The organism is Peribacillus sp. 05N428, assembly GCF_056397085.1.
In genome coordinates this window covers 1-55,493 of sequence record NZ_JBFTMS010000030.1, presented here as the reverse complement: position 1 = coordinate 55,493, position 55,493 = coordinate 1, and the positions used below count along the sequence as shown (strand labels likewise).

71 protein-coding genes, 1 pseudogene and 2 other annotated features (1 of these 74 running past the window's edge) are annotated in these 55,493 nt (G+C 41.1%); of the genes and pseudogenes, 69 read left to right on the top strand and 3 right to left on the bottom strand.

Features of this window, described 5'->3' with window-relative positions; all coding sequences use genetic code 11:
• The 62 genes and pseudogenes from disA to rpsI all read left to right on the top strand — a co-directional run.
• Positions 1-592, top strand: partial view of a DNA integrity scanning diadenylate cyclase DisA gene (gene disA / locus AC1DIV_RS22140; protein ID WP_063595517.1) — the 3' portion only. It extends 482 nt beyond the left edge of the window; the window shows 592 of its 1,074 coding nt (coding positions 483-1,074); its start codon lies beyond the left edge, outside the window; the stop codon is at positions 590-592.
• Positions 593-818: 226 nt separating this feature from the next.
• Positions 819-1,916 (top strand): PIN/TRAM domain-containing protein, encoded by a 1,098-nt coding sequence (locus AC1DIV_RS22135; protein WP_063595516.1) that lies wholly within the window; start codon positions 819-821, stop codon positions 1,914-1,916.
• Between the two features lie 21 nt (positions 1,917-1,937).
• Positions 1,938-2,627, top strand: a complete 690-nt coding sequence (gene ispD / locus AC1DIV_RS22130; RefSeq protein WP_063595515.1) for a 2-C-methyl-D-erythritol 4-phosphate cytidylyltransferase — start codon at positions 1,938-1,940, stop codon at positions 2,625-2,627.
• A gap of 14 nt (positions 2,628-2,641) precedes the next feature.
• A complete protein-coding gene (gene ispF / locus AC1DIV_RS22125; RefSeq protein ID WP_057276469.1) occupies positions 2,642-3,121 on the top strand; it encodes a 2-C-methyl-D-erythritol 2,4-cyclodiphosphate synthase in 480 nt (159 codons plus the stop codon).
• A gap of 89 nt (positions 3,122-3,210) precedes the next feature.
• Complete coding sequence (gltX, locus tag AC1DIV_RS22120) at positions 3,211-4,668, top strand: glutamate--tRNA ligase (protein WP_053537039.1); 1,458 nt, start codon at positions 3,211-3,213, stop codon at positions 4,666-4,668.
• Between the two features lie 42 nt (positions 4,669-4,710).
• Positions 4,711-4,959, top strand: a binding site (T-box leader).
• A gap of 85 nt (positions 4,960-5,044) precedes the next feature.
• Positions 5,045-5,695, top strand: a complete 651-nt coding sequence (cysE, locus tag AC1DIV_RS22115) for a serine O-acetyltransferase (protein WP_034305073.1) — start codon at positions 5,045-5,047, stop codon at positions 5,693-5,695.
• A 1-nt stretch (position 5,696) separates the two neighbouring features.
• Positions 5,697-7,094, top strand: coding sequence for a cysteine--tRNA ligase (gene cysS, locus AC1DIV_RS22110; protein ID WP_048677861.1), 1,398 nt, complete (start codon positions 5,697-5,699; stop codon positions 7,092-7,094).
• A gap of 3 nt (positions 7,095-7,097) precedes the next feature.
• Complete coding sequence (locus AC1DIV_RS22105; protein WP_034305071.1) at positions 7,098-7,520, top strand: Mini-ribonuclease 3; 423 nt, start codon at positions 7,098-7,100, stop codon at positions 7,518-7,520.
• On the top strand, positions 7,517-8,260 hold the full coding sequence (gene rlmB, locus AC1DIV_RS22100) for a 23S rRNA (guanosine(2251)-2'-O)-methyltransferase RlmB (RefSeq protein WP_034305069.1): 744 nt from the start codon (positions 7,517-7,519) through the stop codon (positions 8,258-8,260). Before AC1DIV_RS22105 ends, rlmB begins: the two co-directional genes overlap by 4 nt.
• A gap of 4 nt (positions 8,261-8,264) precedes the next feature.
• The gene (locus AC1DIV_RS22095; protein ID WP_289348366.1) at positions 8,265-8,774 is read left to right on the top strand and encodes an NYN domain-containing protein; all 510 of its coding nucleotides are present in this window, start codon (positions 8,265-8,267) and stop codon (positions 8,772-8,774) included.
• Positions 8,775-8,859: 85 nt separating this feature from the next.
• Positions 8,860-9,492 carry an RNA polymerase sporulation sigma factor SigH gene (gene sigH, locus AC1DIV_RS22090; RefSeq protein ID WP_094246690.1) on the top strand — a complete coding sequence of 211 codons (633 nt, stop codon included), beginning with the start codon at positions 8,860-8,862 and terminating at the stop codon, positions 9,490-9,492.
• Between the two features lie 194 nt (positions 9,493-9,686).
• Entirely contained in the window at positions 9,687-9,836 is a 150-nt protein-coding gene (gene rpmG / locus AC1DIV_RS22085) for a 50S ribosomal protein L33 (protein WP_072273931.1), read from the top strand.
• A 50-nt stretch (positions 9,837-9,886) separates the two neighbouring features.
• On the top strand, positions 9,887-10,069 hold the full coding sequence (gene secE, locus AC1DIV_RS22080) for a preprotein translocase subunit SecE (RefSeq protein WP_034305062.1): 183 nt from the start codon (positions 9,887-9,889) through the stop codon (positions 10,067-10,069).
• 258 nt (positions 10,070-10,327) lie between these two features.
• Complete coding sequence (nusG, locus tag AC1DIV_RS22075) at positions 10,328-10,861, top strand: transcription termination/antitermination protein NusG (protein ID WP_048677866.1); 534 nt, start codon at positions 10,328-10,330, stop codon at positions 10,859-10,861.
• Between the two features lie 174 nt (positions 10,862-11,035).
• Positions 11,036-11,461 carry a 50S ribosomal protein L11 gene (gene rplK, locus AC1DIV_RS22070; protein WP_034305057.1) on the top strand — a complete coding sequence of 142 codons (426 nt, stop codon included), beginning with the start codon at positions 11,036-11,038 and terminating at the stop codon, positions 11,459-11,461.
• Between the two features lie 104 nt (positions 11,462-11,565).
• A complete protein-coding gene (rplA, locus tag AC1DIV_RS22065) occupies positions 11,566-12,261 on the top strand; it encodes a 50S ribosomal protein L1 (protein WP_057276474.1) in 696 nt (231 codons plus the stop codon).
• A gap of 46 nt (positions 12,262-12,307) precedes the next feature.
• Positions 12,308-12,458: a sequence feature (ribosomal protein L10 leader region), on the top strand.
• A 39-nt stretch (positions 12,459-12,497) separates the two neighbouring features.
• Entirely contained in the window at positions 12,498-12,998 is a 501-nt protein-coding gene (gene rplJ, locus AC1DIV_RS22060) for a 50S ribosomal protein L10 (RefSeq protein WP_034305052.1), read from the top strand.
• Positions 12,999-13,061: 63 nt separating this feature from the next.
• Positions 13,062-13,421 (top strand): 50S ribosomal protein L7/L12, encoded by a 360-nt coding sequence (gene rplL, locus AC1DIV_RS22055; protein ID WP_289348369.1) that lies wholly within the window; start codon positions 13,062-13,064, stop codon positions 13,419-13,421.
• Between the two features lie 195 nt (positions 13,422-13,616).
• On the top strand, positions 13,617-14,222 hold the full coding sequence (locus AC1DIV_RS22050) for a class I SAM-dependent methyltransferase (protein WP_048677932.1): 606 nt from the start codon (positions 13,617-13,619) through the stop codon (positions 14,220-14,222).
• 238 nt (positions 14,223-14,460) lie between these two features.
• Positions 14,461-18,030, top strand: coding sequence for a DNA-directed RNA polymerase subunit beta (gene rpoB / locus AC1DIV_RS22045; protein ID WP_048677874.1), 3,570 nt, complete (start codon positions 14,461-14,463; stop codon positions 18,028-18,030).
• Positions 18,031-18,215: 185 nt separating this feature from the next.
• Positions 18,216-21,812: a DNA-directed RNA polymerase subunit beta' gene (rpoC, locus tag AC1DIV_RS22040; RefSeq protein ID WP_053537043.1), complete on the top strand. Its 3,597-nt coding sequence runs from the start codon at positions 18,216-18,218 to the stop codon at positions 21,810-21,812.
• Positions 21,813-22,107: 295 nt separating this feature from the next.
• Positions 22,108-22,356 (top strand): 50S ribosomal protein L7ae-like protein, encoded by a 249-nt coding sequence (locus tag AC1DIV_RS22035; protein ID WP_034305040.1) that lies wholly within the window; start codon positions 22,108-22,110, stop codon positions 22,354-22,356.
• A gap of 104 nt (positions 22,357-22,460) precedes the next feature.
• A complete protein-coding gene (rpsL, locus tag AC1DIV_RS22030) occupies positions 22,461-22,883 on the top strand; it encodes a 30S ribosomal protein S12 (protein ID WP_034305038.1) in 423 nt (140 codons plus the stop codon).
• A 41-nt stretch (positions 22,884-22,924) separates the two neighbouring features.
• A complete protein-coding gene (rpsG, locus tag AC1DIV_RS22025) occupies positions 22,925-23,395 on the top strand; it encodes a 30S ribosomal protein S7 (protein ID WP_048677878.1) in 471 nt (156 codons plus the stop codon).
• 44 nt (positions 23,396-23,439) lie between these two features.
• The gene (fusA, locus tag AC1DIV_RS22020) at positions 23,440-25,518 is read left to right on the top strand and encodes an elongation factor G (protein WP_063595514.1); all 2,079 of its coding nucleotides are present in this window, start codon (positions 23,440-23,442) and stop codon (positions 25,516-25,518) included.
• 120 nt (positions 25,519-25,638) lie between these two features.
• Positions 25,639-26,826: an elongation factor Tu gene (tuf, locus tag AC1DIV_RS22015; protein ID WP_063595513.1), complete on the top strand. Its 1,188-nt coding sequence runs from the start codon at positions 25,639-25,641 to the stop codon at positions 26,824-26,826.
• Positions 26,827-27,235: 409 nt separating this feature from the next.
• Positions 27,236-27,544 carry a 30S ribosomal protein S10 gene (rpsJ, locus tag AC1DIV_RS22010; protein WP_019244375.1) on the top strand — a complete coding sequence of 103 codons (309 nt, stop codon included), beginning with the start codon at positions 27,236-27,238 and terminating at the stop codon, positions 27,542-27,544.
• 40 nt (positions 27,545-27,584) lie between these two features.
• Positions 27,585-28,214, top strand: coding sequence for a 50S ribosomal protein L3 (gene rplC, locus AC1DIV_RS22005; protein WP_034305028.1), 630 nt, complete (start codon positions 27,585-27,587; stop codon positions 28,212-28,214).
• 25 nt (positions 28,215-28,239) lie between these two features.
• A complete protein-coding gene (gene rplD, locus AC1DIV_RS22000) occupies positions 28,240-28,863 on the top strand; it encodes a 50S ribosomal protein L4 (RefSeq protein WP_053349064.1) in 624 nt (207 codons plus the stop codon).
• Positions 28,863-29,147, top strand: coding sequence for a 50S ribosomal protein L23 (gene rplW, locus AC1DIV_RS21995; RefSeq protein ID WP_063595512.1), 285 nt, complete (start codon positions 28,863-28,865; stop codon positions 29,145-29,147). Before rplD ends, rplW begins: the two co-directional genes overlap by 1 nt.
• Positions 29,148-29,173: 26 nt before the next feature.
• Positions 29,174-30,004 carry a 50S ribosomal protein L2 gene (rplB, locus tag AC1DIV_RS21990; protein WP_063595511.1) on the top strand — a complete coding sequence of 277 codons (831 nt, stop codon included), beginning with the start codon at positions 29,174-29,176 and terminating at the stop codon, positions 30,002-30,004.
• Between the two features lie 60 nt (positions 30,005-30,064).
• Entirely contained in the window at positions 30,065-30,343 is a 279-nt protein-coding gene (rpsS, locus tag AC1DIV_RS21985) for a 30S ribosomal protein S19 (protein ID WP_034305018.1), read from the top strand.
• A 17-nt stretch (positions 30,344-30,360) separates the two neighbouring features.
• Positions 30,361-30,702, top strand: coding sequence for a 50S ribosomal protein L22 (gene rplV / locus AC1DIV_RS21980; RefSeq protein ID WP_034305017.1), 342 nt, complete (start codon positions 30,361-30,363; stop codon positions 30,700-30,702).
• Positions 30,703-30,705: 3 nt separating this feature from the next.
• Positions 30,706-31,362 carry a 30S ribosomal protein S3 gene (gene rpsC, locus AC1DIV_RS21975; protein ID WP_034305014.1) on the top strand — a complete coding sequence of 219 codons (657 nt, stop codon included), beginning with the start codon at positions 30,706-30,708 and terminating at the stop codon, positions 31,360-31,362.
• A 1-nt stretch (position 31,363) separates the two neighbouring features.
• Positions 31,364-31,798 (top strand): 50S ribosomal protein L16, encoded by a 435-nt coding sequence (rplP, locus tag AC1DIV_RS21970; protein WP_034305012.1) that lies wholly within the window; start codon positions 31,364-31,366, stop codon positions 31,796-31,798.
• Positions 31,788-31,991: a 50S ribosomal protein L29 gene (gene rpmC / locus AC1DIV_RS21965; RefSeq protein ID WP_034305010.1), complete on the top strand. Its 204-nt coding sequence runs from the start codon at positions 31,788-31,790 to the stop codon at positions 31,989-31,991. Before rplP ends, rpmC begins: the two co-directional genes overlap by 11 nt.
• 18 nt (positions 31,992-32,009) lie before the next feature.
• On the top strand, positions 32,010-32,273 hold the full coding sequence (gene rpsQ / locus AC1DIV_RS21960) for a 30S ribosomal protein S17 (RefSeq protein WP_048677887.1): 264 nt from the start codon (positions 32,010-32,012) through the stop codon (positions 32,271-32,273).
• A gap of 41 nt (positions 32,274-32,314) precedes the next feature.
• Positions 32,315-32,683 (top strand): 50S ribosomal protein L14, encoded by a 369-nt coding sequence (gene rplN / locus AC1DIV_RS21955; RefSeq protein WP_477577416.1) that lies wholly within the window; start codon positions 32,315-32,317, stop codon positions 32,681-32,683.
• Between the two features lie 43 nt (positions 32,684-32,726).
• Complete coding sequence (rplX, locus tag AC1DIV_RS21950) at positions 32,727-33,038, top strand: 50S ribosomal protein L24 (RefSeq protein WP_034305002.1); 312 nt, start codon at positions 32,727-32,729, stop codon at positions 33,036-33,038.
• A gap of 29 nt (positions 33,039-33,067) precedes the next feature.
• Positions 33,068-33,607, top strand: a complete 540-nt coding sequence (rplE, locus tag AC1DIV_RS21945; protein WP_048677889.1) for a 50S ribosomal protein L5 — start codon at positions 33,068-33,070, stop codon at positions 33,605-33,607.
• A 25-nt stretch (positions 33,608-33,632) separates the two neighbouring features.
• Positions 33,633-33,818, top strand: a complete 186-nt coding sequence (locus AC1DIV_RS21940) for a type Z 30S ribosomal protein S14 (protein WP_034304998.1) — start codon at positions 33,633-33,635, stop codon at positions 33,816-33,818.
• Between the two features lie 30 nt (positions 33,819-33,848).
• Positions 33,849-34,247, top strand: coding sequence for a 30S ribosomal protein S8 (gene rpsH / locus AC1DIV_RS21935; RefSeq protein ID WP_034304995.1), 399 nt, complete (start codon positions 33,849-33,851; stop codon positions 34,245-34,247).
• A 30-nt stretch (positions 34,248-34,277) separates the two neighbouring features.
• Positions 34,278-34,814 (top strand): 50S ribosomal protein L6, encoded by a 537-nt coding sequence (rplF, locus tag AC1DIV_RS21930; RefSeq protein WP_048677892.1) that lies wholly within the window; start codon positions 34,278-34,280, stop codon positions 34,812-34,814.
• Positions 34,815-34,846: 32 nt separating this feature from the next.
• Positions 34,847-35,209, top strand: coding sequence for a 50S ribosomal protein L18 (rplR, locus tag AC1DIV_RS21925; RefSeq protein WP_034304989.1), 363 nt, complete (start codon positions 34,847-34,849; stop codon positions 35,207-35,209).
• 22 nt (positions 35,210-35,231) lie between these two features.
• Positions 35,232-35,732: a 30S ribosomal protein S5 gene (rpsE, locus tag AC1DIV_RS21920; protein ID WP_034304987.1), complete on the top strand. Its 501-nt coding sequence runs from the start codon at positions 35,232-35,234 to the stop codon at positions 35,730-35,732.
• Positions 35,733-35,748: 16 nt separating this feature from the next.
• Positions 35,749-35,931 carry a 50S ribosomal protein L30 gene (gene rpmD / locus AC1DIV_RS21915; protein ID WP_034304984.1) on the top strand — a complete coding sequence of 61 codons (183 nt, stop codon included), beginning with the start codon at positions 35,749-35,751 and terminating at the stop codon, positions 35,929-35,931.
• A gap of 32 nt (positions 35,932-35,963) precedes the next feature.
• Entirely contained in the window at positions 35,964-36,404 is a 441-nt protein-coding gene (gene rplO, locus AC1DIV_RS21910; protein WP_034304982.1) for a 50S ribosomal protein L15, read from the top strand.
• The gene (gene secY / locus AC1DIV_RS21905) at positions 36,404-37,699 is read left to right on the top strand and encodes a preprotein translocase subunit SecY (protein WP_034304981.1); all 1,296 of its coding nucleotides are present in this window, start codon (positions 36,404-36,406) and stop codon (positions 37,697-37,699) included. Before rplO ends, secY begins: the two co-directional genes overlap by 1 nt.
• Positions 37,700-37,757: 58 nt before the next feature.
• Positions 37,758-38,411, top strand: a complete 654-nt coding sequence (locus AC1DIV_RS21900) for an adenylate kinase (RefSeq protein WP_048677894.1) — start codon at positions 37,758-37,760, stop codon at positions 38,409-38,411.
• Between the two features lie 71 nt (positions 38,412-38,482).
• A pseudogene (locus AC1DIV_RS21895) lies at positions 38,483-38,934 on the top strand (M24 family metallopeptidase); the annotation flags it as partial.
• A gap of 42 nt (positions 38,935-38,976) precedes the next feature.
• Positions 38,977-39,195: a translation initiation factor IF-1 gene (infA, locus tag AC1DIV_RS21890; RefSeq protein ID WP_028390440.1), complete on the top strand. Its 219-nt coding sequence runs from the start codon at positions 38,977-38,979 to the stop codon at positions 39,193-39,195.
• Between the two features lie 40 nt (positions 39,196-39,235).
• Positions 39,236-39,349, top strand: a complete 114-nt coding sequence (gene rpmJ, locus AC1DIV_RS21885; RefSeq protein ID WP_003156543.1) for a 50S ribosomal protein L36 — start codon at positions 39,236-39,238, stop codon at positions 39,347-39,349.
• Positions 39,350-39,371: 22 nt separating this feature from the next.
• Positions 39,372-39,737 (top strand): 30S ribosomal protein S13, encoded by a 366-nt coding sequence (gene rpsM, locus AC1DIV_RS21880; RefSeq protein ID WP_034304978.1) that lies wholly within the window; start codon positions 39,372-39,374, stop codon positions 39,735-39,737.
• Between the two features lie 22 nt (positions 39,738-39,759).
• A complete protein-coding gene (gene rpsK / locus AC1DIV_RS21875) occupies positions 39,760-40,149 on the top strand; it encodes a 30S ribosomal protein S11 (RefSeq protein WP_028390438.1) in 390 nt (129 codons plus the stop codon).
• 177 nt (positions 40,150-40,326) lie between these two features.
• On the top strand, positions 40,327-41,271 hold the full coding sequence (locus AC1DIV_RS21870) for a DNA-directed RNA polymerase subunit alpha (RefSeq protein WP_034304976.1): 945 nt from the start codon (positions 40,327-40,329) through the stop codon (positions 41,269-41,271).
• 83 nt (positions 41,272-41,354) lie between these two features.
• Positions 41,355-41,717, top strand: a complete 363-nt coding sequence (gene rplQ, locus AC1DIV_RS21865; RefSeq protein ID WP_034304973.1) for a 50S ribosomal protein L17 — start codon at positions 41,355-41,357, stop codon at positions 41,715-41,717.
• 366 nt (positions 41,718-42,083) lie between these two features.
• Positions 42,084-42,923, top strand: coding sequence for an energy-coupling factor ABC transporter ATP-binding protein (locus AC1DIV_RS21860; protein ID WP_034304970.1), 840 nt, complete (start codon positions 42,084-42,086; stop codon positions 42,921-42,923).
• Positions 42,899-43,765 carry an energy-coupling factor ABC transporter ATP-binding protein gene (locus AC1DIV_RS21855; RefSeq protein ID WP_053537046.1) on the top strand — a complete coding sequence of 289 codons (867 nt, stop codon included), beginning with the start codon at positions 42,899-42,901 and terminating at the stop codon, positions 43,763-43,765. The genes AC1DIV_RS21860 and AC1DIV_RS21855 overlap by 25 nt, the downstream gene beginning before the upstream one ends.
• A complete protein-coding gene (locus AC1DIV_RS21850) occupies positions 43,765-44,562 on the top strand; it encodes an energy-coupling factor transporter transmembrane component T family protein (RefSeq protein WP_048677921.1) in 798 nt (265 codons plus the stop codon). The genes AC1DIV_RS21855 and AC1DIV_RS21850 overlap by 1 nt, the downstream gene beginning before the upstream one ends.
• 14 nt (positions 44,563-44,576) lie before the next feature.
• Positions 44,577-45,317: a tRNA pseudouridine(38-40) synthase TruA gene (truA, locus tag AC1DIV_RS21845; RefSeq protein ID WP_048677922.1), complete on the top strand. Its 741-nt coding sequence runs from the start codon at positions 44,577-44,579 to the stop codon at positions 45,315-45,317.
• Between the two features lie 267 nt (positions 45,318-45,584).
• Entirely contained in the window at positions 45,585-46,022 is a 438-nt protein-coding gene (gene rplM, locus AC1DIV_RS21840; protein WP_034304960.1) for a 50S ribosomal protein L13, read from the top strand.
• Positions 46,023-46,042: 20 nt separating this feature from the next.
• On the top strand, positions 46,043-46,435 hold the full coding sequence (gene rpsI / locus AC1DIV_RS21835; RefSeq protein ID WP_034304957.1) for a 30S ribosomal protein S9: 393 nt from the start codon (positions 46,043-46,045) through the stop codon (positions 46,433-46,435).
• Between the two features lie 127 nt (positions 46,436-46,562).
• Here the strand turns inward: rpsI and AC1DIV_RS21830 are convergent, their stop codons facing one another.
• Positions 46,563-48,011 (bottom strand): DHA2 family efflux MFS transporter permease subunit, encoded by a 1,449-nt coding sequence (locus AC1DIV_RS21830; protein WP_477577415.1) that lies wholly within the window; start codon positions 48,009-48,011, stop codon positions 46,563-46,565.
• 170 nt (positions 48,012-48,181) lie between these two features.
• On the opposite strand from AC1DIV_RS21830, the gene AC1DIV_RS21825 reads away from it, so the two are divergent.
• From AC1DIV_RS21825 to AC1DIV_RS21805, 5 genes are all read left to right on the top strand, one after another.
• A complete protein-coding gene (locus tag AC1DIV_RS21825) occupies positions 48,182-48,730 on the top strand; it encodes a TetR/AcrR family transcriptional regulator (RefSeq protein ID WP_477577413.1) in 549 nt (182 codons plus the stop codon).
• Between the two features lie 295 nt (positions 48,731-49,025).
• Positions 49,026-49,556: an ECF transporter S component gene (locus AC1DIV_RS21820; RefSeq protein WP_057276483.1), complete on the top strand. Its 531-nt coding sequence runs from the start codon at positions 49,026-49,028 to the stop codon at positions 49,554-49,556.
• Positions 49,557-50,099: 543 nt separating this feature from the next.
• Positions 50,100-50,525 (top strand): DUF2521 family protein, encoded by a 426-nt coding sequence (locus AC1DIV_RS21815; protein ID WP_034304952.1) that lies wholly within the window; start codon positions 50,100-50,102, stop codon positions 50,523-50,525.
• An 82-nt stretch (positions 50,526-50,607) separates the two neighbouring features.
• Positions 50,608-51,324, top strand: coding sequence for an N-acetylmuramoyl-L-alanine amidase CwlD (gene cwlD / locus AC1DIV_RS21810; RefSeq protein ID WP_034304950.1), 717 nt, complete (start codon positions 50,608-50,610; stop codon positions 51,322-51,324).
• A gap of 139 nt (positions 51,325-51,463) precedes the next feature.
• The gene (locus AC1DIV_RS21805; RefSeq protein WP_048677927.1) at positions 51,464-52,522 is read left to right on the top strand and encodes an Mrp/NBP35 family ATP-binding protein; all 1,059 of its coding nucleotides are present in this window, start codon (positions 51,464-51,466) and stop codon (positions 52,520-52,522) included.
• Positions 52,523-52,567: 45 nt separating this feature from the next.
• Here AC1DIV_RS21805 and gerD read toward each other — a convergent pair whose 3' ends face one another.
• Positions 52,568-53,128 carry a spore germination lipoprotein GerD gene (gene gerD, locus AC1DIV_RS21800; RefSeq protein ID WP_034304948.1) on the bottom strand — a complete coding sequence of 187 codons (561 nt, stop codon included), beginning with the start codon at positions 53,126-53,128 and terminating at the stop codon, positions 52,568-52,570.
• Positions 53,129-53,264: 136 nt separating this feature from the next.
• On the opposite strand from gerD, the gene AC1DIV_RS21795 reads away from it, so the two are divergent.
• Positions 53,265-53,945 (top strand): KinB-signaling pathway activation protein, encoded by a 681-nt coding sequence (locus tag AC1DIV_RS21795; protein WP_048677929.1) that lies wholly within the window; start codon positions 53,265-53,267, stop codon positions 53,943-53,945.
• Between the two features lie 93 nt (positions 53,946-54,038).
• Here the strand turns inward: AC1DIV_RS21795 and pdaB are convergent, their stop codons facing one another.
• On the bottom strand, positions 54,039-54,791 hold the full coding sequence (pdaB, locus tag AC1DIV_RS21790; RefSeq protein WP_034304945.1) for a polysaccharide deacetylase family sporulation protein PdaB: 753 nt from the start codon (positions 54,789-54,791) through the stop codon (positions 54,039-54,041).
• Between the two features lie 132 nt (positions 54,792-54,923).
• Between pdaB and AC1DIV_RS21785 the strand changes: the two genes are divergently transcribed.
• Complete coding sequence (locus AC1DIV_RS21785) at positions 54,924-55,160, top strand: hypothetical protein (protein ID WP_048677931.1); 237 nt, start codon at positions 54,924-54,926, stop codon at positions 55,158-55,160.
• Positions 55,161-55,493: the final 333 nt, after the last annotated feature.

Below are 55,493 nucleotides of genomic sequence, written 5' to 3'. Positions count from 1 at the left end.
AAAATACAAGGTGGTCCTGCAGCAGAGCATATCGGTTTTAGGAGCGCTCGAGTTTGAGGAAATCGTGACCTATGCCGATCTTTTGCAGGTATTTCACCGTTATGTGATGGTGCTCAGGATCAAGGCGGAGCTGCTAACGTACCTTAATGAACTTGGTACGGAAGGAAGGCTGATCCGTTTGCAAATGAATGAAATCCTGGCAGATATTGAAACGGAAGGGAAATGGCTTATCAAGGATTATACCTCCAGTAATGATGAAAATCCCGAGGAAATCATTTTTAGGCTTCAAGAGTTGGCCATGCAGGAAAAACTGGATGAAAGCATTCTTCTTAAGGTGCTGGGCTATCATGGATATATACATCTTGATGAGTCAGTACATCCCCGTGGTTACCGTATTCTTCATAAAATCCCACGCTTGCCGGGTTTAATCATCGAAAATTTAGTGAAACAGTTCGGAAGCTTTAGTGAAGTCAATAAAGCTACGGTTGAAAACCTTGACGATGTGGAGGGTATAGGTGAAGTCCGGGCCAATAAAATTAAAGAAGGACTCCGAATTTTGAAAAATCAGCTGGTCACAAATAGAAGGATGTAAGGTGCAGCCGGCTTTAAAAAAACTCCTGAACGGGCTTGAAATTGATTGGTGTTTATTTTTGACACTCAAAACTCAGGGTGCTAGGCTAATATTACGAAAAAGAGAAGAATTCATATTTGTAAATCCACTAATTCCTTAAGTGAATTTAACGTATATAGTGAAAACGAATTTTCGAAGGTTTCATTTTATTTTATTGGTCAATAATGAGTAGAAGGAGGTGAAAGGGATGTTAAAACGCATTATACAAGCATGCTTCTTAATAGTCGGCGGAACACTTGGTATGTTGCTTATTCCGGAATTATTAATTGTTTTACATGCAGACGATATTGCTTTATTAAACAATCCTTATGTAAGTGTACTGTTGGGTGCCATTATCTTTTATCTTATAACTTTTTGGGCAGTAGATCATGTGATCTACTTTATGAAATGGCTGGAGGAACAGCTTGTAAAGATACCGATTACGGATATAATCTTTGGCAGCGTAGGTCTTTTAGTTGGACTGCTTGCAGCGTTCTTGGTTGGATCCGCATTCAGTGCCATCAAGGTTCCCATTTTGAATACAGTGGTTCCTATCATCCTTACGCTATTATTTGGATATCTTGGTTTTCAGGTGGGCTTTAAAAAACGTGATGAGCTATTGAGTTTATTCACGAAAAGCAATAAGAAAAAGAACACGGATGGTGAAGCAAGCGAAGAGGATGAAGAGGGGTATAGCAAGCGCCTGAAGATTCTTGATACAAGCGTCATCATTGATGGCAGAATTGCGGATATTTGTCAGACAGGCTTTCTGGAGGGTACCATAGTCATTCCTCAATTCGTATTAAACGAATTGCAGCACATTGCCGATTCATCTGATGCATTGAAAAGGAATCGTGGAAGGCGCGGTTTGGATATCTTGAATCGGATTCAAAAAGACCTGCCGATTAAAGTGGAGATGTACGAGGGGGATTTTGAAGACATTCAGGAAGTCGACAGTAAACTGGTGAAGCTTGCCAAAATATCGGGCGGAATGGTCGTTACCAATGATTTCAATTTAAACAAAGTATGCGAGTTTCAAAATGTGGCGGTACTTAATATCAATGACCTGGCCAATGCCGTAAAACCTGTTGTACTTCCTGGGGAAGAGATGAATGTTCAGGTCATAAAGGACGGGAAAGAGCAGAACCAGGGCATCGCTTATTTAGACGATGGCACCATGATCGTTGTCGAGGGTGGCCGTGACCATATCGGGAAACGGATCGATGTACTTGTCACAAGTGTATTGCAAACCTCTGCAGGCCGGATGATATTCGCTAAACCGAAACTATTAGAAAAAGCATTATAAAGAAGAGTAGGAGAAACCGTTATGTTTTATGAAGTAGTGATACCTGCAGCTGGACAAGGCAAAAGAATGAAAGCGGGCAAGAATAAACTTTTTATTGAACTATCGGGTGTCCCGATCATTGTTTATACACTGCGTGTCTTCGAAGAAGATCCTGACTGTCGGGGGATTATCCTTTCGATAAACCCGGCAGAAAAGGATTATTTCAATCAATTGATAGCAGCGAATGGGCTTAAAAAGGTCAAGAAACTGGTCATGGGTGGCAAGGAGCGCCAACAAAGCGTTTATAATGGACTGCAACATGCAGAAGAAGACATCGTCCTGGTCCATGACGGTGCCCGCCCTTTTATTACCCTAGGGCAAATCAGTGAATTGACTACTGCCGCCTCCCTTAATGGAGGTGCCGTAATTGCAGTGCCCGTTAAGGATACGATTAAAAAAGCGGCAAACAAAAAGGTATTGGAAACAGTGGAACGATCAAGCTTGTGGGCGGTGCAAACTCCACAAGCTTTTCGTGTATCCATATTAAAAAGTGCGTATGAACAGGCAGAAGCTGAAGAATTTTTAGGGACGGACGATGCAAGTTTACTAGAGCGGATCAATGAACAGGTAGTTATTATTGAGGGCAATTATGATAATATTAAGATTACGACTCAGGAAGACCTTTATTTTGCAGAAGCGATTTTACATAAACAACAACATGGAAAAAGATGATTGGGGAGAATGATATGTTTAGAATAGGACAAGGATATGACGTTCATCAGCTTGTGGAAGGCAGGCCTTTGATAATTGGCGGGATTACGATTCCGTATGAGAAAGGACTGCTGGGTCATTCGGATGCGGATGTCCTTCTGCATACTGTTGCCGATGCCTGCTTGGGTGCAATTGGTGCAGGGGATATCGGTAAGCATTTTCCGGATACCGACCCTGAATTTAAAGATGCCGATTCTGCAAAACTGCTGCAGTATATTTGGGCGATCGTAAAAAAAGAAGGATATTCCCTAGGCAATGCGGATTGTACAATCATTGCACAAAGCCCGAAAATGGCACCTTATATCGAGGAAATGCGAGGCAGGATTGCAGAACTTTTAGATTCCTCGATAGACAGGATTAATGTAAAGGCGACCACAACGGAGAAACTTGGATTTACAGGCAGGGGCGAAGGAATCGCGGCACAGGCTGTTGTTTTATTGGTCAAATCAAACTAAATCGTTTTTAGAGTGGATGCCTTTATCCCAATGTATTTAAATGATAATATAAACAATAGAATAGAACGACTGGGAGGTCTATATATATCATGAGCAGCGATATTCGAGTTCGCTATGCACCGAGTCCGACTGGACATTTACATATTGGTAATGCACGGACTGCTTTATTTAATTATTTATACGCACGAAATAAAGGCGGGAAATTCATCATCCGTATTGAGGATACCGACCAAAAGAGAAATATTGAAGGCGGAGAGGAAAGTCAGCTTAAATATTTGAAATGGCTTGGCATGGATTGGGATGAAGGTGTTGATGTTGGCGGTGAATACGGTCCATATCGTCAATCCGAAAGGAACGACCTTTATCAGGAATTGTATCAAGAGCTTTTGGATAAGGGTTTAGCATATAAATGCTATTGTACGGAAGAAGAGCTTGAAGCAGAGCGTGAAGGACAGGTCGAACGCAATGAAACGCCAAAATATTCCGGGAAGTGCAAGCATTTAACTGAGGAAGAGCAAGCGGAATTAGTTGCACAAGGAAGAAAACCGAGCATTCGCTTTGCCGTTCCAGCTGGGAAGGTCCTTACTTTCAAAGATATGGTCAAGGATGAGGTTTCATTTGAAACGGATGGCTTTGGTGATTTTGTCATCGTAAAAAAAGATGGCATTCCAACTTATAACTTTGCAGTGGCCGTCGATGATCACTTGATGAAGATTTCCCATGTCCTTCGCGGTGATGATCATATCTCCAATACTCCAAAACAATTGATGATTTATGAAGCTTTCGGGTGGGAACCGCCGGTATTCGGACATATGACGCTGATTGTAAACGAAAGCAGGAAGAAACTGAGTAAACGTGATGAGTCGATCATTCAATTCATTGAACAATATGAAGAGCTTGGTTATGTACCTGAAGCTTTATTCAATTTCATTACATTACTAGGATGGTCTCCGGTCGGGGAGGAAGAGATTTTCACGAAGGAAGAATTCATTAATCTTTTCGATGCTGACCGTCTGTCTAAATCACCTGCACTTTTCGATAAGCAAAAGCTTACATGGATGAATAATCAATATGTGAAGCAATTGGACGTCAATCGTGCAGTGGAATTGTCATTGCCTCACTTAATTAAAGCCGGGAAGGTTTCAGAGACACTGACCGCCGAAGAAGAAGAGTGGGTACATGGGCTTGTTTCACTTTTTCAAGAACAGATGAGCTATGGAGCGGAAATAGTCGAGCTTTCTGAACTGTTTTTCAAGGATGAAGTCGAGTTCGAGCAAGAAGCTAAGGAAGTGCTGGCCGAAGAACAGGTACCGGAAGTCATGAAAGCTTTCCTTCAGGAGATCGAAGGGCTTGAAGAATTTAATGCGGATGAAATCAAGAAGTCGATTAAAGCCGTACAAAAAAGCACAGGGCATAAAGGGAAAAAATTATTCATGCCGATAAGGGCTGCCGTCACGGGTCAAACACATGGTCCTGACTTGCCTAAGGCAATTTCATTACTGGGCAAAGAAAAAATTAAACAGCGTATTCAGAGTATTTTATATTAACAATTTGTCGAAAATGTAATATAGTATTTAATAATCTTACAAAAGAACGCGTAGATGGGGAGAAGTAAGTAAACGAAGCTTTTTAGAGAGAACCATAACCTGCTGAAAGTGGTTCAGGCCTCTCGTTTTCTGAAATGCACCCTTGAGTCCTTTGCTGAACTAACCTATAGTAGGCACAGGCGGAATGTCCTCCGTTACAGGGATTAAAGTTGGGGATGAAAAAACAGGAAAAAGCTTTACCTGGTTCGTACATTCCAAACAGAGTGGAACCGCGCTTCAAGCGTCTCTGTCTATTTGGACAGAGACGCTTTTTTATATGCTTTAAAAGCTTCAAAAGGGGATGTTGGAAAAGGACGGAACATAGGGGGGAATCATTTTGTTAAAGATGTTTAAAGAAGATATCGAAGTGGTTTTTGATCAAGATCCTGCTGCGCGCAGCTATTTGGAAGTCATATTGACGTACGCGGGTTTACATGCGATTTGGAGTCATAGGATGGCTCACGCACTATTTAAGAGGAAATTCTTTTTCCTGGCGAGAAGCATATCTCAAATCAGCCGGTTTTTTACCGGAATCGAAATTCATCCAGGGGCTACGATTGGCCGTCGTTTCTTCATTGACCATGGAATGGGGATCGTCATTGGCGAAACTTGTGAAATTGGCGACAATGTATCCGTCTTTCAAGGTGTAACCCTTGGGGGGACTGGAAAGGAAAAGGGAAAACGTCATCCTACGATAAAGGATAATGTTTTGATAGCTACAGGAGCAAAAGTGCTGGGTTCCATCACTGTTGGGGAAAACTCGAAAATCGGTGCGGGATCGGTCGTTTTAAAGGAAGTGCCACCTAATTCTACAGTGGTGGGCATTCCAGGTAAAGTGGTCATTCAAGATGGCATCAAAATCAATAAAGACCTAAATCATTGTGATCTTCCTGATCCAATCGCTGATCGCTTTAAGGAATTGGATAGTGAAATCAGGGCCTTAAGGGCGAGGTTGGCCGAACAGAAGCAGGAAGAAAGGAGTCTATAATATGGCGATTAAAATATATAACACAGCAACAAGAAAAAAGGAAACCTTCGTCCCGATTGAAGAGGGAAAGGTGAAGATGTATGTATGCGGACCCACTGTCTATAATTACATTCATATTGGCAATGCCAGACCGGCAATCGTATTCGATACCGTTCGTAGGTATTTGGATTACCGTGGATATGATGTGCAATTCGTTTCGAACTTCACGGATGTGGATGATAAGCTGATTCGTGCGGCAAAAGAATTGGGGGAAGATGTCCCGACCATATCGGAGCGTTTCATCAAGGCGTATTTTGAAGACGTGTCGGCATTGGGCTGCAAAAAAGCGGATGCTCACCCGACCGTAATGGAGAACATGGATGCAATCATTGAATTCATCTCGGCGTTAATCGAGAAAGGATTCGCTTATGAATCGGAAGGGGATGTGTATTACCGCACTCGTAAGTTTGAGGGATATGGCAAGCTTTCACATCAGTCCATCGATGAGCTTCGAGTGGGGGCACGTATTGAAATAGGGGAGAAAAAACAAGATGCCCTTGATTTTGCCCTTTGGAAAGCGGCCAAGGATGATGAAATATCATGGGAGAGCCCATGGGGTAAGGGGCGTCCTGGCTGGCATATCGAATGCTCCGCAATGGTCAAAAAGTATTTGGGGGATACCATCGATATTCATGCAGGAGGTCAAGATCTGGCATTCCCGCATCATGAAAATGAAATTGCACAATCCGAAGCATTGACGGGTAAGACCTTTGCGAATTATTGGATGCATAATGGGTATATAAATATTGAGAATGAAAAAATGTCTAAGTCCTTAGGTAATTTCGTCCTTGTGCATGACATCATTCAGAAGCATGATCCACAAGTGTTACGCTTCTTTATGTTATCAGTACATTACCGTCATCCGATCAATTATAGTGAAGAAGTGCTTGAAAATGTAAAGGCGTCCCTTGAACGCTTAAGGACATCATATCAAAATTTAAAGCATCGCCTTCAAGTAAGTGACGGATTGACTGAGAATAATGATGTTTGGTTGGAGAAGCTGAATGATTTACATGAACAATTCATTAAGGAAATGGACGATGATTTCAACACAGCTAATGCAATATCCATGCTTTTTGAACTTTCCAAACAGGCAAATTATTACTTGATGGAGAAAAACACAGACACGGAAGTGATTAATGCTTTCCTTGATAAATTCAACACCTTATTTTCTGTCCTCGGTTTGTCCCTTGAAGAAGAGGGGCTTCTGGATGAAGAAATTGAAGGGTTGATACAGCAAAGGATTCAAGCGCGGAAAGACCGCAATTTTGGATTATCTGATGAAATTCGCGATCGCTTGAAAAACATGAATATCATATTAGAGGATACCCCTCAAGGTACAAGATGGAAAAGAGGGTAATTAATGCTTCATTACGATAGTAAGGTAGATGCAAAAATGCTGAACAGTCTTGCTTTAGCATATATAGGTGATGCTGTATACGAAACGTATATACGGCATCACCTCATTCAAAAAGGGGCGGTCAAGCCCAATCTACTTCACAAAAAAGCTACATCTTTTGTAGCTGCTAAAGCGCAAAATAAAATCATCCACTTCTTTCTGGAGTCAGATTGGCTATCGGAAGAGGAATCCGCTGTCGTTCGGCGCGGCCGAAATGCGAAATCCGGTACGGTACCGAAGAATACAGATGTGCAAACGTATCGCTACAGTACAGCCTTCGAGGCTCTTATGGGATTTTTGTATTTATCCGGTCGAATAGAAAGAATGGAAGAACTCATCAAAAAATCCATTGAATACATTGAAGAAGAAAAGGGGAGTAACCCATGAGCGAAGAATATATCATTGGCAGAAACCCCGTATTGGAAGCACTTCGCTCCGAACGGGAAGTTAATAAAATTTGGATAGCCGAGGGCTCGCAAAAAGGCTCGATGCAACCACTTATCGGTCTCGCGAAGGAAAAGAAGGTGCTCGTGCAAATCGTACCGAAGAAAAAAATTGACCAAATGGTAGAAGGCATCCATCAAGGCGTTATCGCACAAGTGGCTGCATATGAATATGTGGAGCTGGATGACTTATTCGCAAAAGCGGCTGAACGGGACGAAGCACCTTTTTTCATGATTCTTGATGAGGTTGAAGATCCGCATAATTTAGGTTCGATCATGAGGACGGCCGATGCAGTCGGGGCCCATGGAATCATCATTCCGAAAAGAAGAGCAGTGGGCTTGACGGCAACAGTGGCTAAAGCTTCGACTGGTGCAATCGAATATATTCCTGTAGCTCGCGTTACAAATTTGGCAAGAGCTGTGGAAGAATTGAAAGAGCGAGGGGTATGGATAGTCGGTACCGATGCGAAAGGCAGCGATGATTACCGTAACATGGACGGAAAGATGCCTATCGGACTTGTTATTGGCAGCGAAGGAAAAGGCATGGCCCGGTTAATGAAGGAGAAATGTGATTTTCTCATCCGTCTTCCAATGGCAGGAAAAGTAACTTCGTTAAATGCATCGGTAGCAGCCGGTTTATTGATGTATGAGGTTTATAGAAAAAGAAATCCCCTAGGGCAATGACGAAATGAATATTCTGTTGGTGGACGGTTATAACATTATTGGAGCTTGGCCGGAACTGAGAGAATTAAAAGAACGGGATCTTGCTGCTGCAAGGGATCGATTGATAGAAATGATGGCGGAATATCAAGCATTTACCGGATACCGTGTAATTGTCGTATTTGATGCTCAATATGTTCAGGGAATTGCCCGCAAATTCAAAAATCACAAAGTTGACGTAATTTTTACAAAAGAAAATGAAACTGCGGATGAAAGAATAGAAAAGATGGCCATCGAACTGAATAATGTCAAAACGCAAATTCAAGTGGCAACCTCTGACTTCACGGAACAGTGGGTGATCTTTGGCCAAGGGGCCCTAAGGAAATCCGCTCGTGAACTGCTAATTGAAATGGAAGAAATTCAAGGCGAAATCAAGAAAGATGTAAGAAAAACAACAACGATAAGACCTGTTGCTAAAATTCCTTTAAGTGAAGAAGTGGCAGAAATTTTCGAAAAATGGCGCCGGGGTAAAATTTGAACCATTGACGGGTAAAATTTACCTGCTGTATAATATTTCTATCTGAGTCAGGTCAGGGGGATATAATGTGGGTCTCAAATTCGGAATGAAGCTGAACGAAAAGTATCTTCAGTTTGAGGATGATGAATTGATAGGGTTGGTGCACACTGGAGACAGTGAAGCGCTTGATTATTTGATCCAAAAGTATCGTAATTTTGTAAGAGCGAAGGCAAGGACTTATTTCTTGATTGGTGCCGATAAGGAAGACATCGTGCAAGAAGGTATGATTGGTTTATATAAAGCCGTCCGTGATTTTAAAGGGGATAAGTTATCTTCTTTTAAAGCATTTGCAGAACTATGCATTACGAGGCAGATCATTACAGCTATCAAAACAGCAACACGTCAAAAACATATTCCGCTCAATTCCTATGTTTCCCTGGACAAGCCAATTTATGATGAGGAATCGGACCGAACTCTAATGGATATCATATCGGGTACGAAGGTTTTGGACCCGGAAGAACTGATCATCAACCAAGAAGAGTTTGACGATATCGAATTAAAGATGGCCGAGCTCCTGAGTGATCTTGAGAGAAAAGTGTTAGCTCTTTACCTGGATGGACAAACCTACCAAGAAATTTCGGAAGAGTTGAACCGGCATGTTAAGTCAATCGACAACGCCCTTCAGCGGGTGAAAAGAAAGCTCGAGCGCTATCTGGAAGTAAGGGAAATCAGTTTATAATCCCTCCGCTTTTTCCGCTTAATTTCATCTGTCCCTTCTCCACATGGAAGTTTTTTTATTCACTAAGATTTTTAGATGCAAGCCGATGTTTTGATTTACGTTGTCCATAATGGGTGAAACCCGCTTTGATATTGACAATAAAAAACAGTCGTGATAAGGTTTTATGGATATAGTAGATAGGATAGGTGTATCTAATGCGAAAAAAAATAGTTCTTGCCTGCAACGATTGCGGTTCAAGAAATTATAGTTATGAGAGCAAACAATCGACAAGCGGCGAACGGCTGGAAATCAAGAAATTTTGCAGTACTTGCAACTCACACTCGATTCATAAAGAAACGAAATAACCGTTTTATAAATAGATTGACAGAAGCTTCTAATGCTTGGAGGTACATTCATGAAACGTTTTACCGAATTTTTCAGCGGAGTCGCTCGCGAAATGCAAAAAGTAAGCTGGCCGAAACGCAAGGAGCTTACCAAATATACAATCGTGGTGGTAACGACTGTAGTATTTATGGCTTTATTCTTTACAGTGGTCGATTTGGGTATTTCCGAATTAATTCGCTTAGTTATTGAATAAGAGATTCGAAAATAAGGTATAATAGTGATAGAATAATATGTGTCAGCAGAAAAGCCCGGAAACGGGTTTTTTAATTTGTCTTTTTTAATAAGTGAAGAAGTTCAAAAACGAGTGCTGCTGTAATATGAATCATCACAATATATTCTAGTTAAGTTCGGGATGACGCCTGTATGGTTTTTTGGCTAAAACGTTCAAAGATAAAGATTAATAAAGAAAATGATCGATTGCAGGGAGGGAAGGACGTTAAAGTCCTAACACATGGAAAAGAATTGGTATGTAGTTCACACCTATTCAGGTTATGAGAACAAGGTTAAAGCTAACTTGGAAAAACGTGTTGAAACTATGGGGATGGAAGACAAGATCTTTCGCGTTGTAGTTCCAGAAGAAGAAGAAACAGAAGTGAAAGATGGCAAAAAGAAAGTGACCAAAAAGAAAGTGTTTCCAGGTTATGTGTTGGTTGAGATCATCATGACGGATGATTCATGGTATGTTGTCCGGAATACGCCTGGGGTAACAGGTTTCGTGGGTTCGTCTGGAGCTGGGTCAAAACCGACTGCATTGCTTCCGGAAGAAATTGAAGTCGTTCTTAAACGAATGGGCGTAGATGAAAGCAAAATCGAAGTTGATTTTGAAATCGGTGATACGGTTCAAGTTAAAGAAGGCCCATTTGCAACTTTTGCAGGACCGATTGAAGAACTTGATAAAGACAAAGGGAAAGTAAGGGTCCTAGTCAATATGTTCGGCCGTGATACACCGGTAGAACTTGATTTTAATCAAGTGGAAAAATTATAAACGGAAAAAAACTTGAAATTGCCTTTTGAAAGTGGTAAAATTTCAAAGGTCAGTATGTTTCAATTTTTAGGCCTCAACGATACAAGCATTCTTTATTAATATATAAAGAATTCAAGATGAGTGGGAGGGTATTACCCTATTACCACATCACGGACTTATAAGGAGGTGTGTCTCGTGGCTAAAAAAGTAATTAAAATGGTTAAATTGCAAATTCCTGCTGGTAAAGCGAATCCGGCACCGCCAGTCGGTCCTGCATTAGGTCAAGCTGGTGTAAACATCATGGGATTCTGTAAGGAGTTCAACGCTCGTACAGCAGATCAAGCTGGTCTAATTATTCCTGTTGAAATCACGGTATTTGAAGACCGTTCATTTACATTCATTACAAAAACTCCACCGGCTGCAGTATTGCTTAAGAAAGTAGCTGGTATCGAGTCTGGTTCTGGTGAACCTAACCGTAATAAAGTTGCTACAGTCAAGCGTGATCAAGTGCGCGAGATTGCTGAAACTAAAATGCCTGACCTAAACGCTGCAAGCGTTGAAGCTGCAATGCGTATGGTTGAAGGTACTGCTCGCAGCATGGGTATTGTCATCGAAGACTAATCCATGTAATTGCTATTTGTTTCTACGGGGTTGCGATTGATACTCGCAACCTTTATTCGTGGGAGGTCATTCCGTTAAAACCACAATTTAGGAGGATTTATATCATGGCGAAAAAAGGTAAAAAGTATCTTGAAGCAGCTAAGCTTGTAGAAGTTTCTAAGGCTTATGCTGTAACTGAAGCAATCGAAGTTGCTAAAAAAGCAAACTTCGCAAAATTCGATGCGACTGTTGAAGTTGCTTTCCGTTTAGGCGTAGACCCTAAGAAAGCTGACCAACAAATTCGTGGAGCTGTTGTTCTTCCGAATGGTACTGGTAAAACTCAACGCGTATTAGTATTCGCAAAAGGCGAAAAAGCAAAAGAAGCGGAAGCTGCTGGTGCTGACTACGTTGGCGAATCTGACTACATCAACAAAATCCAACAAGGATGGTTCGAATTCGATGTAATCGTTGCGACTCCAGACATGATGGGTGAAGTTGGTAAACTTGGCCGTGTATTAGGACCTAAAGGATTAATGCCTAACCCTAAAACTGGTACAGTAACATTCGACGTAACAAAAGCTGTTAATGAAATCAAAGCTGGTAAAGTTGAATACCGCGTAGATAAAGCTGGAAACATCCATGCTCCAATCGGTAAAGTATCTTTCGAGGATGCTAAACTAGTGGAAAACTTCACGACTATCTATGATACATTAATGAAAGTTAAACCTGCGGCTGCTAAAGGAACTTACATGAAAAACGTTTCTGTAACAACTACAATGGGCCCTGGCGTGAAAGTTGATCCTTCTACTTTCAATAAATAATTGACATTCCAAAACTATTATTGTTATAATAAGTTTTGTTGTGAATAAATGAATATCATTTGTACCGTAGACAGTAGGTGCTCGTTACGAGCTTAATTCCCTGCCGAGGTAATTCGATAATAATAGTCCTTGACTATGACTTTTGAAATTACTGCCTTCATGTCTGCAATAGAGATGAAGGCTTTTTCTTTGAAACGGTATAAATGTTTTCAAGCAAATCTACAGGAGGTGTAAGGATGAACGCAATTATTGAACAAAAGCAAAAAATCGTTGCTGAGATTACTGATAAATTAACTGCAAGCCAATCAACAGTAGTTGTTGACTACCGTGGATTGACTGTTGCTGAATTAACAGAACTTCGTAAGCAACTTCGTGAAGCTGGCGTTGAGTTTAAAGTTTACAAAAACTCTATGACTCGCCGTGCTGCGGAAAGTGCTGAACTTAGCGCTTTGAACGAATCATTAACAGGACCAAACGCAATTGCATTCTCAACTGAAGATGTTATTGCGCCAGCAAAAATCCTTAACGATTTTGCGAAAAAACATGAAGCGTTAGAAATCAAAGCTGGAGTTATCGAAGGAAATGTTGCAACTGCTGAAGAAATTAAAGCTCTTGCAGAACTACCTTCACGCGAAGGCCTACTTTCAATGCTACTCAGCGTGCTTCAAGCACCTATGCGCGGACTTGCTCTTGCTACAAAAGCTGTTGCAGAGCAAAAAGAAGAACAAGGCGCGTAAGCTAACCGCTTATATAGCCTACTGATTCAAAAAAAAACCAACCATTTCGAGGAGGAAATAAAAATGACTAAAGATCAAATCATTGAAGCAGTTAAAAATATGACTGTTTTAGAATTAAACGACCTTGTAAAAGCAATCGAAGAAGAATTTGGCGTAACTGCTGCTGCACCTGTAGCTGTAGCTGCTGCTGGTGGCGCTGCTGCTGAAGAAAAAACTGAGTTTGATGTAATCCTTACATCTGCTGGAGATCAAAAAATCAAAGTTATCAAAGCTGTACGTGAAGTTACAGGTCTTGGACTTAAAGAAGCGAAAGAACTTGTTGACAACACTCCAAAAGCAGTTAAAGAAGCTGCTTCTAAAGAAGAAGCTGAAGAAATCAAAGCTAAACTTGAAGAAGTTGGAGCTGGCGTTGAAGTTAAGTAATCTTGCATAAACAAAAAGCTCGCTATCATTGGCGGGCTTTTTTTCTTCATTTTTAAAGAAATGACGGGAACTGGCCGTTAATGGTTTGGTAACGAGGAAATCGTTACTGGAACATTCCGGCGTGCAAGCATCCATTCTTCAATTCTCTTCTCTCATTAAATCTTCAATATTCCTTTCTGATAGGGGGAGATGACTCTGACAGAGCATTACTACTCACATAAACCGGATGTCGTAAGCAATCCGAAATTTTGGGATTTCACATTAAAGGGACGTACATTTCGCTTCAAAAGTGATAATGGTGTTTTTTCGAAAAAGGAAGTTGATTTCGGATCGCGTCTTTTGGTTGAGAGTTTTAACCTTAATGAAGCTGTGGAAGGAAATATTCTCGATGTTGGTTGCGGGTATGGACCGATCGGAATATCGATTGCGGCAGCTTATCCCGATAGAACGATAGAAATGATTGATATAAATAGCCGGGCAGTTGAATTGTCAAAAGAGAATGCTGCTTCTAATGGGATCGCAAATGTGAATATTTACGAAAGCGATCGTTTTGACAAAGTTGCCTCCAATCAATTCGCAGCGATTCTTACGAACCCTCCCATTCGCGCAGGTAAAAGTGTAGTCCACGAAATTTTAGAAGAAAGCTATCGCAGTTTGGTAGCTGGTGGAGAATTATGGGTTGTCATTCAAAAAAAACAAGGGGCTCCATCCGCAATGGATAAAATGGAGCAATTATTTGGAAATATTGAAGTGCCCGTTAAGAAAAAAGGTTACTATATACTATTATCCAAAAAGGTTTGACTCTAAATTTTCGCTATGTTAGTATTATAAAATGCATATATATAATTCCGTAACTATGCAATTTTTATACCATTGGTGTATAATCAATGGATAATATGGGAAAAATATATAAATAATAGTTCGTTTTATGAGAAATAGTGGTTTTTAAAATAAAAACCATTTTCTTTTTGTCTATGGAAATGATTCCTTTTCCGAGGCAAATGGATCCTTATAACGCTTGATTTAAGGGGTGAATCAGTTGACAGGTCAACTTGTTCAGTATGGACGACACCGCCAACGTAGAAGTTATGCAAGAATCAGTGAGGTTTTGGACCTTCCGAATCTGATTGAAATTCAAACAGCTTCTTATCAATGGTTTCTAGATGTAGGTTTAAAGGAAATGTTCCAGGACATTTCTCCTATTGAGGATTTTACAGGTAATTTATCGTTAGAATTCATCGATTACAGCTTAGCTGAGCCGAAGTATTCTGTGGAAGAAACAAAAGAACGCGATGTTACGTATTCTGCACCACTTCGTGTGAAAGTGCGCCTTGTTAACAAAGAAACAGGGGAAGTAAAAGACCAGGATGTATTTATGGGCGACTTCCCGCTGATGACTGAAACAGGTACATTTGTCATCAATGGTGCTGAACGGGTAATTGTATCCCAATTAGTGCGCTCACCGAGTGTTTACTACAATGGGAAAATGGATAAAAACGGTAAGCTTGGGTTCTCTGCGACCGTTATTCCTAACCGTGGCGCATGGCTCGAATACGAAACAGACGCCAAGGATGTTGTGTATGTTCGAATCGACCGCACCAGGAAATTACCGATCACGGTATTGATGCGTGCCCTTGGATTTGGAACAGATCAAGAAATCATCGATTTGATCGGTGACAACGAATACCTTCGCAACACTCTTGAAAAGGATAACACCGAGAGTGTGGAAAAAGCATTACTAGAAATCTATGAGCGTCTACGCCCAGGTGAACCGCCTACTGTCGAAAACGCGAAAAGTCTTTTAGTATCACGCTTTTTTGATCCGAAACGTTATGATTTAGCTAATGTAGGCCGTTATAAAATAAACAAAAAACTGCATATTAAGAACCGTTTATTCGGACAACGTATTGCAGAGACTTTGATTGATCCTGAAACGGGAGAAATCATTGTTGAAAAAGGTACAATGCTTGATCGTCGGACTCTTGATAGGATTCTGCCTCATATCGAAGGTGGAATAGGATTCAAAACATTCCATCCATCAGGTGGTGTAGTAGAGGAAGAAACTCTTCTTCAACCTATTAAAGTGTTTGCACCAAACGATGCTGAAGGCGAAAAAGTGATCAATATCATCGGTAATGCTTATGTGACCGACCAGGTCAAAAACATTACACCGGCTGATATCATTTCTTCCATCAGTTATTTCTTTAATTTATTGCATGGTGTGGGAATCACGGATGACATTGACCATTTAGGTAACCGTCGTTTGCGTTCCGTTGGTGAATTGCTGCAAAACCAATTCAGAATTGGCTTATCCCGTATGGAGCGTGTTGTCCGTGAAAGAATGTCCATTCAGGATACGAACACAATCACTCCACAGCAACTAATCAACATTCGCCCGGTCATTGCATCCATTAAAGAGTTCTTTGGAAGTTCACAGCTTTCCCAGTTCATGGATCAAACGAACCCGTTGGCTGAGTTGACGCATAAACGTCGTCTATCTGCATTGGGACCTGGTGGTCTGACACGTGAGCGTGCTGGCTTTGAAGTACGTGACGTTCATTATTCCCACTATGGCCGCATGTGTCCGATTGAAACGCCTGAGGGACCGAATATTGGTTTGATTAACTCGTTATCCAGTTTTGCAAAGGTTAACCCATATGGCTTCATTGAAACACCATACCGCCGTGTGGACCCTGAAACAGGTAAAATTACAAGCCAAATCGATTACTTAACAGCTGATGAGGAAGATAACTATGTAGTTGCCCAAGCGAATGTACGACTGTCGGATGACGGCTCATTCCTTGATAACGATGTTGTTGCACGTTTCCGCGGTGAAAATACCGTTGTTCCGCGTGACCGCGTAGATTACATGGATGTATCTCCTAAACAAGTTGTATCTGCCGCGACTGCATGTATTCCTTTCTTGGAAAACGATGACTCCAACCGTGCCCTTATGGGAGCGAACATGCAACGTCAAGCAGTTCCTTTGCTTCAACCGGAAGCCCCTCGGGTAGGAACGGGTATGGAGTATGTTTCAGCGAAGGACTCCGGTGCTGCCGTAATCTGTAAACACCCAGGTATCGTAGAGCACGTTGAATCACGTGAAGTATGGGTACGTAGGGTAAGTGAAGTAGACGGGCAGCAAGTAAAAGGAAATCTTGATAAATATCGTCTATTAAAATTCATTCGTTCCAACCAAGGAACGTGCTATAATCAACGCCCTATCGTAAGTGTTGGCGACAACGTCGTAAAAGGTGAAATTCTTGCTGATGGTCCTTCAATGGAAAAAGGTGAGTTGGCACTTGGACGTAACGTATTGGTAGCCTTCATGACATGGGATGGATATAACTATGAAGATGCCATCATCATGAGTGAACGATTGGTTAAAGATGATGTGTACACTTCCATTCATATTGAAGAATATGAATCTGAATCACGCGATACAAAATTAGGGCCTGAAGAAATCACCCGTGATATCCCTAACGTAGGGGAAGATGCGCTTCGTAATCTTGATGAGCGCGGAATTATCCGTGTGGGTGCTGAAGTGAAAGACGGAGACCTTCTCGTTGGTAAAGTCACGCCTAAAGGTGTAACGGAACTGACTGCTGAGGAACGTCTATTACATGCAATCTTCGGTGAAAAAGCACGTGAAGTAAGGGATACATCACTTCGTGTACCTCACGGCGGCGGAGGAATCGTTCTTGATGTTAAAGTATTTAACAGAGAAGACGGCGATGAACTGCCTCCTGGTGTAAACCAACTCGCACGTGTATATATCGTTCAAAAACGTAAAATCCATGAAGGCGATAAAATGGCCGGACGACATGGTAACAAAGGGGTAATCTCCAGGATTCTTCCTGAAGAAGATATGCCTTATTTACCGGACGGCACTCCAGTCGACATCATGTTAAACCCATTGGGTGTACCTTCACGTATGAACATCGGTCAGGTGTTGGAGCTACACTTAGGTATGGCTGCACGCGCACTTGGCATTCATGTAGCCTCTCCTGTATTCGATGGTGCCACTGAGGAAGACGTTTGGGGTACAATTGAAGAAGCCGGGATGTCCCGTGATGCAAAAACTGTCCTTTATGATGGCCGTTCAGGTGAAGCATTCGATAACCGTGTATCAGTTGGTGTCATGTACATGATCAAACTGGCGCATATGGTCGATGATAAACTTCATGCACGTTCAACTGGACCTTACTCCCTTGTTACGCAGCAGCCACTTGGTGGTAAAGCGCAATTTGGTGGACAGCGTTTCGGTGAGATGGAAGTATGGGCACTTGAAGCTTATGGTGCCGCTTATACATTACAAGAAATCCTAACCGTTAAATCAGATGATGTCGTGGGTCGTGTTAAAACGTACGAAGCGATTGTCAAAGGTGAAAATGTCCCTGAACCAGGTGTTCCTGAGTCATTCAAAGTATTGATTAAGGAGCTTCAAAGTTTAGGATTGGATGTTAAAATCCTCAATGCCGAAGATCGTGAAATCGAAATGCGTGATTTGGAAGATGAAGATGAAGCCAACCAAGCAGACAAATTAAGCCTTGATTCAGAAACCAAAGATATGGTTGCTTCCGAAGTAGGGGCACCTGTCAAAGAATAAAATTAAATATAAACATATCCAGTAATATATTACCTGCTCTGACTGGCAGCAAGATGTTCATTAGAAAATCATGCTGCCTTGTTAGAGCCTTATTGATTCAATCAACCATCATCCGGTGTAAGATTGCCTCATAACGTGACGGCAATCAAGGGTTAAACCTGGAGATTAAAAGGGAGGTAGGCCCCTTGTTAGACGTTAATAATTTTGAGTATATGAAAATTGGTCTTGCTTCACCAGACAAGATTCGTTCTTGGTCCCATGGAGAAGTTAAAAAACCAGAAACAATCAACTATCGTACGTTAAAGCCAGAAAAAGACGGTTTATTCTGTGAGAGAATTTTTGGACCTCAAAAGGACTGGGAATGTCATTGCGGAAAATATAAACGTGTTCGTTATAAAGGCGTAGTCTGTGACCGTTGTGGCGTTGAAGTCACCCGTGCTAAGGTGCGTCGTGAGCGTATGGGTCATATTGAGCTGGCAGCACCAGTTTCACACATATGGTATTTTAAAGGAATTCCTAGCCGTATGGGACTTGTTCTTGATATGTCTCCACGGGCTTTGGAAGAAGTTATTTACTTTGCATCTTACGTAGTAACTGAAACGGGCGATACAACTTTAGAAAAGAAACAGCTTCTTTCTGAAAAGGAATATCGTACATACCGTGAAAAATACGGTAAGAAATTCCAAGCTGCCATGGGTGCGGAAGCTATTAAAAAACTTTTACAAGATATTGATACGGAAAAGGAAGTAGAGTCGTTGAAAGAGGAGCTTAAAACAGCTCAAGGACAACGCAGAACCCGTGCAATCAAACGCTTGGAAGTGCTTGAAGCATTCCGTAACTCCGGAAATGAGCCTTCATGGATGATCCTTGACGTGCTTCCGGTCATTCCACCGGAGCTTCGTCCTATGGTTCAACTTGATGGAGGACGTTTTGCCACATCTGATTTAAATGATTTATATCGCCGTGTTATCAACCGTAATAATCGGTTGAAAAGATTACTGGACCTTGGAGCACCAAGCATTATCGTTCAAAATGAGAAGCGTATGCTGCAAGAAGCTGTCGATGCTCTTATCGATAATGGCCGTCGTGGCCGTCCGGTAACTGGACCAGGTAACCGTCCGTTAAAATCTTTATCTCACATGTTAAAAGGTAAACAAGGCCGTTTCCGTCAAAACCTTCTTGGTAAACGTGTTGATTACTCTGGCCGTTCCGTTATCGTAGTCGGACCAAACTTAAAGATGTACCAATGTGGTCTTCCGAAAGAAATGGCGATTGAATTATTCAAACCATTCGTAATGAAGGAGCTTGTTCAAAGAGGTCTAGCGCATAACATCAAATCCGCTAAGCGCAAAATTGAACGTTTATCTCCTGAAATATGGGATGTCCTAGAAGAAGTTATTAGAGAACACCCAGTACTATTGAACCGTGCACCGACTCTTCATAGACTTGGGATCCAAGCATTTGAACCAACGTTGGTTGAAGGTCGCGCAATTCGTTTGCATCCGCTCGTATGTACAGCTTACAACGCTGACTTTGACGGTGACCAAATGGCGGTCCACGTTCCTCTATCTTCTGAAGCACAAGCCGAAGCACGCATGCTTATGCTTGCAGCACAGAACATTTTGAACCCTAAAGATGGTAAACCTGTCGTTACACCTTCTCAAGATATGGTATTAGGTAACTATTACTTAACATTGGAAAGAGAAGGCGCTATCGGTGAGGGTATGATCTTTAAAGATACAAGTGAAGCATTACTTGCATACCAAAACGGATATGTACACTTACATTCCCGTTGTGCCGTACATGCATCGTCACTAAATAATGAAACATTCACTGAAGAACAAAACGGCCAACTTCTGATTACGACTGTTGGAAAATTGATCTTCAATGAAATTTTACCTAAATCATTCCCGTATATTAACGAACCGACACGTTATAATCTGGAAACCAAAACTCCAGAGAAATATTTTGTGGAAAAGGGCGCTAATATCCCTGAATTGATTAAGTCCCAACCTGCTATCGATCCTTTCAAGAAAAAAATTCTTGGAAATATCATCGCGGAAGTCTTTAAACGCTTTAAAATTACCGAAACATCCAAAATGCTTGACCGGATGAAAGATCTTGGATTTAAATATTCGACAAAAGCTGGTATTACCGTTGGTGTGGCTGATATTGTCGTTTTAAAAGAAAAACAAGAAATCATTACTGAGGCTCAAACCAAAGTGGATAACGTCTTGAAACAATTCAGACGCGGTCTTATTACTGAGGATGAGCGTTATGATCGCGTCATTTCGATTTGGAGTGCTGCCAAGGATACCATTCAGTCCAAACTTATGGACTCCCTGGACCGACGCAACCCGATCTTCATGATGAGTGATTCCGGTGCCCGTGGTAATGCTTCCAACTTTACGCAGCTTGCTGGTATGCGTGGTTTGATGGCCAACCCGGCTGGACGTATCATTGAATTACCGATCAAATCAAGTTTCCGTGAAGGTTTAACCGTGTTGGAGTACTTCATCTCTACACATGGTGCGCGTAAAGGTCTTGCCGATACAGCGCTTAAAACGGCCGATTCCGGTTACCTTACCCGTCGACTTGTTGACGTTGCCCAAGATGTCATCATCCGTGATGACGATTGTGGAACGGACCGCGGCTTGAAAATTTCAGCCTTGAGAGAGGGTACTGAAATAATTGAGCATCTTGAAGAGCGCCTAGTTGGCCGTTATGCAAGAAAAGCGATCAGACATCCAGAAACAAATGAAGTAATCGTGGCTGAAAATGATCTTATTACTGAAGATCTTGCTAACTATATTGAATCACTTGGAATCGAAACAGCATGGATCCGTTCTGCCTTTACATGTAACACCAGCCATGGTGTATGTAAAAAATGTTATGGACGCAACTTGGCTACCGGTCAAGAAGTTGAAGTGGGCGAAGCAGTCGGTATCATTGCCGCTCAATCAATCGGAGAACCTGGTACACAGTTGACGATGCGTACATTCCATACAGGTGGGGTTGCTGGGGACGATATCACTCAAGGTCTTCCTCGTATCCAAGAAATATTTGAAGCAAGAAACCCTAAAGGTCAAGCTGTCATTTCCGAAATTGAAGGAACGATTGTTTCCATCAATGAAATTAGGGATAAACAACAGGAAATCGTTGTTCAAGGTGCTGTTGAATCACGCACATATACTGCGCCGTACACAGCACGTTTAAGAGTAACTGTTGATACACCTGTCCGTCGTGGTGAAGAGTTGACAGAGGGTTCCATCGATCCGAAAGAATTGCTGAAGGTTACAGACGTGCTTACTGTTCAGGAATACCTGCTTCATGAAGTTCAAAAAGTATACCGGATGCAAGGTGTTGAAATCGGTGATAAGCACATCGAGGTAATGGTTAGACAAATGATGCGTAAAGTCCGTGTGCTTGATGCAGGCGAAACTGAAGTGCTTCCAGGAACATTATTGGATGTCAACCAGTTCACTACTGCAAACACTGATGCATTGCTGACCAACAAATTACCGGCTACAGGCCGTCCTGTATTGCTAGGTATCACAAAAGCATCTCTTGAAACGGATTCCTTCTTGTCCGCCGCGTCATTCCAAGAAACAACTAGAGTCTTGACTGATGCAGCAATAAAAGGAAAACGTGATGAATTGCTTGGGCTTAAAGAAAATGTCATCATCGGTAAACTTGTCCCTGCAGGAACAGGAATGCTTAGATACAGAAAAGCAAACCCTGTCGTTGTTGACGAAAGTGCCGATACAGTAACAGTGGATTAATGGAAAAAGGACCAGCTCAATAATTTAAACTGAAAACCACACTCCCGTTTCCTATTGGAGGAGATGAAGGATCAGAATTTATTGAGCTGGTCTCTCTTATTACTCATGGCCGGCTGAAAAGCCTATGAGAATTTGATAATTTCCGTTTGGGCAAATTGAAAATCTTAATAGAATTATGTAAGGAAAACCTTTTGCTTGAATTATTTTTTTGAAAGAAGTTGACAGTATCCGACTTATAATGATACTATAGCAAAGGTGCTCCTATGTTACCCTGTAACTTTGGAGGATATGGACCATGTCTTATGAAAAAGTAATACAGGCAAAGTCAGTGATTATAGGGACGAAGCAAGCAGTTAGAGCTCTTAAAAACAATTTAATTCAAGAAGTTATCATCGCTGATGATGCAGATATATACTTGACTGGGCGTGTCGTTGAGACCGCCAAAGAATTGGATGTTCCTATCACATATGTTGATTCGATGAGAATGCTTGGCAAAGCATGTGGTATTGATGTCGGAGCAGCAACTGTTGCCATTAAAAAGTAAAAATGTTTTTGCAATAATATTTGCAAAGACTTTGTTTTTACCCATTTATGAACCACCTGGATGTGTGGTACTAGAAATGAAAACGTGAAGGGAGGAAAAATGTAATGCCTACTATTAATCAATTAGTGCGTAAAGGACGCGAGTCTAAAGAGGTTAATTCAAAATCTCCAGCACTTAACAAAGGCTACAACAGCTTTAAAAAAGCACAAACTAACGTATCATCTCCGCAAAAACGTGGTGTTTGCACTCGTGTGGGTACTATGACACCGAAAAAACCAAACTCCGCGTTACGTAAATATGCGCGTGTACGTCTAACAAACGGTATCGAGGTAACAGCTTATATCCCAGGTATCGGTCACAACCTACAAGAACACAGCGTGGTTCTTATCCGTGGCGGACGTGTAAAAGATTTACCAGGGGTACGTTACCATATCGTACGTGGTGCTCTTGATACAGCTGGAGTTAACAATCGTATGCAAGGCCGTTCTAAATACGGTACTAAGCGTCCGAAAGCAGCAAAAAAATAAACTTAAACCAAAATTGAACTTTCTTGAAAGGAGGAAATATAATGCCTCGTAAAGGACCTGTAACGAAAAGAGACGTATTACCAGATCCAATATATAATTCAAAACTTGTGACTCGCTTAATCAACAAATTAATGGTTGATGGACAAAGAGGTAAATCACAAAAAATTCTTTACTCTGCATTTGATTTAATCAAAGAACGTACTGGCAATGAGCCGATCGAAGTTTTCGATCAAGCACTTAAAAACATCATGCCTGTACTAGAAGTAAAAGCACGCCGTGTGGGTGGAGCTAACTACCAAGTACCAGTTGAGGTGCGTCCAGACCGTAAATCGACTCTAGGACTTCGTTGGTTAGTAAACTACTCTCGCCTTCGTGGAGAAAAAACGATGGAAGAGCGTTTAGCTTATGAAATCATGGATGCTGCCAACAATACTGGAGCAGCAGTTAAGAAACGTGAAGATACACACAAAATGGCTGAAGCCAACAAAGCTTTCGCACATTATCGCTGGTAAGATTAATCACTATAAAATCCTTATAAAAGGAAGGAGAAAGACAAATGGCAAGAGAGTTCTCCTTAGCAAACACTCGTAATATCGGTATCATGGCTCACATCGATGCTGGTAAAACGACAACAACAGAACGTGTTCTATATTATACTGGTAAAATCCACAAAATCGGTGAAACGCACGAAGGTGCTTCACAAATGGACTGGATGGAACAGGAACAAGAACGCGGAATCACGATCACTTCCGCTGCAACAACTGCGCAGTGGAAAGGTCACCGTGTAAACATCATCGATACACCGGGACACGTAGACTTCACAGTTGAAGTTGAACGTTCTTTGCGCGTACTTGATGGAGCTGTAGCTGTACTTGATGCCCAATCAGGTGTTGAGCCTCAAACTGAAACGGTTTGGCGCCAAGCTACAACTTACGGTGTACCACGTGTCGTATTCGTAAATAAAATGGACAAAATCGGTGCAGACTTCTTGTATTCAGTTGGAACAATCCACGATCGTTTACAAGCTAACGCTCACCCAGTTCAGTTACCAATCGGAGCAGAGGATCAATTCTCTGCAATCATTGACCTTATTGAAATGAAAACTCATTTCTACGGTAATGACCTAGGTACTGATATCACTGTTGGTGAAATTCCTGAAGAACACCGGGAATTAGCTGAAGAATACCGTGAAAAGTTAATTGAAGCAGTAGCAGAAGTTAATGAAGACTTAATGGAAAAATACCTTGGAGGCGAAGAAATCAGCATTGCTGAATTGAAAGCAGCCATCCGTACAGCAACCGTTAATGTTGAATTCTTCCCTGTTATCTGCGGATCGGCTTTCAAAAACAAAGGTGTTCAATTAATGCTTGATAACGTTATCGACTTCCTTCCATCTCCATTGGATGTACCAGCTATCAAAGGTACATTACCGGATTCAGAAGATGAAGTTGAACGTCATTCAGATGATTCTGAACCGTTCTCCGCTTTAGCGTTTAAAGTTATGACTGACCCTTACGTTGGTAAACTTACATTCTTCCGCGTGTACTCAGGTACATTAGAATCAGGATCTTATGTAATCAACTCAACAAAAGGTAAGCGTGAACGTATTGGACGTATCCTTCAAATGCATGCAAACAGCCGTGAAGAAATCTCAACTGTATATGCAGGGGATATCGCTGCTGCTGTTGGTTTGAAAGATACTACAACTGGTGATACTCTATGTGACGACAAGAACCAAGTAATTCTTGAATCCATGGTATTCCCAGAACCAGTTATCTCACTGTCAGTTGAACCGAAATCCAAAGCAGACCAAGACAAAATGGGTCAAGCTTTACAAAAGCTACAAGATGAAGATCCAACATTCCGTGCGCATACTGACCAAGAAACTGGTCAAACGATTATCGCTGGTATGGGTGAACTTCACTTGGACATCCTTGTTGACCGTATGCGTCGCGAATTTAAAGTGGAAGCTAACGTTGGTGCTCCTCAAGTAGCATACCGTGAAACTTTCCGTGGTTCAGCTAAAGTTGAAGGTAAATTCGTTCGCCAATCAGGTGGTCGTGGACAATTCGGACACGTATGGATCGAATTTGGTCCAAACGAAGAAGGTAAAGGATTCGAATTTGAAAATGCTATCGTCGGTGGTGTAGTACCACGCGAATATATCCCTGCTGTACAAGCTGGATTAGTTGATTCACTTGACCGTGGTGTACTTGCTGGTTACCCGCTAGTCGACATCAAAGCAAAATTATTTGACGGATCTTACCATGACGTTGACTCTAACGAAATGGCATTTAAAATTGCTGCATCGATGGCACTTAAAAATGCAGCATCAAAATGTAAGCCTGTAATCCTTGAACCAATCATGAAAGTGGAAGTAGTTATTCCAGAAGATTACCTAGGCGACATCATGGGAGATATCACATCTCGTCGTGGTCGCGTAGAAGGTATGGAAGCTCGCGGTAACACGCAAATGGTTAAAGCGATGGTTCCACTATCTGAAATGTTCGGATATGCTACATCTTTACGTTCTAACACTCAAGGACGCGGAACATTCTCTATGCACTTCGATCATTATGAAGAAGTACCTAAGAGCATTTCTGAAGAAATCATCAAAAAAAATAAAGGTGAATAATTGATTTTCATCTCTTATTAAAGTATAACTATCTTATGTAAGCTGTGATGGAAGAATTAGTCTTCTTTCACAGCCCTATATACTTAATCTTTTATTTATAATTTTAAGGAGGAATTCCTAATGGGAAAAGCTAAATTTGATCGTTCAAAACCGCACGTTAACGTTGGAACAATTGGTCACGTTGACCATGGTAAAACAACTCTAACAGCTGCAATCACAACTGTACTTGCTAAATCTGGTGGCGCAGAAGCTCGCGCTTATGACCAAATCGATGGTGCACCAGAAGAAAGAGAACGTGGTATCACAATCTCTACTGCACACGTTGAGTATGAAACAGCTACTCGTCACTATGCACACGTTGACTGCCCAGGACATGCTGACTATGTTAAAAACATGATCACAGGTGCTGCACAAATGGACGGCGGTATCCTAGTAGTATCTGCTGCTGATGGCCCAATGCCACAAACTCGTGAGCACATCCTTCTTTCTCGTCAAGTAGGTGTACCATTCCTTGTAGTATTCATGAACAAATGCGACATGGTTGATGACGAAGAACTTCTTGAATTAGTAGAAATGGAAATCCGTGATCTTCTATCTGAATACGAATTCCCTGGCGATGACATTCCAGTTATCAAAGGATCTGCACTAAAAGCTCTTCAAGGAGACGAAGCTTGGGAAGAAAAAATTCATGAATTAATGGCAGCTGTTGACGAGTATATCCCAGAACCAACTCGTGACACTGACAAACCATTCATGATGCCAGTTGAGGATGTATTCTCAATCACTGGTCGTGGAACAGTTGCAACTGGCCGTGTTGAGCGTGGACAAGTTAAAGTCGGTGACGTTGTTGACATCATCGGTTTCAACGAAGAGTCTAAACCAACAACAGTAACTGGTGTTGAAATGTTCCGTAAACTTCTTGACTATGCTGAAGCTGGTGACAACATCGGTGCACTACTTCGTGGTGTATCCCGTGAAGATATCCAACGTGGACAAGTACTTGCTAAACCAGGTACAATCACTCCACACACAAAGTTCAAAGCTGAAGTTTATGTTCTTTCTAAAGAAGAAGGTGGACGTCACACTCCATTCTTTACAAACTACCGTCCTCAGTTCTACTTCCGTACAACTGACGTAACTGGTATTTGTAACCTTCCTGAAGGCGTAGAAATGGTTATGCCTGGAGACAACATCGAAATGACTGTAGAACTTATCGCTCCAATCGCTATCGAAGAAGGTACTAAATTCTCTATCCGTGAGGGTGGACGTACTGTAGGCGCTGGCGTAGTTGCTACAATCACAGAGTAATTGATTCATAAAACAATATTGGAAGGGACGCCTTCCGGGAGAAGCAGATGGGACGCCATCTGCTTCTTTTCTATTTGTAAAGAATATTCATTCTTTCTTCTATAATAACTGGAGTTTATTTAATGGGTTTCTTGATAATTTCAAATGAAGAAAATGGATATGAAAGACCACGTAGAATGTACTTGTAAATACTTGTGATAGTATGTATAATAATAAAAGTGTGTTGCACAAGAAAAATCTAAGTTTGACTTGCATTTCACTTGTGTTATATGTATAATAGACAATGTTGGTCTTTGACTGCGATGATATGGAAGGTTGCTGACACACCCGGCCGCTTTGCCATGGCGAGTGTGTGGGAAATTTCCATTGAGAAGGTCTATTTTAAAATAGGCGAAAAGGAGGGAAAATTATGGCAAAACAAAAAATTCGTATCCGTTTAAAAGCATATGATCACAGAATCCTTGATCAATCTGCTGAGAAAATTGTTGAAACTGCAAAACGTTCTGGTGCGGCTGTATCTGGTCCAATTCCATTACCTACGGAAAGATCGGTATATACGATCCTACGTGCGGTTCATAAATACAAAGATTCTCGTGAACAATTCGAAATGCGTACGCATAAACGTCTAATCGACATCGTTAATCCAACTCCACAAACAGTTGATTCATTGATGCGTTTAGATTTACCATCAGGCGTTGACATTGAAATCAAATTATAATTCATATAAATATGAACAATTACTCTAGGAGGTGTGACTTATGACCAAAGGAATCTTAGGAAGAAAAATCGGTATGACTCAAGTTTTTGCTGAAAACGGTGAACTTATTCCGGTAACAGTTATCGAAGCTGCTAATAACGTGGTTCTTCAAAAGAAAACTGTTGAAACTGATGGCTATGAAGCAGTTCAAGTTGGTTTTGAAAACAAACGCGAAAAGCTTTCTAACAAACCTGAAAAGGGCCATGTTGAAAAAGCAAATACTACTCCTAAGCGCTTCATTCGCGAATTCCGCGGAACGGATCTTACTGAATATGAGATCGGTCAAGAAGTCAATGTTAGTATTTTCGCTGAAGGCGATTTAGTAGATGTATCAGGAATTTCAAAAGGTAAAGGTTTCCAAGGCTCTATCAAGCGTCATGGACAATCTCGCGGACCTATGTCTCATGGTTCTCGTTACCACCGTCGCCCAGGTTCAATGGGTCCTGTAGCTCCAAACCGCGTATTCAAAGGTAAACTATTACCAGGACGTATGGGTGGAGAACAAATTACTGTTCAAAACTTAGCTATCGTTAAAGTTGATGTTGAACGCAACCTACTATTGATCAAAGGTAATGTACCTGGTGCTAGAAAAGCATTGATCAAAGTTAAAACTGCTGTTAAAGCAAAGTAATTTCTGAGAAAGGAGGAGCAATAGAATGCCAAAAGTTACATTGTTCAACCAAACAGGTTCACAAGTTGGCGACATCGAACTAAATGAATCCATCTTTGGTATCGAACCTAATAATCATGTATTATTTGAAGCAATCATCATGCAACGAGCTTCCTTACGTCAAGGAACTCATAAAGTTAAAAACCGTTCTGAAGTTGCAGGCGGTGGACGTAAACCTTGGAAACAAAAAGGAACTGGACGTGCGCGTCAAGGTTCTATCCGTTCTCCACAATGGCGTGGCGGTGGCGTTGTTTTTGGACCTACTCCAAGATCTTACGCTTACAAGCTACCTAAAAAGGTGCGTCGTTTAGCTATTAAATCTGCATTGTCTGCAAAGGCATTGGAAGAGAACATTTTGGTACTTGAAAGCTTGTCTTTCGAAGCTCCAAAAACAAAAGAATTTGTAGCAGTACTTAAAAATCTTTCTGTTGATACTAAAACGTTAGTCGTTACTGACGGTTTAGATGAGAAAGTTGCTCTTTCTGCACGTAACATCCCTGGTGTTACTGTAGTTGAAGCTGTTGGTCTTAACGTTCTTGATGTTGTTTCACACAACAAATTGATCTTGACTAAATCAGCTGTCGAAAAAGTAGAGGAGGTGCTTGCATAATGGATGCACGCGATATCATTAAGCGCCCCGTAATCACTGAACGCTCTTCAGACGTAATGGCTGAAAAGAAATATACTTTTGAAGTTGATGTTAAAGCTAATAAAACTCAAGTTAAAGATGCTGTTCAAGAAATTTTCGGCGTTAAAGTTGAGAAAGTAAACATCATGAACTACAAAGGTAAATTCAAACGCATGGGCAAACATGCAGGCTATACTAACAAGCGCCGTAAAGCTATTGTTAAATTAACTGCTGACAGCAAAGAAATCGAGCTATTCGAAGCTTAATTCATTAGAGAAGGAGGGAAATACAAATGGCGATTAAGAAGTATAAACCTACCTCTAACGGTCGACGTAATATGACAACTTCGGATTTTGCTGAGATCACTACAGACAAACCGGAAAAATCATTACTTGCTCCTTTACACAGCAAAGGCGGCCGTAATAACCAAGGTAAGTTAACAGTTCGTCATCAAGGTGGCGGCCACAAGCGTCAATACCGTATCATCGATTTCAAACGGAATAAAGATGGTATACCTGGACGCGTTGCTACTATTGAGTACGATCCAAATCGTTCTGCAAACATTGCATTAATTAATTACGTTGATGGAGAAAAACGTTATATCCTAGCTCCGAAAAACCTAGAAGTAGGTTTGGAAGTTATGTCAGGTCCAGAAGCTGACATTAAAGTGGGTAACGCTCTACCTCTTATTAACATCCCAGTTGGTACAGTAATTCATAACATCGAACTTAAACCAGGAAAAGGTGGACAATTAGTCCGTTCAGCAGGAACATCTGCTCAAGTACTTGGTAAAGAAGGTCGTTATGTACTTGTACGTTTAAACTCAGGTGAGGTTCGTATGATTCTTGCTACTTGCCGTGCTTCAATCGGTCAAGTTGGTAATGAACAACATGAACTTATCAACATTGGTAAAGCTGGCCGTAACCGTTGGTTAGGTAAACGCCCAACAGTTCGTGGATCTGTAATGAACCCGAATGATCACCCACACGGTGGTGGTGAAGGTAAATCTCCAATCGGACGTAAATCACCAATGTCTCCATGGGGTAAACCTACTCTTGGATTCAAAACTCGTAAGAAGAAAAATAAATCCGATAAATTTATCGTACGTCGTCGTAAAAAATAACGGGATTGAGCTACGGTTCATATATAGAACCGTAGAACAGTCACGAAGGGAGGTACTCGCATGGGTCGTAGCTTAAAAAAAGGGCCTTTTGTTGATGATCATTTATTGGTAAAAGTTGAAAAATTAAATGAAGCTGACAAGAAACAGGTAGTAAAAACTTGGTCTCGTCGCTCAACAATCTTCCCGCAATTCATCGGACACACAATCGCCGTTTATGACGGTCGTAAGCACGTGCCGGTTTATGTAACAGAAGATATGGTAGGTCACAAACTAGGCGAATTCGCGCCTACACGCACTTATAAAGGTCACGCAAGTGATGACAAGAAAACAAGACGTTAATGAGAGGAGGGCATCTCATGCAAGCTAAAGCTGTCGCTAAAACAGTTCGTATTGCTCCTCGTAAAGTGCGTTTAGTCGCAGATTTAATTCGAGGAAAACAAGTAGGTGAAGCAGTAGCGATTCTTCGCTTAACACCAAAATCTGCTTCTCCAGTCGTAGAAAAAATTCTGAAATCTGCTATCGCAAATGCAGAACACAACTACGAAATGGATATTAATAACCTAGTCGTTTCAGAGGCATACGTTAACGAAGGACCAACATTAAAACGTTTCCGTCCTCGCGCTCAAGGTCGTGCGAGTGCTATAAACAAACGTACTAGTCATATTACAATCGTTGTATCAGAAAAGAAGGAGGGGTAATCTGTGGGTCAAAAGGTAAATCCAATCGGTATGCGTATCGGGATAATCCGTGACTGGGAATCCAAATGGTACGCTGATAAAGACTACGCAGTTCTTTTGCATGAAGACATCAAAGTTCGTGAATATATCGCGAAACGTCTAAATGATGCTTCAGTTTCAAAGGTTGAAATCGAACGTGCAGCTAACCGTATCAATGTATCTGTCCACACTGCTAAACCAGGAATGGTTATCGGTAAAGGCGGTACTGAAGTCGAAGCACTTCGTAAAGCTTTGAACCAGCTGACTGGCAAAAGAGTTCATATCAATATCATCGAAATTAAAAGAGCAGATCTTGACGCAAAATTGGTTGCTGAAAACATCGCTCGTCAGCTAGAAAACCGTGTTTCATTCCGTCGCGCTCAAAAGCAAGCTATCCAACGTACTATGCGTTCTGGAGCAAAAGGAATCAAAACTCAAGTTTCTGGTCGTCTTGGCGGTGCTGATATTGCTCGTGCTGAACATTACAGCGAAGGAACAGTTCCACTTCACACACTTCGTGCAGACATAGACTATGCTCATGCTGAAGCAGATACTACTTACGGTAAGCTAGGCGTGAAAGTTTGGATCTACCGTGGAGAAGTTCTTCCTACTAAGAAGAAATCTGAGGAAGGAGGAAAATAATATGTTATTGCCAAAACGCGTAAAATACCGTCGTGAACACCGCGGTAAGATGAGAGGGATGGCTAAGGGCGGCACTGAAGTTCACTTCGGAGAATTTGGACTTCAAGCTCAAGAAGCTTCCTGGATCACGAACCGTCAAATCGAAGCAGCTCGTATTGCGATGACTCGTTATATGAAACGTGGAGGGAAAGTTTGGATCAAAATCTTCCCAAGCAAACCTTACACAGCTAAGCCGCTTGAAGTACGGATGGGTTCCGGTAAAGGTGCTCCTGAAGGATGGGTAGCAGTTGTTAAACCGGGCAAAGTTATGTTTGAAATCTCTGGTGTATCTGAAGAGGTGGCAAGAGAAGCATTGCGCCTTGCAGCACACAAACTTCCAATCAAATGCAAGTTTGTAAAAAGAGAGGAAATTGGTGGTGAAACAAATGAAAGCTAATGAAATCAAAGATCTAACCACTGCTGAAATTGAACAAAAACTAAAATCTCTTAAAGAAGAACTATTTAATCTTCGTTTCCAGTTAGCTACTGGACAACTTGAAAATACAGCTCGCATCCGTGAAGTTCGCAAATCGATTGCTCGTATGAAAACAGTTGTTCGTCAAAGAGAAATCGGTGTCACTAATCGATAATGAATGGAGGTTTGCAGAATGAGCGAACGCAACCAACGCAAAATCTACACTGGACGCGTAGTATCCGACAAAATGGATAAAACAGTTACAGTTGTTGTAGAGACCTATAAAAAGCATTCTTTATACGGTAAACGCGTGAAATATTCTAAAAAGTTTAAAGCTCATGACGAGCTAAACGAAGCTAAAGCAGGCGACGTAGTACGTATCATGGAAACTCGTCCACTTTCAGCTACAAAACGCTTCCGTCTTGTAGAAGTAGTAGAAAAAGCAGTAATCATTTAATCTAGTTCGGATTAAGCTAATTCCGAAGGGAGGTACCGTACATGATTCAACAAGAATCTCGTTTAAAAGTCGCTGACAATTCAGGTGCTCGTGAAGTGCTAACAATTAAAGTCATAGGTGGTTCAGGCCGTAAGACTGCAAACATCGGTGATATCATCGTTTGTACAGTTAAACAGGCAACACCAGGAGGCGTTGTTAAAAAAGGTGAAGTCGTTAAGGCTGTTGTTGTCCGTACAAAACGTGGTATGCGTCGTCCTGACGGTTCTTACATTCGTTTCGATGAAAACGCATGTGTAATTATCCGTGACGATAAGAGCCCACGTGGAACTCGTATTTTTGGACCTGTTGCTCGTGAATTACGTGACAATAGTTTCATGAAGATCGTTTCTCTTGCTCCAGAAGTTCTATAATATGTAAAATTTGTATAAAGCCTTTCAAGGAGGTGCCAAGCTAATGCATGTTAAAAAAGGTGACAAAGTCGTAGTCATCTCTGGTAAGGACAAAGGCAAACAAGGAACAATTCTTTCTGCATATCCGAAACAAAATCGTGTACTTGTTGAAGGAATTAACATCGTGAAAAAGCATTCAAAGCCATCTCAACTTAATCCACAAGGTGGAATTATCAGTAAAGAAGCTGCTATTCACGTATCCAATGTAATGCCACTTGATCCTAAATCAGGTAAACCGACTCGTGTTGGATATAAGATCGAAAATGGTAAAAAAGTACGCGTAGCTAAAATATCAGGTGAATCTTTAGATAAATAAGTCATAAATGAAGGGAGGTACACTAAGCAATGAGCCGCCTTAAAGAAAAATTCAAAAGTGAAATTACACCGTCATTGATGGGTAAATTCAACTATCAATCAGTAATGCAAGTACCAAACATTGAGAAAATCGTTATTAACATGGGTGTGGGTGACGCAGTTTCTAACTCGAAAGCTTTAGATACAGCTGTTGAAGAACTTACATTGATCACTGGTCAAAAACCAGTTATAACAAAAGCAAAAAAATCAATCGCAGGCTTCCGTTTGCGTGAGGGTATGCCTATCGGAGCGAAAGTTACATTACGTGGTGAGCGTATGTATCAATTCCTTGATAAGCTAGTATCTGTATCTTTACCGCGTGTACGTGATTTCCGCGGCGTTTCAAAGAAATCCTTTGACGGACGTGGAAACTATACATTAGGCGTTAAAGAACAACTTATCTTCCCTGAGATTGATTACGATAAAGTGAGCAAAGTTCGTGGTATGGACATCGTTATCGTAACGACTGCCAACACTGACGAAGAAGCTCGTGAACTACTTACTCAAGTTGGAATGCCGTTCCAAAAGTAATCTCTAAATAAAGGGAGGCGAAATCGTGGCTAAAAAGTCTATGATCGTAAAGCAAAAACGCGAACAGAAGTTTAAAGTACAAGAATATACACGTTGCGAACGTTGCGGACGTCCACATTCTGTATTACGTAAATTTAAACTATGTCGTATTTGTTTCCGCGAACTTGCATATAAAGGACAAATTCCTGGCGTTAAAAAAGCTAGCTGGTAAAACCCGAGTTTGGGAAGGAGGTAAAATATAATGGTCATGACAGATCCTATTGCAGATATGCTTACTCGCATCCGTAATGCGAATATGGTTCGTCACGAAAAACTGGAAGTTCCTGCTTCAAAGATCAAAAAGGAAATTGCTGAGATCTTAAAAAGTGAAGGCTTCGTACGTGACTTTGAATTAATCGAAGACAACAAACAAGGTATCATCCGTATCTTCTTAAAATACGGTGCAAACAACGAACGTGTTATCACTGGTCTAAAACGTATCAGCAAACCTGGTTTGCGTGTATATGCAAAAACTGGAGAGGTACCACGCGTTCTTAACGGTTTAGGTATCGCAATTGTTTCTACTTCTCACGGAGTTTTAACAGACAAAGAAGCTCGCTCTAAACAAGTTGGCGGAGAAGTTTTAGCATACGTTTGGTAATACATTTTCACAAGAATGGAGGTGCACATTATGTCTCGTATAGGTAAAAAACCTATTGAAATCCCTGCAGGCGTAACAGTTACTGTTACTGGAAGTGAAGTAACTGTTAAAGGACCTAAAGGTGAATTATCTAGATCATTCAGTCCTGACCTTTCAATCGTTGTTGAAGAGAACGTGTTAACTGTAACACGCCCGTCTGACGAGAAGACTCACCGTTCTTTACACGGTACTACTCGCGCGCTTATCTCTAACATGATTGAAGGTGTATCAACAGGTTTCGTAAAATCACTTGAACTTATTGGGGTTGGGTACCGTGCACAAAAGCAAGGTAACAAGCTTATCCTTAACGTAGGATATTCCCACCCTGTAGAAATAGAGCCAGAAGCTGGCGTTGAAGTCGAAGTTCCTTCTAATACAAAAGTAATCGTAAAAGGTGCAAGCAAAGAACGTGTAGGAGCTCTAGCAGCTAATATCCGTGATGTTCGCCCGCCTGAACCGTATAAAGGTAAAGGTATCCGTTACGAAGGCGAATTCGTTCGTCGTAAAGAAGGTAAAACAGGTAAGTAATGCCGCATAAGTAAACGAAAGGAGTGACGTAAATGATTACGAAGCTTGATAAAAATGCTACTCGTCAGAAAAGACATGCGCGTGTACGTGCTAAGCTTTCTGGAACAGAAGCTCGTCCTCGTTTAAATGTGTTTCGTTCAAACAAACACATTTACGCACAATTAATTGACGATGCAAAAGGCGTAACATTGGCAAGTGCTTCAACTCTTGATAAAGAGATCGGTATCGAAGCAGGTAGCAATGCTGAAGCAGCTCAAAAAGTTGGCGAACTTATTGCGAAACGTGCTGTTGAAAAAGGTTTCAAAGCTGTGGTTTTTGACCGCGGTGGTTACCTCTTCCATGGTCGTGTTAAAGCATTGGCTGACGCTGCTCGTGAAAACGGCTTAGAATTTTAATGGATAAGGAGGGACATAACAGATGCGTAGCATTGATCCTAATAAATTAGAACTTGAAGAACGCGTAGTTACAGTAAATCGTGTAGCTAAAGTTGTTAAAGGCGGACGTCGTTTCCGTTTCACTGCACTAGTTGTTGTTGGTGATAAAAATGGTCATGTTGGATTTGGTACTGGTAAAGCTCAAGAAGTTCCGGATGCTATCCGTAAAGCTATTGAGGATGCTAAGAAAAATCTAATTACTGTACCGATGGTTGGTACTACTATTCCTCACCTTGTGAACGGTCGCTATGGCGCAGGTCACATTCTATTGAAACCAGCTTCTGAAGGTACAGGAGTAATTGCTGGTGGTCCTGTTCGTGCGGTACTTGAATTAGGCGGAGTTAGCGATATCTTGTCTAAATCACTAGGTACTAATACACCTATTAATATGGTTCGCGCAACAATTGAAGGATTGAAGCAATTGAAACGTGCTGAAGACGTAGCTAAGTTACGTGGAAAATCAGTACAAGAACTGTTAGGATAAGGAGGGAAATCGAATTATGGCTAATAAATTAGAAATCACCCTCACTCGCAGCTTGATTGGTCGTCCTGAAGATCAACGTGTTACAGTTAACACTTTGGGTTTACGCAAAATGCATCAAACGGTTGTTCAAGAAGATAACCCTGCGATTCGCGGTATGATTACCAAAGTTGCTCATCTTGTTACTGTAAAAGAACAATAAAATAATTTTTAACTTAACAAGGAGGTGCCAACATGAAACTTCATGAGTTAAAAGCTGCAGAAGGTTCTCGTAAAGAACGTAAACGTAAAGGTCGCGGTATTGGATCTGGTAACGGTAAAACAGCAGGTAAAGGACACAAAGGACAAAACGCTCGCTCCGGCGGCGGTGTGCGTCTTGGATTTGAAGGGGGTCAAACTCCTCTATTCAGACGTTTACCTAAACGTGGATTTACCAACATCAACCGTAAAGACTATGCTATCGTGAACCTTGATACGTTAAATCTTTTCGAAGACGGTACTGAAGTAACACCAGCTCTTTTACTTGAGACTGGCGTTGTAAGTAAAGAAAAAGCAGGAATCAAGATTCTTGCCAAAGGAAGCATTGAGAAAAAGCTTACTGTTAAAGCTCACAAATTCTCGTCTACTGCTAAAGAAGCTATCGAAGCTGCTGGCGGTAATACAGAGGTGATCTAATGTTTCGCACGATCTCCAATTTTATGCGCGTGGGTGAAATAAGGAATAAGATTATTTTTACCCTTCTAATGTTAATCGTCTATCGCATCGGTACATTTATACCTGTACCGCATGTGAATGCCGATTTTCTCGCTGAACAGGACCAGCTGAGCGTCATCGGGCTTTTAAATACCTTTGGCGGCGGGGCACTGCAAAACTTTTCCATTTTAGCGATGGGTATCATGCCGTACATCACGGCATCCATCATCGTTCAGCTGCTACAGATGGATGTTGTTCCTAAGTTCACTGAATGGTCTAAACAAGGGGAAGCAGGACGCCGTAAATTAGCGCAATTCACTCGTTACTTCACTATTATCCTAGGGTTTATCCAAGCAGTTGGAATGTCCTATGGGTTCAATAATATGTCAGGTGGACAGTTGATTGAAAATCCTGGAATTGCAACATACTTGCTTATTGCGACTGTCTTAACGGCAGGAACAGCTTTTCTTTTGTGGTTAGGGGAGCTGATCACTGCTAAGGGTGTGGGTAATGGGATTTCCATCATTATCTTTGCTGGTATCGTAGCTAGTTTGCCTACTACGGCAAATCAGATTTACGCACAGCAATTTGAGAATGCCGGTGATCAATTATTCTTACGAATCATAACGATTATCCTCATAGTTTTAGCAGTATTAGCAATCGTGGTTGCTGTTATCTTCATTCAGCAGGCATTACGTAAAATTCCTATTCAGTATGCGAAACGTGCTGCGGTAGGTCGTACGCAAATGGGTGGCCAGTCTACTCATTTACCATTGAAAGTAAATGCTGCGGGGGTTATTCCGGTAATCTTTGCAATGGCATTTATTATTACTCCTACTACAATCGCTTCTTTCTTTGGAAAGAACAGCGTGACTAGCTGGATATCAACAAATCTTGATTACACCAAACCAATTGGTATGATCATATATGTTGCTCTTATCATTGCTTTTGCGTATTTTTATGCTTTCATTCAGGTTAATCCTGAACAAATGGCTGAGAATTTGAAAAAGCAAGGTGGCTATGTGCCGGGGATTCGTCCAGGTAAGAGTACACAAGAATATTTAACACGTGTTTTATACCGTTTGACGTTTGTAGGCTCGATATTCTTGGCCATCATTGCCGTTTTACCGGTATTTTTCATTAAGCTTGCTGATCTACCTCAATCTGCACAGATTGGTGGTACCAGTTTGCTGATCGTAGTCGGGGTTGCCCTTGATACGATGAAGCAGCTGGAATCACAACTTGTGAAGAGACACTATAAAGGCTTTATAAAGTAATGAGTTTTGGGAACGGCTTGTTCCCTTTACCCATTATAGAGTTTGAGGGGGAAGAAAATTGAATCTAGTGTTAATGGGTCTGCCGGGTGCTGGTAAAGGCACTCAAGCTGAACAAATCGTAGAAAAATATAATATCCCTCATATCTCTACTGGAGATATGTTCCGAACAGCTATCAAAGATGGAACAGACTTAGGTCTAAAGGCGAAATCATTCATGGACAAAGGCGAATTGGTACCTGATGAAGTTACCATTGGCATCGTACGTGAGCGTTTAAGCAAGGAAGACTGCCTAAGAGGATTTTTGCTTGATGGATTTCCACGTACTGTGGCACAGGCAGAGGCACTTGAAAGCATTCTAACTGATTTAGATCGCAATATGAATTTTGTCATTAATATCGATGTTGATAAAAGCATCTTAATGGAAAGATTGACAGGGCGTCGTATTTGCAAATCATGTGGTGCGACATACCATCTTGTATTCAATCCTCCTGCTAAAGATGATGTATGCGACCGCTGCGGCGGAGAATTATATCAACGTGCCGACGATAATGCTGAAACGGTTCAAAATCGCTTAGATGTGAATTTGAAACAAACAAAGCCACTTCTTGATTTCTACGGAGACAAAGGTTACTTGGTCAACATTAACGGACAGCAAGATATTAATAAGGTATTTGAAGATATCGATGTGTTGCTTGGTGCTTTACAAAATTAATCATATGTATTGATTTATGAAATTCATACCATTTTTATAACTTACTAGTTAAACTTGGTGCATTCCTATAATACAAAGGGTATAATGGATTTCGCGAGAGCATTCGCACATTTATTAATCAGGTTCTTGTACTTGGTATTCCCTGAATTGGGCGATTACTTTTTAAGTGATCTTCATGGACATATCCGGTCGGCAAAATTGATGAAGAAATGCAGTGACTCTATTGGGATTCCTAAAGAGTCGTGATATAGAGGGTTGAAAGAAGCTATGTCAGGCGTGCGCCTTTCAAACATCTCCCATGCTATTCAAACCTATGTCGAGACTAATTGCTTCTCTATTTCGAGAGTATGTCGGTCACGGAATCGGTCAAGACTTACATGAGGACCCATAAAATCCTCATTTCGGTCCAACTGATAAAGGTCCTCAGTTAAAGCCTGGTTCTACAAAATGGTGAATACTTGATGCAGAATTGTAAGACTTATGAGGATAATTGGACTGTAGTAATGTTGACGGAAAGATGTGCACCTTTAATAGGTTCACGCATAGAGAAGGGAGAATCACTTTAATGGCGAAAGATGATGTAATTGAAGTAGAAGGCACAGTACAAGAGACTTTGCCAAATGCAATGTTTAAGGTAGAATTAGAAAATGGTCATACTGTTTTAGCTCATGTATCCGGTAAAATTCGTATGCACTTTATTCGCATTTTGCCTGGAGATAAAGTTACGGTTGAGCTTTCCCCGTATGATCTAACTCGCGGCAGAATCACATACCGGTTCAAATAATCCGGTTACGCTCCGATCTGTATAAGGAGGTTAGATAGCAATGAAAGTCAGACCATCAGTCAAACCAATCTGCGAAAAGTGTAAAGTTATCCGCAGAAAAGGTAAAGTAATGGTTATTTGCGAAAACCCTAAACATAAACAAAAACAAGGCTAAATAGAAGGAGGTGCACTCAAGCATGGCACGTATTGCTGGAGTAGATATTCCCCGTGACAAACGTATTGTTATCTCATTAACATATATATATGGTATTGGAAAACAAACAGCGATCAAGATTCTTGCAGAAGCAGGCGTTTCTGAAGAAACTCGCGTTCGTGACTTAACGGAAGACGAATTGAACAAAATTCGTGATATCATTGACAAGCTTAAAGTAGAAGGCGACCTTCGTCGTGAAATCTCCCTAAACATCAAACGTTTAATGGAAATCGGTTCTTACCGTGGTTTACGTCACCGTCGTGGTCTTCCTGTTCGCGGTCAAAATACAAAAAACAATGCTCGTACGCGTAAAGGACCTCGTCGTACTGTAGCTAACAAGAAAAAATAATTAGTAAAGGAGGTTACTTTTCATGGCACGTAAAACTAATACACGTAAACGTCGTGTGAAAAAGAATATAGAAACTGGTATTGCACATATTCGTTCAACATTCAATAACACTATCGTTACGATCACTGACTCTCATGGTAATGCTATTTCTTGGTCAAGTGCTGGAGCTCTAGGATTCCGTGGATCTCGTAAATCCACTCCATTTGCTGCACAAATGGCTGCTGAAACAGCTGCTAAAACATCAATTGAACATGGTATGAAAACTCTTGAAGTTACAGTTAAAGGACCTGGTGCTGGACGTGAGGCTGCCATTCGTGCACTTCAAGCTGCTGGCCTAGAAGTAACTGCAATTAAAGATGTAACTCCAGTTCCACATAACGGATGCCGTCCACCAAAACGTCGCCGTGTTTAATTTTTCTGTATAGATTTTGTATTCCTGTCAATAATGGGATATAATACTGAGTTTGCGTTCTTACAGAGGATTAATTTTCAGTTGTTGCGCACAGCGGGAACGTATACATGGGGAATTTCGGTTTAAGTGACTTCGTTTACTTGCCGGGGTTTTGACGTTTTGAAGGAGGGTTTATTGATGATCGAAATAGAAAAACCAAAAATCGAAACGGTTGAAATCAACGACGATACCAAGTACGGTAAATTCGTCGTAGAGCCACTAGAGCGTGGGTATGGTACTACATTGGGTAACTCCTTACGTCGTATTCTTTTATCCTCACTCCCAGGTGCTGCTGTCACAGCTATACAAATTGATGGAGTGCTACATGAGTTCTCAACAATTGAAGGCGTCGTGGAAGATGTAACATCTATCATTCTTAATGTGAAAAAACTAGCTCTTAAGATTTACTCTGATGAAGAGAAGACGCTGGAAATTGACGTTCAGGGTGACGGAGTCATCACGGCTGCTGATATCACTCATGATAGTGATGTAGAAATTCTTAATCCGGATTTATATATTGCTACAATTGGTAAAAACGGTCATATGCGTATGCGTTTATCTGCACGTCGCGGCCGCGGCTACACTCCTGCTGTTCAAAACAAGAGAGAAGACCAGCCAATTGGTGTAATTCCAATCGATGCTCTTTACACTCCGGTTTCACGCGTATCTTTCCAAGTTGAAAATACACGTGTTGGACAGTTGTCTAACTTTGACAAGTTAACGTTTGATGTTTGGACTGATGGCAGTACTGGTCCGCAAGAAGCGGTAGCACTTGGAGCTAAGATTTTAACAGAGCATTTAAATATCTTTGTTGGTTTAACCGATGAAGCTCAAAATGCTGAAATCATGGTTGAAAAAGAAGAAGATCAAAAAGAAAAAGTTCTTGAGATGACGATCGAAGAATTAGACCTTTCTGTTCGTTCTTACAACTGCTTGAAACGTGCTGGAATCAATACCGTTCAAGAGCTAGCTCATAAAACGGAAGAAGATATGATGAAAGTACGTAATCTAGGTCGTAAATCACTTGAAGAAGTGAAAGCGAAACTAGAAGAATTAGGCTTAGGTCTTCGTAAAGACGACTGATAACATGGCGGAATCAATCCATTATGTTGTGAGCCTTGTTATTGACACACAATATAGAACTTCAACAAAGGAGGGAATCTCTAATGGGTTACAGAAAGTTAGGACGCACTAGCGCACAACGTAAAGCATTACTTCGTGATTTAGCTACGGATCTTATTATCCATGAGCGCATTGAAACTACTGAAGCACGTGCAAAAGAATTACGTTCTGTAGTAGATAAAATGATCACTCTTGGTAAACGTGGTGACTTGCATGCACGCCGTCAAGCTGCATCTTTCATCCGTAACGAAATCGCTGACGCTGAGAATGGCACAGATGCCCTTCAAAAACTATTCAGTGACGTGGCTCCACGTTATGAAGAACGTCAAGGTGGATACACTCGTATCATGAAAGTTGGTCCACGCCGCGGTGACGGTGCACCAGTCGTGGTTATTGAATTAGTTTAATAACAACGATGAAAAAGGGCGGGACAAATGAATATACTCACTTGTTCTATGCCCTTTTTCTTTTTTTAAATAGAAATTCTGTACTTTAGAAATTCGCATTGAGTGTTACGATGGCTGGCGGAACCTGTATCATGCAGGGAGCCTTCACGTCTAGCTCAAGCATCCCTTCCCGCTTTTGATAAGCGATTATAAGATAACCTGTTTTTCGTAACAGGCCCGCTGTTAGCTGCTCTTAATTTACCGAAAATTCTTTCGGTGGAAGGGGTGCAGCGTTTTTTTATATTTTCAGAAGGAAAAACTACTATATTTATATTGAGTGAGCAGAGCTTAGTTTAGGCGAGTGCAGTCGAGGATGAGGAGGGCCACATGGTGAAGAAGCTGGTTTCTTTAAATAATATTGTTTTTAAATATGAGGGTCAGTCTCGAAACGCCTTGGATGATGTTTCTTTTGATATTCATCAAGGGGAGTGGCTAGCGATTGTCGGACATAATGGTTCTGGCAAGTCGACATTAGCGAAGTTATTGAATGGCCTTCAGTTCGCTAACTCAGGTACCATTACGATTAATGATCAACTTTTGACAGAAGAATCCGTTTGGGATGTACGCCAGAAAATTGGCATGGTTTTTCAAAACCCAGATAATCAATTTGTAGGCACTACAGTTCAGGATGATGTGGCTTTTGGTTTAGAAAACGCCGGTGTTTCTCAGCAGGTTATGGTGGAGCGTGTTCATGGTGCGTTAAATAAGGTTAAGATGAATGCCTTTCTTAATCAAGAGCCGCACCATCTATCCGGCGGTCAAAAGCAAAGAGTGGCCATTGCAGGTGTAATAGCCTTGCAGCCAGACATAATCATCTTAGATGAAGCAACCTCCATGCTTGACCCAAGAGGCCGTGAAGAAGTGCTTGAAACAGTTAGGGAATTAAAACAGGAAAACGAGATCACTGTCATATCAATCACCCATGATCTTGAGGAAGCTGCGAAAGCCGATCGAATGATAGTCATGAACCAAGGTCGGTTATATCGTGAAGGATCGCCTCAGGATATTTTTGAGTTAGAGGAAGAATTGATTGCTCTTGGACTGGATATTCCCTTTTCAGTGAAACTAACCAAGGAGTTACAAAAAAATGGTGTTCGTGTAGTTGATGGGCATTTGACAGAGGAAGAGTTGGTGAAGGATTTATGCGAATTACACTCGATGATGTAGAATACCGCTATCAGGTGAATACTCCTTTTGAACATCTAGCCCTTCATGATGTCAATATTTCTATGGAGCCGGGAACCTATACCGCAATCATCGGGCATACAGGGTCCGGGAAATCCACGCTACTGCAGCATTTGAATGCTCTTTTAAAACCGACGAAGGGTCGGGTTTTCATTGGGGATCGGACGATTGAAGCCGGAAGAAAAGAAAAGGCTTTGCGGCCAATAAGACAAAAGGTCGGAATTGTTTTTCAGTTTCCGGAACATCAGTTATTTGATGAAACGGTTGAAAAGGATATATGTTTCGGTCCTATGAATTTTGGCGTTTCTGAAATCGATGCAAAGAAACTCGCCAGGAAAGCCATCGCGCAAGTCGGATTGAATGAGGAAGTTCTTGAAAAGTCTCCATTCGACTTATCCGGCGGACAAATGCGACGGGTGGCCATCGCTGGGGTACTTGCCATGGAACCGGAAGTATTGGTCCTTGATGAGCCTACAGCGGGACTGGATCCGCGAGGACGCAAAGAAATCATGGATATGTTTTATGATCTGCATAAAGCAAGGGGCATTTCAACGATTCTGGTGACCCATAGCATGGAGGATGCAGCCAAGTACGCGGATGACATCATTATCATGCATAAGGGGACGGTGTTCAAAAAAGGAACCCCCCAGGAAATTTTCTCAGAGCCGGAACAATTAATGGAGCTAGGCCTGGATGTTCCTGATACGGTCCGCTTTCAGCTAAAGCTCCAGAAGGAACTTGGTGTTCGATTTGATCATCCATGTCTTAATATCGGTGATTTAGCGATAGAAATAGATAAAGCCATGAAACGGGGGAACCGCTGATGCTGGATAAAATGATTATCGGGCGTTATGTCCCTGCAAATTCATTGATGCACAAGATGGACCCAAGGGCTAAACTGCTCCTCGTGTTCCTGTTTGTTTGTGTCGTCTTTTTGGCGAATAATGTCGTTTCTTACGGTTTGCTTGCTGTATTCACCATCCTTTTGATCAGTCTTTCCAAAATACCGCTTCGCTATCTTTATAATGGGTTGAAGCCAATCTTTTTCTTGATCGTATTTACATTCCTTCTCCATATATTGTTTACGAAGGAAGGGGAATTGCTTTTTGAATACGGTTGGTTTGAAATCTATGAAGGCGGTTTGATTCAAGGTTTTTTCATATCCATTAGATTTACTTTACTAATCCTTGTTACGTCACTTTTAACTTTGACGACATCCCCGATATCCATTACAGATGGGATGGAAGAGCTGTTGGGACCTTTGAAAAAGTGGAAGATGCCTGTACATGAACTGGCATTGATGATGTCCATTGCCCTTCGATTCATCCCGACGCTAATGGAGGAAACGGAAAAAATCATGAAGGCCCAAACTGCAAGGGGCGTTGACTTTTCATCTGGCCCGATAAAGGACAGGGTTAAATCGATTGTACCTCTGCTGGTTCCTTTATTTGTTAGTTCGTTCAAACGGGCGGAGGAATTGGCAACTGCCATGGAATCAAGAGGATACCGTGGCGGGGAAGGCCGGACGAAATATCGCCAATTGAACTGGAAGACGAGTGATAGTCTTTTGATGGTCTCAATAGGTGTTCTAACGGTCATGTTATTTTTATTACGTTCATAATAAGGAAGAGAACTATGCCAAAATATAAATGTGTGATCGCTTATGACGGCACGGATTTTGCTGGCTATCAGGTGCAGCCTGAGAAACGCACCATACAAAGTGAATTCGAGGCAGTCTTGGCCCAAATGCATAAAGGCACAATTATAAAAGTGACTGCTTCAGGCAGGACAGACTCAGGGGTCCATGCAAAGGGGCAGGTACTTCACTTTGAGTCCCCCCTTACATTCCCTACTGAAAATTGGATAAAGGCGTTCAGCGCGCTTCTTCCGACCGATATCATCGTTCTGGAAGTCGATATCGTGCCTGACGATTTTCATGCGAGGTTCCATACTACTGGGAAAGAGTACCGTTATATCGTTGCCCGTTCGAAACTGCGGGATCCGTTTAAGCGGAATTACGCCTATCATTATCCATACCCGTTAAATGTGGAGGCGATGAGGGAAGCAATCTCCTATTTGATAGGGACACATGACTTTACAAGTTTTTGTTCGGCAAAAACGGAAGTGGTCGATAAAGTTCGAACCATAAAAGAAATGGATTTTGAAGAGAGCGATGATTTCATGGTTTTCCGCTTCGTTGGCGAAGGCTTTTTATATAATATGGTTCGTATCTTGGTTGGGACGCTCCTGGATGTCGGCAGCGGCAAGATGTCACCCCATGATATGAGCGGAATTTTGGACAAGAAGGACCGCAGCTTTGCAGGGAAAACAGCACCTGCCCAAGGCTTGTATTTATGGAAAGTATTTTACAAATAAAAATATTTTCAAAGTGATACCAGTTTTTTTACAAATGGGTAATGGGCTGAAATCAGTAATGGAGCGGCTTGATGCTATACTGAGCTATTCATGGAGTTGCAGAGAGTGTTTTATAGACAACTTATCCTAGTGTAACATTCCCTTGACAATGAATCTGGGAGAAGTTAATATAATATGGTATGTATTTTAATCCCACGATAAGCCCCGGAAGTTTATTGTGATTGAAAATAAATATAAAAAATTAAAAAGTTTTTTAGGAGGTTAACCATGCGTACGACATTTATGGCGAAAGCTAATGAAGTAGAACGTAAATGGTATGTGATTGACGCTGAAGGCAAAACTTTGGGTCGCCTTTCTACTGAAGTAGCATCCATCTTACGTGGTAAACATAAACCAACTTTTACACCGAACATTGACACTGGTGATCATGTAATTCTTATCAATGTTGAAAAAATCCATTTGACTGGTAAAAAATTGACTGACAAAATTTATTACCGTCACACTATGCATCCAGGCGGTCTTAAAACTAGAACTGCTCTTGAAATGCGTACAAACTACCCTGAGAGAATGCTTGAACTTGCTATCAAAGGTATGCTTCCAAAGAATTCTCTTGGTCGTCAAATCTACAAAAAATTACACGTATACGCTGGAGCTGAGCACCCACACGCTGCTCAACAACCAGAAGTATACGAATTACGCGGATAATTACTAAGGAGGTTACTATCTTGGCACAAGTTCAATATTATGGTACTGGTCGCCGTAAGAGCTCAGTAGCTCGTGTACGTTTAGTACCAGGCGAAGGTCGCATCGTTATTAACGGTCGTGACATCAATGAATATATTCCTTTTGCAGCATTACGTGAAGTTGTTAACCAACCACTAGTTGCAACAGAAACTACTGGAAATTACGACGTTCTAGTAAACGTTAGCGGTGGTGGATATACTGGTCAAGCTGGAGCAATCCGTCACGGTATCGCTCGTGCATTGCTACAAGTTGATCCAGAATACCGTCCATCTCTTAAAACTGCTGGTTTACTAACTCGTGACCCACGTATGAAAGAACGTAAAAAATACGGTCTTAAAGGCGCACGTCGTGCACCTCAGTTCTCAAAACGTTAATTCTATTACCGTTTCGAAAGGCTCTCAACCATATTGGTTGGGGGTCTTTTTTTTGACCGGAAATATTAAAAAAGCATATCCGTGATCTCCCGGATATGCTTTATTTTAAATATTTCAGTTAACAATCTTAGTTTTGAGATTCACCTTCACTTTTTTTGATTGCGGCTTTTTTCGGCATAAAGCATGCAATTATTAATGCCACAAAAGATAAGGCTAGCATGAAAACATAGGCATCACTTGAGCCAAGGATGGAAGCTAATGCCTCTGGTTCTATAGCTGTAATGTTTTCATTTTCCATTGATAGCTCAGAGGCATGTGAAGTTGCCTGCATTGTATATACTGTGATGACAACTGCTGTTCCGATGGCACCTGACAATTGGCGAATGGTATTATTTACAGCTGAACCATGGGAACCCAATTCTCTTGGTAAAGCATTCAACCCTGCTGTATTTAATGGCATGGTAATGAAGCTCAAACCAATTCGTAATATTATGGTACGAACCATGATATAGATATACGTCGTTGATTCGCTTATATCTATGACTCCCCACATCGAAACAATGATGAATACCAAACCTGTAATAAAGAGTGGTTTAGCACCATATTTATCAAACATTTTACCTGTGACAGGGGATAAGAAGGCATTAATCACAGCTCCGGGTAATAGCAGTAAACCTGCTTCAAATGCTGTAAAACCTCGTCCATTCTGCAAGTAGATTGGCAAAAGGATTAAATCCGCATACATGATCATCGTAATTAGTACATTGATGAAGGATGTAAGCGTGAAAACTTTATACTTGAATACAGTTAAATTTAATAGTGGGTCGCTCGATTTCATTTGACGTAAACAGAATAGAGTCGACACGATCATTCCGACGATTATTGCAGTGATGACACCGGGATCATCCCATCCCTTGCTTCCTGCGCTACTAAATCCAAATAATATACAGCCAAAACCAATCGTTGATAAAATGACACTTGTGATATCCAATTTTGCTTTTGTTGTCTCTGCAACATTCATTAAATATTTGAACGCTAGAACGATGACGATTAGTAAGAATGGGATTAACCCAATGAATAGCCATCTCCATGAAACATATTCCATGATAAAACCAGATAAGGTCGGGGCTATGGCAGGGGCAAAAATTATCGCAAAGCCGATTGTCCCCATGATGCTTCCGCGCTTTTCGCTAGGATATAAATATAAAATAACCGTCATCATTAGAGGTATAATAATCCCGGCACCGATTGCTTGTATCATTCTGCCCGTTAACAGCACGCCAAAATTCCCCGCACATGCGCAAAGTACAGAGCCGATGAGCAAAAAGAACATCGAGCTAATAAATAGCTGCCTTGTTGTAAACCGTTGCATTAAAAAGGCAGTGATTGGCACTAAAACACCGTTCACTAGCATAAACCCTGTAGATAACCATTGTACAGTTGCAGCCGTTACATCAAATACTTCCATTAAACCACTCAATGCAACATTTAATAAAGTCTGATTTAATGTTGATAAAAAACAACCGGCAATCAGTACAATTAATAAAACTTTTTTATTTCTTTCAGTAATGTCCATTCGTAAACTCCTTCATTTTTGACTTGCTTTATCAACACCATGTCGATAAAATCGATGGTAACAAAAATATATGTTCCTTACCATGAACAGTTTTCTTGAAAATGTTCACTAATCGACATAGAAATATATGCTGTTGAGAAAGTTAAAGAAAATCTATAAAGGAGATTAAAATGTCTATACCTAAAAAAGAAGATCCTCGTACAATTCGCTCAAGGGAAATGTTTAAAGACGCTGTCATTGCTCTCTTATGCGAGGACCCCATTATTTCGAATTTAACGGTCCGGGAAATCGCAGCCAAAGCAGGGCTGAATCGGACAACATTTTACCTGCATTATCAGGATATTCAAGATTTATTAACGAAAATCACCGATGAGATTCTAAATGAGCTATCTGAGAAAATTTTTGCTTTAATACATGCAAAAGACTTATCGGAAAAACAACAGCTAACAAAATTGCTTGATTATTTATATATACATCGAAATTATTTACTTATTTTATTTAAAACGAATCAGTTTGAGGACCAGTTGTTTTCATTGTTAAAGCAATTGGTAGAAATTAGAAGGAAGAATACTGAAAAGGATCTACCTGCTGAATATGTTGACATCGACATTAAAACGGCCTCATTGGTAGGCATTATAATATGGTGGTTAAGAAAGGGGCTTCATTTTAGTTCGGATTATATTGCCAATCAAATTTATTTAATGTACAGAGTGCAATGATTCTTAATCCGTTAGAATGAATTTGAATTTCATTAAGTCCTTTTAATGACCGGATATAATATGACCCCCAACATGCTCCATGAACCCTTCTGCGTCATGATATAAATCCTTCCCAGCCTCCAGCCACAAAGCGATTTAACGCCGTGGGGATGGGGCTTCGGATGTTGGGGATGGTAGGTCCCATTTGTTTACACATGAGTTTATTTGTGGAATACAGAATTATTTGTAAAATCGATATTTATTAAGTCCCTGTTTAGGAGTATGATAATACTTAAAAAAAGAAAGAGGACTTCATATGAATTCAACATACTCACCGATTGAAACAACTAAAACAAAAGCCTTGGTCATCAATGCACTATTCATTGCGTTAACCCTTGTAGCGACAATGTTCATCAACATCAAGCTCCCAATAATGGGTAACGGCGGCCTGGTCCATTTGGGCAATGTTCCCCTTTTTATAGCAGCCTTGGTATATGGCAAAAAAACAGGGGCGATAGCGGGCGCCTTCGGTATGGCCTTCTTCGATTTATTCTCTGGTTGGGCAGCATGGGCACCGTTTACATTCGTCATCGTCGGAGCAATGGGCTTTCTAGCCGGCCTTATATCTGAAAAGGTACCAGGCAAAAGAGAACTTGTATACACTTTGGCCGTTGCCGTTGCATTGATCATAAAAATCGTGGGCTATTATTTTACTGAAGTTATCCTTTACGGTAACTGGATCCAGCCATTCGGCTCCATCCCCGGAAATGTAATGCAGGTCGTAATAGCCGGAATAATCGTCGTGCCTCTAGCTGGCCGATTAAAGAAAAGGGCTGGACAGATTTAAAGTGAAACGAATATAGGAAGCCATTCCAACTTTGTGTAGTACCGGCGACTGGATATTGTACTGTGCCTTTGGCAGTTCATCCTGCAAGTAGGTATGTATTTAAATAAATTCGCTATTATAAAATGTAATATCATGTTAGAAAAGGACATCCGTTTACCACGGATGTCCTTTTTATCAATAGATCACAAAGCTTGCTTGAATTTAAGTAAGAACACGACATGAATAATCAGGTGTGATCAATGTAAGGCATGCGCAGTGAGCTACCCAAGTCGCAAGGCCTGCCTCAGGTAGCATCCTAAAGTGACGGGTTACGGGTGATAGTACCAATTTTTTCTGCGAGTAAACATCATCCGAAATGTTTGGGCTGTCCTTTTAAGCTTCTTATGGAAGATAGCCTAGGATAGGCATTTCAATTACCTGCCGAACCTATCCTCATTAATTTTTGCCAATGGAATAAATGAATGGTTCAAAATAGAACGCTAAAACTAAATTATGTCTTGGGAAATAATTTTGGGAAATGGGGAATTGCCCCGGAGGTGAATTATGGCTGTGATATTAGGTTTACAGGAGATGCAAAGGGAAAGGCAATTGAAGTTCGAACGCAGGTTGCTCAGGGAACTTTCTATCGAGGATATGAAGGGGAGGATTCAGCGTTATTTCGGACAGGATTTGATGGATGTTTTGGAGGAAGGCTACTTCGATGTTGCCATCGAGGCTTATTTATTAGGAGCGAACTATAGTAAGTTTGGCTATTATGGGGAGTCGGAAGATGATGTAAGGTCCAGGTGCTGGAAGGAAGAGAAGTTTTTGGTCGATACTCTTTTTAACTTTATTTTGTATTGGCGGGAAGTTACAGCCAATAACGCTTTCGATGAAGGATTGTTTTATTGTTGTGAAGGATTTGTAGGCGATTGGTGGCTGGACGGTTTTAAGACTGGAGAAAAACGATATAAAATGAAACTGCATTAAGAAGGCAAAATCCCATTCCTTGTTCTAATTCCATGGTTTGTCCCATACTTTTTAGTAGAGAGATCATGGAAGGGGAACGGTCATGCGCAGAAAGCTGAAATATACAGGAATCGCTATGGGATTGTTTGTCCTTTTTTTAATTGTGACTTTTAAATTCGTTGAAGATGATTCTTGGGACTCCTGGAACCTTCCGTTGGCAGGGAAGGTCATCATTCTGGATGCAGGTCACGGAGGAATGGACGGCGGGGCAAATGTACAAGAGATAATGGAAAAGGAAATTGCCCTTTCCGTTTCATTAAAGGTCAGGGACTATTTGCAGGAACAAGGTGCACTTGTCATCATGACCCGTGAGAAGGATGAGGATCTGGCACAGGGTAATACAAAGGGGATCCGCCAGCGAAAACAGGAGGACTTACGGAATCGGGTTAAAATGATCAATGATTCGGAAGCGGACTTATTCTTAAGCATTCATTTGAACTCTTTTCCATCTGCGTCATCGAAAGGTGCCCAAACCTTTTATACAAGCAGGTTTGAGGAAAATGAACAGGTGGCTAAATTCATTCAGACTGAAATCATCAGAAACCTGGAAAATACAAAGCGTGATGCAAGAACGATCAATCATGTGTATTTGATGAATTATGCTAAGAAACCAGGAGCGCTTGTGGAAATTGGCTTTCTTTCCAATTCTGAGGAAAGGGAACGCCTTATCAGCGATAAATACCAGGAAAAGATTGCCAGTTCGATTTATATGGGGATTTTACGGTACTTCACAGAAGAAAAACTATCGGATGACGAGTGATGTCGGGGTCTTGTAAGGTACAAGGCCTTTTTATCATGGGGAAATAATCTGGTCTCGCATGCAAGGCAGATAATAAGTTTTCTTTCGGTAATATGTTATACTGAAAAATGGGAAAATAAAATTCAAAGGGGTGCTCGACTTGTTAACAGAAGAGAAAGTACTGAATTTATTAAAGGATCTTAAAGACCCTTTTCTACATAAAAACCTTGAAGAGACAAATGGAATTATAGAAATCAAAATAAAACCTGAAAAGAATCATGTAAGCGTTAAACTTGCGATTGCGAAAACGGGGACTGCCGAGCAAATGCAAATGCAATCCGAAGTTGTGGACTTGCTGAAAACGAACGGAGCGGAATCGGTAGGCATCCGTTTCACGGAACTTTCAGAAGAGGAATTAGCCAAGCATCGTGAGAGCATTCCCCAGGGTGAGGCGGACCAAGGTTTGCTTGGACCTAACAGCAAGACACAATTCATCGCGATCGCCAGTGGTAAAGGCGGAGTGGGAAAATCTACGATCTCAGTGAATTTCGCCACTTCACTTGCTCGTTTAGGCAAAAAGGTCGGACTGGTTGATGCCGATATTTACGGATTCAGCGTACCTGATATGATGGGGATAACAAAACGACCGGTTGTTCGCGGGGAAAAAATCATTCCTGTAGAACGGTTTGGCGTCCAAGTTATCTCAATGGGCTTTTTTGTAGAGGATAACGCGCCGATCATCTGGAGAGGGCCGATGCTGGGTAAAATGCTTAACAGTTTCTTTAATGAAGTGGAATGGGGAGATTTGGACTATTTGGTCCTTGACTTACCGCCGGGTACAGGCGATGTTGCATTGGACGTGCATACGATGCTCCCTTCATGTAAAGAAATCATTGTTACGACACCGCATCCGACTGCAGCCTTCGTTGCTGCAAGAGCTGGTGCCATGGCCATCAAGACAGAACACGAAGTCATTGGTGTCATAGAGAATATGTCATTTTTCGAAAGTAAAACGACCGGTGAAAAGGAATATGTATTCGGAAAAGGCGGCGGAGAGAAGCTTGCAGAAGAGCTTCGTACAGAAGTTTTAGGTCAACTTCCCCTGCAACAGCCAGATTGGAACGAAGAGGACTTTGCTCCATCCATTTACGCAGCGGACCATAGGCTTGGCAGGATTTACGAAGATATTGCTAAAAAGGTCATTGAAAAACTGCAATAAAAAGAAGGCTGATTCCGAGTGGGAATCAGCCTTTTTTCATTCTTTTTACTTTTTCTCCTTCTCGGCCGCCTTTGTGGCTGCTTTATCCAATTTCTCTTGCATTTTCGCTTGGACGAGAGGACTTTCCATGGTCTCGATGATCAGCTCTTTATAGACCGATCGCATTTCCTTGGTTTTTAATAATTTATTCATTTCTTTTTCCATATCAGGTTCTTTCATTATTTCCATGAGCATTCCACGATACTGAGGATCAGCAGTTAAGTCCTTCAATACCTTTTTATGTTCGTCTTCTAATGCTTTAGCATAAGCGGAAGCAAATTCAGGATCATTGAATGTCTTTTTCCAAAATTCCTTCCCTTTATCTGAAGTGACCATATCTTCAATGGATTTCTTAATGGCATCCGAATCCATAATGAGTTCAGCTTTCGTTTTATCATCAGTAATGATATCCTGGATGGCTTTTTTTCCATCATCTGTCTTCAAGATATCGACGACCATTTTCTTTGTCTCTTCGTACTCCATTTTTTCTCCGCCTGCCCCATTTTGAGCACAACCGGAACAAACGAGTAAGAATGACGTGAAAAGCAAAGCAACTCCCACTCTCATACGCAGGGCCCCTTTCATCCTTCTTACTGTTAATATGGTTCCAATCGGCGATATTATTCCTTGGTGGAATAAGTGGATTTTTCCAAATTTGGTTGGTACAATTAAGGAAATGAATAGAAATGTATGGAGGAAAACAATGAACAGCCGTAATTTAGTTAAATTGTTTTTAACAACATTGCTTATAGGTGGCGTAACTGGCGGAGTTGTAGGGTTCTTGGCTCGATGGAGTGAGTTTAAGCCTTATTTTTCTTCTTTTGAAGTCAGTGCCATCCTATCAACTTTTATTTGGTTATTCGGTGTTGGATTAATTTTCAGTGTCATAAGCCAAGCCGGCTTTTTTGCCTATTTAACAATACATCGTTTTGGTCTGGGGATATTTAAAAGCGCTTCCTTATGGAATGCCGTTCAACTTGTACTCATTCTTTTTGTTGTATTCGATCTTGTTTACCTGCGATATCTTAGCTTTGGTTCAGGCGAGGGAATCAGTTCGTATATCGTGTTAGCTTTGGTTGTATTGGCCGCAGGGCTTATTACAGCTTATTTCAAAATGAAACAAACGAATAAACAGTCTTTCATACCGGCCTTGTTTTTCATGGTCGTGGTCACGGTATTGGAGTGGGTACCTGTCCTGAAAACCAATGATGAAGGCTGGCTTTACTTCATGCTGTTTCCATTGCTAGTCTGCAATGCTTATCAATTATTGGTCCTTGGCAAATTGATTGAAATTTCACAAAAGGAATTGGCCGATAGAAGAGAGCGTAAGCAAACTCCAGCAAAGGGAAAGATGAAAGCCGGTCAATTAGGTAAAGGCAGCTAACCTATATGTAGGCCGGACCTTACATAAAGAAATCAAAACAGAAAAACTGCGTACTAAAGGTTCAAGGAGACCATTAGTACGCAGTTTTTTCAGTTAGCGGACTTCCTCACTGCTTGCCGAGGAATTGGAAATCATCTCTGAAACGTTAACGAAGTTTAAATTTTTTGATCGAAGTTCACTTAATAACTCCGGTAATGCTTTATTCGTTTGTTTTGCTGAGTCTGAAGCATGTAATAAAATGATATCACCTTTTTGGGCCTTGGTGATGTTCTGTATGATCCGATCCACACCTGGATTGGTCCAATCCTTCGAATCGATGCTCCAATGGACAACGGTATATCCGAATTTCTCACTGATCTTCAAGAGTCGTTTATCAAAGTGGCCGGTGGGAGCGCGTAAAAGTTCTATATTCTTTACATTAAGTTTTTTAAATGCTTCCTGGGCTTTAGAAATATCCCGGATGATTTCTTGATCTTCCATTTCGGTATAATCCTTATAATCGTAACCAAGCATGCCGATTTCATATCCTTCTTTCACAATTTCAGCTACTATGTCAGGGTGGCGTTCTGCCCAAGATCCCGAAAGGAAAAAAGTGGCCGATTTAATCTTTTCTCTTTTTAATGTCTCTATTATCGGAGCGGCTTTCTCATCACCCCAGCCAATATTGAACGTGATCGCAACATTCTTTTCCCCTTTATAAACCGCTTTCGGCCCATCTTCCGTTGAAAAAACGGGGGCATGAAGAATGTTTTGTACAAAAAGAAACCAAGCGGTAAAAAGTGCGGTAAGCAAAATTAACGAATAATACTTGATGTTCTTGGCTTGAAGCACCATGAAAAATTTCATTAATCCATCCCCTTGTCCAAAGTACTCTTGTCTTCAAATTTATGCGCGAGGATTATTGTTATGCAAAAAAACGGGTTGAAAATTCATAAAATTGATGGGAATGGGGAAAGATGTCTGATGGAGGTGTGAACCATGCTCGGTTTATTGATCAATGACAAAGAAAAAATGGAATTGGAGTACCTTTTAAAAAGAGAGATGGATGAAATACTATTCGATTTGCAGGATGACAGAATCGATCACATAGTCAAAAGGGCAATAAACGAGAAATATAACATCCTTTTCAGGCTGTTTAAAAGGGTGAGCACCGAGGAGGAAATCCTAATGTATATGAAGGGGAAATCGAATTTATCCAAGTGGAATCAGTCATGAAATTTAAAAGTGAATTAAATTCAAAAAACCTATTGACTATTGATTTATACGCTGGTATATTATAAAAGTTGCTGCAACGTCAAAGCATTTGAAAAAGAATGATAAAAACTTTTTTAAAAAAAGTTATTGACGAAGTGGTAATAAGATGTTAAGATATTAAAGTCGCTAAGAGAGATGGCGAACAAATTGCTCTTTGAAAACTGAACAAAACAAAGCGCCAACGTTAAATTTTAAGTGAGCACACACTATCAAAAAAGCAAATGAGCAAGTCAAACATTTCTTCGGAGAGTTTGATCCTGGCTCAGGACGAACGCTGGCGGCGTGCCTAATATA

Excerpts from the sequence above, each read along its gene's own strand:
- AC1DIV_RS22135 (WP_063595516.1), top strand. The coding sequence starts at position 819 with ATGTTAAAACGCATTATACAAGCATGCTTCTTAATAGTCGGCGGAACA.
- ispD (WP_063595515.1), top strand. The coding sequence starts at position 1,938 with ATGTTTTATGAAGTAGTGATACCTGCAGCTGGACAAGGCAAAAGAATG.
- ispF (WP_057276469.1), top strand. The coding sequence starts at position 2,642 with ATGTTTAGAATAGGACAAGGATATGACGTTCATCAGCTTGTGGAAGGC.
- gltX (WP_053537039.1), top strand. The coding sequence starts at position 3,211 with ATGAGCAGCGATATTCGAGTTCGCTATGCACCGAGTCCGACTGGACAT.
- cysS (WP_048677861.1), top strand. The coding sequence starts at position 5,697 with ATGGCGATTAAAATATATAACACAGCAACAAGAAAAAAGGAAACCTTC.
- AC1DIV_RS22105 (WP_034305071.1), top strand. The coding sequence starts at position 7,098 with ATGCTTCATTACGATAGTAAGGTAGATGCAAAAATGCTGAACAGTCTT.
- rlmB (WP_034305069.1), top strand. The coding sequence starts at position 7,517 with ATGAGCGAAGAATATATCATTGGCAGAAACCCCGTATTGGAAGCACTT.
- AC1DIV_RS22095 (WP_289348366.1), top strand. The coding sequence starts at position 8,265 with ATGAATATTCTGTTGGTGGACGGTTATAACATTATTGGAGCTTGGCCG.
- sigH (WP_094246690.1), top strand. The coding sequence starts at position 8,860 with ATGAAGCTGAACGAAAAGTATCTTCAGTTTGAGGATGATGAATTGATA.
- rpmG (WP_072273931.1), top strand. The coding sequence starts at position 9,687 with ATGCGAAAAAAAATAGTTCTTGCCTGCAACGATTGCGGTTCAAGAAAT.
- secE (WP_034305062.1), top strand. The coding sequence starts at position 9,887 with ATGAAACGTTTTACCGAATTTTTCAGCGGAGTCGCTCGCGAAATGCAA.
- nusG (WP_048677866.1), top strand. The coding sequence starts at position 10,328 with ATGGAAAAGAATTGGTATGTAGTTCACACCTATTCAGGTTATGAGAAC.
- rplA (WP_057276474.1), top strand. The coding sequence starts at position 11,566 with ATGGCGAAAAAAGGTAAAAAGTATCTTGAAGCAGCTAAGCTTGTAGAA.
- rplJ (WP_034305052.1), top strand. The coding sequence starts at position 12,498 with ATGAACGCAATTATTGAACAAAAGCAAAAAATCGTTGCTGAGATTACT.
- rplL (WP_289348369.1), top strand. The coding sequence starts at position 13,062 with ATGACTAAAGATCAAATCATTGAAGCAGTTAAAAATATGACTGTTTTA.
- AC1DIV_RS22035 (WP_034305040.1), top strand. The coding sequence starts at position 22,108 with ATGTCTTATGAAAAAGTAATACAGGCAAAGTCAGTGATTATAGGGACG.
- rpsL (WP_034305038.1), top strand. The coding sequence starts at position 22,461 with ATGCCTACTATTAATCAATTAGTGCGTAAAGGACGCGAGTCTAAAGAG.
- rpsG (WP_048677878.1), top strand. The coding sequence starts at position 22,925 with ATGCCTCGTAAAGGACCTGTAACGAAAAGAGACGTATTACCAGATCCA.
- fusA (WP_063595514.1), top strand. The coding sequence starts at position 23,440 with ATGGCAAGAGAGTTCTCCTTAGCAAACACTCGTAATATCGGTATCATG.
- tuf (WP_063595513.1), top strand. The coding sequence starts at position 25,639 with ATGGGAAAAGCTAAATTTGATCGTTCAAAACCGCACGTTAACGTTGGA.
- rpsJ (WP_019244375.1), top strand. The coding sequence starts at position 27,236 with ATGGCAAAACAAAAAATTCGTATCCGTTTAAAAGCATATGATCACAGA.
- rplC (WP_034305028.1), top strand. The coding sequence starts at position 27,585 with ATGACCAAAGGAATCTTAGGAAGAAAAATCGGTATGACTCAAGTTTTT.
- rplD (WP_053349064.1), top strand. The coding sequence starts at position 28,240 with ATGCCAAAAGTTACATTGTTCAACCAAACAGGTTCACAAGTTGGCGAC.
- rplW (WP_063595512.1), top strand. The coding sequence starts at position 28,863 with ATGGATGCACGCGATATCATTAAGCGCCCCGTAATCACTGAACGCTCT.
- rplB (WP_063595511.1), top strand. The coding sequence starts at position 29,174 with ATGGCGATTAAGAAGTATAAACCTACCTCTAACGGTCGACGTAATATG.
- rpsS (WP_034305018.1), top strand. The coding sequence starts at position 30,065 with ATGGGTCGTAGCTTAAAAAAAGGGCCTTTTGTTGATGATCATTTATTG.
- rplV (WP_034305017.1), top strand. The coding sequence starts at position 30,361 with ATGCAAGCTAAAGCTGTCGCTAAAACAGTTCGTATTGCTCCTCGTAAA.
- rplP (WP_034305012.1), top strand. The coding sequence starts at position 31,364 with ATGTTATTGCCAAAACGCGTAAAATACCGTCGTGAACACCGCGGTAAG.
- rpmC (WP_034305010.1), top strand. The coding sequence starts at position 31,788 with ATGAAAGCTAATGAAATCAAAGATCTAACCACTGCTGAAATTGAACAA.
- rpsQ (WP_048677887.1), top strand. The coding sequence starts at position 32,010 with ATGAGCGAACGCAACCAACGCAAAATCTACACTGGACGCGTAGTATCC.
- rplN (WP_477577416.1), top strand. The coding sequence starts at position 32,315 with ATGATTCAACAAGAATCTCGTTTAAAAGTCGCTGACAATTCAGGTGCT.
- rplX (WP_034305002.1), top strand. The coding sequence starts at position 32,727 with ATGCATGTTAAAAAAGGTGACAAAGTCGTAGTCATCTCTGGTAAGGAC.
- rplE (WP_048677889.1), top strand. The coding sequence starts at position 33,068 with ATGAGCCGCCTTAAAGAAAAATTCAAAAGTGAAATTACACCGTCATTG.
- rpsH (WP_034304995.1), top strand. The coding sequence starts at position 33,849 with ATGGTCATGACAGATCCTATTGCAGATATGCTTACTCGCATCCGTAAT.
- rplF (WP_048677892.1), top strand. The coding sequence starts at position 34,278 with ATGTCTCGTATAGGTAAAAAACCTATTGAAATCCCTGCAGGCGTAACA.
- rplR (WP_034304989.1), top strand. The coding sequence starts at position 34,847 with ATGATTACGAAGCTTGATAAAAATGCTACTCGTCAGAAAAGACATGCG.
- rpsE (WP_034304987.1), top strand. The coding sequence starts at position 35,232 with ATGCGTAGCATTGATCCTAATAAATTAGAACTTGAAGAACGCGTAGTT.
- rpmD (WP_034304984.1), top strand. The coding sequence starts at position 35,749 with ATGGCTAATAAATTAGAAATCACCCTCACTCGCAGCTTGATTGGTCGT.
- rplO (WP_034304982.1), top strand. The coding sequence starts at position 35,964 with ATGAAACTTCATGAGTTAAAAGCTGCAGAAGGTTCTCGTAAAGAACGT.
- secY (WP_034304981.1), top strand. The coding sequence starts at position 36,404 with ATGTTTCGCACGATCTCCAATTTTATGCGCGTGGGTGAAATAAGGAAT.
- infA (WP_028390440.1), top strand. The coding sequence starts at position 38,977 with ATGGCGAAAGATGATGTAATTGAAGTAGAAGGCACAGTACAAGAGACT.
- rpmJ (WP_003156543.1), top strand. The coding sequence starts at position 39,236 with ATGAAAGTCAGACCATCAGTCAAACCAATCTGCGAAAAGTGTAAAGTT.
- rpsM (WP_034304978.1), top strand. The coding sequence starts at position 39,372 with ATGGCACGTATTGCTGGAGTAGATATTCCCCGTGACAAACGTATTGTT.
- rpsK (WP_028390438.1), top strand. The coding sequence starts at position 39,760 with ATGGCACGTAAAACTAATACACGTAAACGTCGTGTGAAAAAGAATATA.
- AC1DIV_RS21870 (WP_034304976.1), top strand. The coding sequence starts at position 40,327 with ATGATCGAAATAGAAAAACCAAAAATCGAAACGGTTGAAATCAACGAC.
- rplQ (WP_034304973.1), top strand. The coding sequence starts at position 41,355 with ATGGGTTACAGAAAGTTAGGACGCACTAGCGCACAACGTAAAGCATTA.
- AC1DIV_RS21860 (WP_034304970.1), top strand. The coding sequence starts at position 42,084 with ATGGTGAAGAAGCTGGTTTCTTTAAATAATATTGTTTTTAAATATGAG.
- AC1DIV_RS21855 (WP_053537046.1), top strand. The coding sequence starts at position 42,899 with ATGCGAATTACACTCGATGATGTAGAATACCGCTATCAGGTGAATACT.
- AC1DIV_RS21850 (WP_048677921.1), top strand. The coding sequence starts at position 43,765 with ATGCTGGATAAAATGATTATCGGGCGTTATGTCCCTGCAAATTCATTG.
- truA (WP_048677922.1), top strand. The coding sequence starts at position 44,577 with ATGCCAAAATATAAATGTGTGATCGCTTATGACGGCACGGATTTTGCT.
- rplM (WP_034304960.1), top strand. The coding sequence starts at position 45,585 with ATGCGTACGACATTTATGGCGAAAGCTAATGAAGTAGAACGTAAATGG.
- AC1DIV_RS21830 (WP_477577415.1), bottom strand. The coding sequence starts at position 48,011 with ATGGACATTACTGAAAGAAATAAAAAAGTTTTATTAATTGTACTGATT.
- AC1DIV_RS21825 (WP_477577413.1), top strand. The coding sequence starts at position 48,182 with ATGTCTATACCTAAAAAAGAAGATCCTCGTACAATTCGCTCAAGGGAA.
- AC1DIV_RS21820 (WP_057276483.1), top strand. The coding sequence starts at position 49,026 with ATGAATTCAACATACTCACCGATTGAAACAACTAAAACAAAAGCCTTG.
- AC1DIV_RS21815 (WP_034304952.1), top strand. The coding sequence starts at position 50,100 with ATGGCTGTGATATTAGGTTTACAGGAGATGCAAAGGGAAAGGCAATTG.
- cwlD (WP_034304950.1), top strand. The coding sequence starts at position 50,608 with ATGCGCAGAAAGCTGAAATATACAGGAATCGCTATGGGATTGTTTGTC.
- gerD (WP_034304948.1), bottom strand. The coding sequence starts at position 53,128 with ATGAGAGTGGGAGTTGCTTTGCTTTTCACGTCATTCTTACTCGTTTGT.
- AC1DIV_RS21795 (WP_048677929.1), top strand. The coding sequence starts at position 53,265 with ATGAACAGCCGTAATTTAGTTAAATTGTTTTTAACAACATTGCTTATA.
- pdaB (WP_034304945.1), bottom strand. The coding sequence starts at position 54,791 with ATGAAATTTTTCATGGTGCTTCAAGCCAAGAACATCAAGTATTATTCG.
- AC1DIV_RS21785 (WP_048677931.1), top strand. The coding sequence starts at position 54,924 with ATGCTCGGTTTATTGATCAATGACAAAGAAAAAATGGAATTGGAGTAC.